Origin of the sequence: Paenibacillus sp. FJAT-27812, assembly GCF_001273905.1 — a bacterium.
In the GTDB taxonomy this organism is placed as follows: Bacteria; Bacillota; Bacilli; order Paenibacillales; family Paenibacillaceae; genus Pristimantibacillus.
This window is the reverse complement of record NZ_LIGH01000001.1, coordinates 7,144,421-7,202,091: the sequence shown is the minus strand read 5'-3', so window position 1 is coordinate 7,202,091 and position 57,671 is coordinate 7,144,421. Positions and strand designations below refer to the sequence as shown.

At 47.8% G+C, this 57,671-nt stretch carries 48 protein-coding genes and 1 pseudogene (2 of these 49 running past the window's edge); 31 read left to right on the top strand and 18 right to left on the bottom strand.

Annotated elements, in window-relative coordinates; translation table 11 throughout:
- Positions 1 to 404, top strand: partial view of a nucleotide sugar dehydrogenase gene (locus tag ADU23_RS30980; RefSeq protein WP_053377286.1) — the 3' portion only. The gene continues 916 nt to the left of window position 1, outside the view; 404 of the gene's 1,320 nt are visible here — the last part of the coding sequence; the start codon falls outside the window, past its left edge; its stop codon occupies positions 402 to 404.
- 105 nt (positions 405 to 509) lie between these two features.
- On the opposite strand, the gene ADU23_RS30975 is transcribed toward ADU23_RS30980, so the two are convergent.
- From ADU23_RS30975 to wecB, 3 genes are all read right to left on the bottom strand, one after another.
- Positions 510 to 1,235: a glycosyltransferase gene (locus ADU23_RS30975; protein ID WP_053377285.1), complete on the bottom strand. Its 726-nt coding sequence runs from the start codon at positions 1,233 to 1,235 to the stop codon at positions 510 to 512.
- 62 nt (positions 1,236 to 1,297) lie between these two features.
- Positions 1,298 to 2,281 (bottom strand): polysaccharide biosynthesis protein, encoded by a 984-nt coding sequence (locus tag ADU23_RS30970; RefSeq protein ID WP_053377284.1) that lies wholly within the window; start codon positions 2,279 to 2,281, stop codon positions 1,298 to 1,300.
- Between the two features lie 67 nt (positions 2,282 to 2,348).
- Positions 2,349 to 3,476 (bottom strand): non-hydrolyzing UDP-N-acetylglucosamine 2-epimerase, encoded by a 1,128-nt coding sequence (wecB, locus tag ADU23_RS30965; protein WP_053377283.1) that lies wholly within the window; start codon positions 3,474 to 3,476, stop codon positions 2,349 to 2,351.
- A 332-nt stretch (positions 3,477 to 3,808) separates the two neighbouring features.
- Between wecB and ADU23_RS30960 the strand changes: the two genes are divergently transcribed.
- Together ADU23_RS30960 and ADU23_RS30955 are read left to right on the top strand one after the other, a co-directional pair.
- On the top strand, positions 3,809 to 4,918 hold the full coding sequence (locus tag ADU23_RS30960; protein ID WP_053377282.1) for a polysaccharide biosynthesis C-terminal domain-containing protein: 1,110 nt from the start codon (positions 3,809 to 3,811) through the stop codon (positions 4,916 to 4,918).
- Between the two features lie 53 nt (positions 4,919 to 4,971).
- Positions 4,972 to 6,042: a hypothetical protein gene (locus ADU23_RS30955; protein ID WP_053377281.1), complete on the top strand. Its 1,071-nt coding sequence runs from the start codon at positions 4,972 to 4,974 to the stop codon at positions 6,040 to 6,042.
- Positions 6,043 to 6,164: 122 nt separating this feature from the next.
- On the opposite strand, the gene ADU23_RS30950 is transcribed toward ADU23_RS30955, so the two are convergent.
- Entirely contained in the window at positions 6,165 to 7,298 is a 1,134-nt protein-coding gene (locus ADU23_RS30950) for a glycosyltransferase family 2 protein (protein ID WP_053377280.1), read from the bottom strand.
- A 312-nt stretch (positions 7,299 to 7,610) separates the two neighbouring features.
- On the opposite strand from ADU23_RS30950, the gene ADU23_RS30945 reads away from it, so the two are divergent.
- The 10 genes and pseudogenes from ADU23_RS30945 to ADU23_RS30905 all read left to right on the top strand — a co-directional run bounded on the left by ADU23_RS30945 (position 7,611) and on the right by ADU23_RS30905 (position 18,645).
- Entirely contained in the window at positions 7,611 to 11,417 is a 3,807-nt protein-coding gene (locus ADU23_RS30945) for a phospholipid carrier-dependent glycosyltransferase (RefSeq protein WP_053377279.1), read from the top strand.
- A gap of 15 nt (positions 11,418 to 11,432) precedes the next feature.
- On the top strand, positions 11,433 to 12,434 hold the full coding sequence (locus ADU23_RS30940; protein WP_053377278.1) for a glycosyltransferase family 2 protein: 1,002 nt from the start codon (positions 11,433 to 11,435) through the stop codon (positions 12,432 to 12,434).
- Positions 12,427 to 12,861 (top strand): GtrA family protein, encoded by a 435-nt coding sequence (locus tag ADU23_RS30935; RefSeq protein ID WP_053377277.1) that lies wholly within the window; start codon positions 12,427 to 12,429, stop codon positions 12,859 to 12,861. Before ADU23_RS30940 ends, ADU23_RS30935 begins: the two co-directional genes overlap by 8 nt.
- 15 nt (positions 12,862 to 12,876) lie before the next feature.
- Positions 12,877 to 13,533: a class D sortase gene (locus ADU23_RS30930; protein WP_053377276.1), complete on the top strand. Its 657-nt coding sequence runs from the start codon at positions 12,877 to 12,879 to the stop codon at positions 13,531 to 13,533.
- Positions 13,534 to 13,658: 125 nt separating this feature from the next.
- Complete coding sequence (locus ADU23_RS30925) at positions 13,659 to 13,883, top strand: helix-turn-helix domain-containing protein (RefSeq protein WP_006040330.1); 225 nt, start codon at positions 13,659 to 13,661, stop codon at positions 13,881 to 13,883.
- An 851-nt stretch (positions 13,884 to 14,734) separates the two neighbouring features.
- Positions 14,735 to 14,983, top strand: a complete 249-nt coding sequence (locus ADU23_RS30920) for a hypothetical protein (protein ID WP_053377275.1) — start codon at positions 14,735 to 14,737, stop codon at positions 14,981 to 14,983.
- Complete coding sequence (locus ADU23_RS30915; RefSeq protein ID WP_053377274.1) at positions 14,980 to 15,363, top strand: retropepsin-like aspartic protease; 384 nt, start codon at positions 14,980 to 14,982, stop codon at positions 15,361 to 15,363. The genes ADU23_RS30920 and ADU23_RS30915 overlap by 4 nt, the downstream gene beginning before the upstream one ends.
- 32 nt (positions 15,364 to 15,395) lie before the next feature.
- Positions 15,396 to 15,515: pseudogene (locus ADU23_RS33875) on the top strand (helix-turn-helix domain-containing protein); the annotation flags it as partial.
- Positions 15,516 to 15,682: 167 nt separating this feature from the next.
- The gene (locus ADU23_RS30910; protein WP_053377273.1) at positions 15,683 to 17,272 is read left to right on the top strand and encodes a sensor domain-containing diguanylate cyclase; all 1,590 of its coding nucleotides are present in this window, start codon (positions 15,683 to 15,685) and stop codon (positions 17,270 to 17,272) included.
- Between the two features lie 62 nt (positions 17,273 to 17,334).
- Positions 17,335 to 18,645, top strand: a complete 1,311-nt coding sequence (locus tag ADU23_RS30905) for a GHKL domain-containing protein (protein ID WP_053377272.1) — start codon at positions 17,335 to 17,337, stop codon at positions 18,643 to 18,645.
- A gap of 103 nt (positions 18,646 to 18,748) precedes the next feature.
- On the opposite strand, the gene ptsP is transcribed toward ADU23_RS30905, so the two are convergent.
- The 6 genes from ptsP to ADU23_RS30875 form a co-directional block, all read right to left on the bottom strand.
- On the bottom strand, positions 18,749 to 20,479 hold the full coding sequence (gene ptsP / locus ADU23_RS30900) for a phosphoenolpyruvate--protein phosphotransferase (protein WP_053377271.1): 1,731 nt from the start codon (positions 20,477 to 20,479) through the stop codon (positions 18,749 to 18,751).
- Positions 20,479 to 20,751: an HPr family phosphocarrier protein gene (locus ADU23_RS30895; RefSeq protein ID WP_053377270.1), complete on the bottom strand. Its 273-nt coding sequence runs from the start codon at positions 20,749 to 20,751 to the stop codon at positions 20,479 to 20,481. Before ADU23_RS30895 ends, ptsP begins: the two co-directional genes overlap by 1 nt.
- Positions 20,752 to 20,778: 27 nt before the next feature.
- Positions 20,779 to 22,230: an N-acetylglucosamine-specific PTS transporter subunit IIBC gene (nagE, locus tag ADU23_RS30890; protein ID WP_053377269.1), complete on the bottom strand. Its 1,452-nt coding sequence runs from the start codon at positions 22,228 to 22,230 to the stop codon at positions 20,779 to 20,781.
- Between the two features lie 45 nt (positions 22,231 to 22,275).
- The gene (locus ADU23_RS30885; protein ID WP_053377268.1) at positions 22,276 to 22,776 is read right to left on the bottom strand and encodes a PTS sugar transporter subunit IIA; all 501 of its coding nucleotides are present in this window, start codon (positions 22,774 to 22,776) and stop codon (positions 22,276 to 22,278) included.
- 12 nt (positions 22,777 to 22,788) lie between these two features.
- Positions 22,789 to 23,349: a CAT RNA binding domain-containing protein gene (locus tag ADU23_RS30880; protein ID WP_053377267.1), complete on the bottom strand. Its 561-nt coding sequence runs from the start codon at positions 23,347 to 23,349 to the stop codon at positions 22,789 to 22,791.
- A 265-nt stretch (positions 23,350 to 23,614) separates the two neighbouring features.
- Positions 23,615 to 25,189 carry a catalase gene (locus ADU23_RS30875; RefSeq protein WP_053377266.1) on the bottom strand — a complete coding sequence of 525 codons (1,575 nt, stop codon included), beginning with the start codon at positions 25,187 to 25,189 and terminating at the stop codon, positions 23,615 to 23,617.
- A 215-nt stretch (positions 25,190 to 25,404) separates the two neighbouring features.
- On the opposite strand from ADU23_RS30875, the gene ADU23_RS30870 reads away from it, so the two are divergent.
- The 11 genes from ADU23_RS30870 to ADU23_RS30820 all read left to right on the top strand — a co-directional run bounded on the left by ADU23_RS30870 (position 25,405) and on the right by ADU23_RS30820 (position 41,313).
- Entirely contained in the window at positions 25,405 to 26,079 is a 675-nt protein-coding gene (locus tag ADU23_RS30870; protein ID WP_053377265.1) for a tetratricopeptide repeat protein, read from the top strand.
- 125 nt (positions 26,080 to 26,204) lie between these two features.
- Positions 26,205 to 27,959, top strand: coding sequence for a sensor histidine kinase (locus ADU23_RS30865; protein ID WP_231637563.1), 1,755 nt, complete (start codon positions 26,205 to 26,207; stop codon positions 27,957 to 27,959).
- A gap of 148 nt (positions 27,960 to 28,107) precedes the next feature.
- Positions 28,108 to 29,721: an SWIM zinc finger family protein gene (locus ADU23_RS30860; RefSeq protein ID WP_053377264.1), complete on the top strand. Its 1,614-nt coding sequence runs from the start codon at positions 28,108 to 28,110 to the stop codon at positions 29,719 to 29,721.
- Positions 29,718 to 32,621 (top strand): DEAD/DEAH box helicase, encoded by a 2,904-nt coding sequence (locus ADU23_RS30855; protein ID WP_053377263.1) that lies wholly within the window; start codon positions 29,718 to 29,720, stop codon positions 32,619 to 32,621. Before ADU23_RS30860 ends, ADU23_RS30855 begins: the two co-directional genes overlap by 4 nt.
- Positions 32,622 to 32,629: 8 nt before the next feature.
- Positions 32,630 to 32,818 (top strand): hypothetical protein, encoded by a 189-nt coding sequence (locus ADU23_RS30850; RefSeq protein ID WP_053377262.1) that lies wholly within the window; start codon positions 32,630 to 32,632, stop codon positions 32,816 to 32,818.
- A 195-nt stretch (positions 32,819 to 33,013) separates the two neighbouring features.
- Positions 33,014 to 34,381 carry an extracellular solute-binding protein gene (locus ADU23_RS30845; RefSeq protein WP_053377261.1) on the top strand — a complete coding sequence of 456 codons (1,368 nt, stop codon included), beginning with the start codon at positions 33,014 to 33,016 and terminating at the stop codon, positions 34,379 to 34,381.
- A 93-nt stretch (positions 34,382 to 34,474) separates the two neighbouring features.
- Positions 34,475 to 35,356: a carbohydrate ABC transporter permease gene (locus tag ADU23_RS30840; protein WP_053377260.1), complete on the top strand. Its 882-nt coding sequence runs from the start codon at positions 34,475 to 34,477 to the stop codon at positions 35,354 to 35,356.
- A complete protein-coding gene (locus ADU23_RS30835; RefSeq protein ID WP_063846123.1) occupies positions 35,356 to 36,201 on the top strand; it encodes a carbohydrate ABC transporter permease in 846 nt (281 codons plus the stop codon). Before ADU23_RS30840 ends, ADU23_RS30835 begins: the two co-directional genes overlap by 1 nt.
- A gap of 21 nt (positions 36,202 to 36,222) precedes the next feature.
- Complete coding sequence (locus tag ADU23_RS30830) at positions 36,223 to 38,034, top strand: cache domain-containing sensor histidine kinase (protein ID WP_053377259.1); 1,812 nt, start codon at positions 36,223 to 36,225, stop codon at positions 38,032 to 38,034.
- The gene (locus tag ADU23_RS30825) at positions 38,031 to 39,650 is read left to right on the top strand and encodes a response regulator transcription factor (RefSeq protein WP_053377258.1); all 1,620 of its coding nucleotides are present in this window, start codon (positions 38,031 to 38,033) and stop codon (positions 39,648 to 39,650) included. Before ADU23_RS30830 ends, ADU23_RS30825 begins: the two co-directional genes overlap by 4 nt.
- Before the next feature lie 46 nt (positions 39,651 to 39,696).
- Complete coding sequence (locus tag ADU23_RS30820; protein WP_053377257.1) at positions 39,697 to 41,313, top strand: glycoside hydrolase family 3 protein; 1,617 nt, start codon at positions 39,697 to 39,699, stop codon at positions 41,311 to 41,313.
- A 74-nt stretch (positions 41,314 to 41,387) separates the two neighbouring features.
- Here the strand turns inward: ADU23_RS30820 and ADU23_RS30815 are convergent, their stop codons facing one another.
- Positions 41,388 to 42,530 carry a YfbR-like 5'-deoxynucleotidase gene (locus tag ADU23_RS30815; protein ID WP_053377256.1) on the bottom strand — a complete coding sequence of 381 codons (1,143 nt, stop codon included), beginning with the start codon at positions 42,528 to 42,530 and terminating at the stop codon, positions 41,388 to 41,390.
- A 115-nt stretch (positions 42,531 to 42,645) separates the two neighbouring features.
- Between ADU23_RS30815 and ADU23_RS30810 the strand changes: the two genes are divergently transcribed.
- The 3 genes from ADU23_RS30810 to ADU23_RS30800 all read left to right on the top strand — a co-directional run bounded on the left by ADU23_RS30810 (position 42,646) and on the right by ADU23_RS30800 (position 46,304).
- A complete protein-coding gene (locus tag ADU23_RS30810; protein ID WP_053377255.1) occupies positions 42,646 to 43,623 on the top strand; it encodes a bile acid:sodium symporter family protein in 978 nt (325 codons plus the stop codon).
- Positions 43,624 to 43,686: 63 nt separating this feature from the next.
- Positions 43,687 to 45,462 (top strand): two-component system histidine kinase PnpS, encoded by a 1,776-nt coding sequence (gene pnpS, locus ADU23_RS30805; protein ID WP_053377254.1) that lies wholly within the window; start codon positions 43,687 to 43,689, stop codon positions 45,460 to 45,462.
- A 119-nt stretch (positions 45,463 to 45,581) separates the two neighbouring features.
- Positions 45,582 to 46,304: a response regulator transcription factor gene (locus ADU23_RS30800; protein WP_053377253.1), complete on the top strand. Its 723-nt coding sequence runs from the start codon at positions 45,582 to 45,584 to the stop codon at positions 46,302 to 46,304.
- 33 nt (positions 46,305 to 46,337) lie between these two features.
- Here the strand turns inward: ADU23_RS30800 and ADU23_RS30795 are convergent, their stop codons facing one another.
- Positions 46,338 to 47,204: an AraC family transcriptional regulator gene (locus ADU23_RS30795; RefSeq protein ID WP_053377252.1), complete on the bottom strand. Its 867-nt coding sequence runs from the start codon at positions 47,202 to 47,204 to the stop codon at positions 46,338 to 46,340.
- A gap of 94 nt (positions 47,205 to 47,298) precedes the next feature.
- Positions 47,299 to 48,441 carry a zinc-dependent alcohol dehydrogenase gene (locus ADU23_RS30790; protein ID WP_053377926.1) on the bottom strand — a complete coding sequence of 381 codons (1,143 nt, stop codon included), beginning with the start codon at positions 48,439 to 48,441 and terminating at the stop codon, positions 47,299 to 47,301.
- 140 nt (positions 48,442 to 48,581) lie between these two features.
- Here ADU23_RS30790 and ADU23_RS30785 point away from each other — a divergent pair, with 140 nt between their 5' ends.
- The gene (locus tag ADU23_RS30785) at positions 48,582 to 49,442 is read left to right on the top strand and encodes a lipoate--protein ligase family protein (RefSeq protein WP_053377925.1); all 861 of its coding nucleotides are present in this window, start codon (positions 48,582 to 48,584) and stop codon (positions 49,440 to 49,442) included.
- On the opposite strand, the gene ADU23_RS30780 is transcribed toward ADU23_RS30785, so the two are convergent.
- The 5 genes from ADU23_RS30780 to ADU23_RS30760 all read right to left on the bottom strand — a co-directional run bounded on the left by ADU23_RS30780 (position 49,439) and on the right by ADU23_RS30760 (position 53,874).
- On the bottom strand, positions 49,439 to 50,386 hold the full coding sequence (locus ADU23_RS30780; protein ID WP_053377251.1) for a phosphotransferase: 948 nt from the start codon (positions 50,384 to 50,386) through the stop codon (positions 49,439 to 49,441). The genes ADU23_RS30785 and ADU23_RS30780 overlap by 4 nt on opposite strands.
- A gap of 50 nt (positions 50,387 to 50,436) precedes the next feature.
- Entirely contained in the window at positions 50,437 to 50,865 is a 429-nt protein-coding gene (locus ADU23_RS30775) for a threonine/serine exporter family protein (RefSeq protein ID WP_053377250.1), read from the bottom strand.
- Positions 50,866 to 50,890: 25 nt separating this feature from the next.
- Positions 50,891 to 51,649, bottom strand: coding sequence for a threonine/serine exporter family protein (locus ADU23_RS30770; protein ID WP_053377249.1), 759 nt, complete (start codon positions 51,647 to 51,649; stop codon positions 50,891 to 50,893).
- Between the two features lie 35 nt (positions 51,650 to 51,684).
- Positions 51,685 to 52,872 (bottom strand): M20 family metallopeptidase, encoded by a 1,188-nt coding sequence (locus ADU23_RS30765; protein WP_053377248.1) that lies wholly within the window; start codon positions 52,870 to 52,872, stop codon positions 51,685 to 51,687.
- An 84-nt stretch (positions 52,873 to 52,956) separates the two neighbouring features.
- The gene (locus ADU23_RS30760) at positions 52,957 to 53,874 is read right to left on the bottom strand and encodes an AraC family transcriptional regulator (protein ID WP_197286123.1); all 918 of its coding nucleotides are present in this window, start codon (positions 53,872 to 53,874) and stop codon (positions 52,957 to 52,959) included.
- Between the two features lie 58 nt (positions 53,875 to 53,932).
- On the opposite strand from ADU23_RS30760, the gene ADU23_RS30755 reads away from it, so the two are divergent.
- The 3 genes from ADU23_RS30755 to ADU23_RS30745 form a co-directional block, all read left to right on the top strand.
- Positions 53,933 to 55,996, top strand: a complete 2,064-nt coding sequence (locus ADU23_RS30755) for a beta-galactosidase (protein ID WP_157266033.1) — start codon at positions 53,933 to 53,935, stop codon at positions 55,994 to 55,996.
- A 234-nt stretch (positions 55,997 to 56,230) separates the two neighbouring features.
- Entirely contained in the window at positions 56,231 to 57,475 is a 1,245-nt protein-coding gene (locus ADU23_RS33380; RefSeq protein WP_053377246.1) for a methyl-accepting chemotaxis protein, read from the top strand.
- 99 nt (positions 57,476 to 57,574) lie between these two features.
- A protein-coding gene (locus ADU23_RS30745) for a PstS family phosphate ABC transporter substrate-binding protein (protein ID WP_053377245.1) crosses the window boundary here: on the top strand, positions 57,575 to 57,671 show its 5' portion. The gene runs 905 nt beyond the window's last position; only the first 97 of its 1,002 coding nucleotides appear in the window; the start codon lies at positions 57,575 to 57,577; its stop codon lies beyond the right edge, outside the window.

The following is a 57,671-nucleotide window of genomic DNA, read 5'->3' as shown; positions in this document are numbered from 1 at the left end:
TGTATATTACGCAGCAGCTAAAGCTGCATCTTGCCCCTAAAGCGTTAACGAGCACGAACATTCTAGTTTATGGAGCTGCTTATAAGCCGGATATTGCTGATTATCGGGAATCGGCTTCTATTGAGCTTATTCATCTGCTGCAAATTGAAGGGGCGGGCGTTTACTATCATGATCCTTACGTGCCTTCCATGCAGGTCGGGGCGCATACTCTCGAGAGTACGCCGCTTACTGAAGCGTTGATTAAAAGTATGGACTGTATCGTCATAGCGACCGACCACTCAAGCCTTCCGTTGCCGCTTCTGCTTGAGCATGCGGCGCTGATCTACGACACGCGGAATGTTACCAAGGATGCGGTTGGCAAAGCTAAGATCGTAAGGCTTGGCGGCGGCAAAGGCGAGCTATAAAGGAATGGCGAGCGACACGAGCTGAAGGCAGCCGGGTCGTTCGTTTTTGTTTTTTTACACGAAAATAAGGATGGCCATCGCCATCCTTATTTTTCTTGATATCGGTTAATAACTTTCATTGACGGCATATCTGCGATAATCGTCGGTATGCGTGATAAAGATGCCATTGTTCAGAAAATATTCTTTGGATGGATGCCAAGTGTGCAAGAGCGGGTCGGCTCTGCGATTGCAAACATAGTTATACCGGTTCGTCGCATAGATTTTGAACCCGGCATGAATGCTGTCACGTAAGAAAGCGACGTCTTCACCGAGCGAAATAGGCTGAAAGCGAACGCGATGAAATACTTTTTTGCGGAACAGCAGCGTTGCGCCCGCCACATGTTTGGTATAAGCATTTTCACGGTTAGGAAAACGCAAGGCTAAGGTTCTGTCTTCCTCCAAGTACGTGTGATAGGTGCATTTTCCAATGATATCGGCTCTAGTCGTATTTAATGCCTTCAAAGCGGAGCTTAAATAAAACCTTGAATAGAAGTCATCATCATCAAACTTTGCGATTACATCATATTTGCTATGCTCAGCCGCAAAATTCAAGCATTCGCCTAAGCTTATAAACTCGGGGAGTTTATAAATGGAAATGTTCGGATACAGCAGCGAACGCTCTTGCCAGTCGGCTAAGTCGAGCTGATCGTTATTTAAAATAACGATTAGCTCCTTATTATCTAAGATCTGCCGATCATAGTTATTGAAAATATTGTACATATACGGGAGTTTGTTCGTACAAGTAACAATCGTAACGCCCGTATCAGCTGCTACCTTCCTTTTCTTCTTCATTGTCACACACACCACCTAGGTTTGTTCGTAAAGGGAAGCTCCTCCTTATTTCTTCAATGGATTTAAATGAATTTTCCTTTTTTAAGCAGAAGCTCAATCTCTTGATTGGTCATCAAATCTTGATCGGATTGGAAATACGGGAAGGTTACTTTAGGCAGGTGATTGTAGTGCGAGAGCAGAAGCTCGGTTGGGTGCGAGGGCAGAATGACAAAATATTGCTCATCGTATTTATAGGAGTTAGGTGATTCCGATAAGGAAATCAACACTTCATGAAGCTTCTCTCCAGGACGAATGCCGATATCCTTAATCGGCGAATGAGCTCCGCCAAAGATGTTTTTCAATACTTGGATCAAATCGATAATTTTGCAAGCGGGCATCTTCATAACGAAGGTCTCGCCGCCGATGGCCACTGCCGTTGCTTTCAATAACAACTGGATGGCCTCTGGAACGGTAAGGAAGAAACGGGTCATATCAACGTCGGTTAACGTTATTTCTTTGCCTTCCACAATCTGCTGCTTAAATAAAGGGACAACACTTCCGTTTGTTCCAAGCACATTACCGCCGCGGATACAAACGAAGCGTGTTTTCTCGCTCATGTCATTGGCTTTAATAATGAGCTTCTCGCCAATCGCCTTTGTCATGCCATAGAAGTTAATAGGATCGACTGCTTTGTCCGTTGAGACGTCGATAACCTTCTCAACTCCTTGCATGATGCTGGCTTTTATAATGTTTTGCGTGCCGAGAACGTTCGTTTTCAGCGCCTCAGTCGGTTGGTATTCGCAAATGGGAACATGCTTTAAGGCAGCGAGGTGGAACACAAAGTCAACGTTTTGGCACGCTTCATATACCGCATCGAAATCACGAACGTCACCAATTATAAATGTCAGCTTTGGATCGTTAAATTTTCTTTTCAAATCAACCTGCGTAAATTCATTGCGGGAAAAAATTCTGATTTCCTTTGGATTGGTTTCCAATAGGTTTCTCGTTAATTCTTGCCCCCACGAGCCTGTGCCGCCCGTAATTAATACGATTTTATCCTTAAACATGTATAGCCCTCCTTGGTAACTTATCCTAAACTCATTTACTGGTCTGCGGCTGCGTCCAATGGCAGCTCTATTTATTCCAAATGGATCTATTCACAATTTTGGTATAGCTCTGAATAATTTTGACCACCTTAATGGAAACATTCGTATCCTGATAATCTGGCGGGACTGGGATATTCGACTGATTATTGGATTGAATGCCGACTGCCAGCTGAATGGATTGCAAAATCTCATCTCCCGACACGCCGCCGATCACGATCGTGCCTTTATCGAGCACCTCAGGCCTTTCCGTACTTGTTCGAATCAATACGCCAGGGAAGTTTAGAATCGAGGACTCCTCGCTTAAGGTTCCGCTGTCGGAGAGCACGCAGTAAGCATGCTGCTGCAAGTGGTTATAATCCAAAAAACCAAAAGGCTTATGAACTTTGACGAGAGGATGGAGCGGCATTTGTTTTTGCTGGAGCTTCTTAAGCGATCTTGGGTGGGCGGAGTAGATGATGGGGAATTGCAAAATTTCTGCGACTTGGTTAATCCCTTTTATTAATGAGGCAAAGCGATTGTCGATATCTAAATTTTCTTCGCGATGCGCGCTTAACAAAATATATTTCTTCTGCTCTAATCCCAGCTTGGTTAATATATGACTCTTGTTAATCTCATTTTGAAATTGCAGGAACACCTCAGGAAGCGGCGAGCCCGTTACGAAAATATGCTCTTTGCGAACACCTTCGTCCAGCAAATACCGTCTGCTGTGCTCGGTATAGGGCAGGTTGATATCGCTGATGTGGTCGACGATTTTCCGGTTGGTCTCCTCAGGCACATTTTGATCAAAACAACGGTTGCCTGCTTCCATATGGAAAATGGGAATTTTCAATCGTTTTGCCGCAATCGCGCTTAGGGCACTGTTCGTGTCGCCTAGCAGCAAGACGGCATCCGGCCGTACGGCTTCCATTAAATCGTAGGCTCGGGAAATGACATTGCCAATCGTCTCGCCCAAGCTTTTGCCGACAACATTCAAATAATGATCGGGTTTTCTGAGCTTTAAATCTTCAAAGAAAATATCATTGAGCTGAGGATCCCAGTTTTGTCCGGTATGGACAAACACATGATCAAAATATTGGTCACATGCTCTAATGACGGACGCCAATCGAATGATCTCCGGCCTGGTCCCTAGGATCGTCATTACTTTCAATTTGTTCACTAATTACCGCCTCCGGGTAGATTGTAATGGTTCGTTCCATTCCCTTTTCTCTGATCTCTCTGCAGCTGAACCATTTTGTTTCCTTACGATAAGTATCACCTCCTGGTCGGCTGCTGCGGGCATGCTTCAAGACAATGTCGGCATGGAAATATTACTCTATCGTATTCCTTAGATATAACAACGGTTTCGGTCATTCATCTATGTCTACGAGATTTAGTTCATAGACTAGGAGGTTAAAGCCCTAATTTTTCATAGCGAATCGCATTGTTGAAGGAACGACATATACTAGAGAGAGATATTTAGGAGTCAAACATGTCGGAGAGGGGAATGTCATGACAAATATTTTAATAACAGGCTCAAACGGGTTTGTTGGAAAAAACTTGTTGGAAGGGCTTGGGAAGCTAGATTCTGCGAATGTTTTCTTATTCAACAGAAGCAGCAGCGCAGAGGAGCTGGACACCTATCTAGCAAACGCGGATGTGATCTATCATTTGGCCGGCATTAATCGTCCGGTCCGTCCAGAGGATTTTCAGGGCAATGTTGAGCTGACGGAGCAAATTATTAAAGGGCTCAAGCAAAACAATAAAAAACCAAAAATAATATTCGCATCGACCATACACGCCTTATCGGATAATGATTATGGAAGGAGCAAAAAAGCGGCTGAGGAAGCACTGATCCAGTTTGGAAGCGAGACAGCGGCCGATGTTTATATTTTTCGATTGCCGAACCTATTTGGGAAGTGGTGCAAGCCGCATTACAATTCAGTTGTAGCGACCTTCTGCCACAATATTTCAAGAGATTTAGAGATAACGATATCGGATCCGGACCAACAGCTGGAGCTCGCCTATATTGATGATGTGGTAAAAAGGCTGCTAGCTGTATTGGCGCAGTCCGAACATAGCGATGGGCATTATTACTCTATCGAGCCAACATACTCCGTCACATTGGGGGGACTGGCAAATCAATTAATGGAATTCAAAAAAATCCGATCAACCTCGATTCTTCCAACGCTATCCGATCCCTTCACGAAATATTTGTACTCGACTTATTTGTCCCACCTGGACCGTCAAGACTTTGCCTATCCCATCCAAACCTTCAACGATCATAGAGGAAGCTTGTTTGAAGCGATTAAATCGAAGCATGCGGGCCAATTGTTTGTATCTACGACAGTGAAGGGAGTAGAGAGAGGGAATCACTACCACAATACGAAGGTTGAAAAATTTTGCGTTATAAAAGGAAAGGCGCTCGTTAAATTTAGGCATATATTTGAGGACGAATCGTTCACTTACACGTTATCGGATGAGAAAATAACGATTTTGGACATTCCGCCGGGGTATACGCATGCCATCGAAAATATTTCCGAAGACGATTTAATCGTATTGTTTTGGGCGAACGAAATCTTTGACGCGAGCCGTCCTGATACGTACCCAAGTCAAGTGTAGCCGGTAAAGGATGGGATAAGACCACCTAAACCATTAAAAGGAGCGGGTTTCTATTGAAGAAAAAGACAGTAAAACGCAAGGCAGCGACAAAGCCCAAGGCAGTGGCAAAACGCAAGGGCAAGGTGCTAAAGCGAGCAGCAGGGAAAAGGAAAGCGAAGGTCGTCAGAAAACGAACAGCAAAGCCAAGAGCATTAAAGCTTAGAAAAAAAGGGAGAAGAAAAGGGCTGCTGAGACGAAAAAGGGCGCGTGCTTCCGTTCGCGAGGAACGGCCGCATGAAGGCAATACGCGAGTCATTGTATATATCCCTTTTAATAATCTGAATGTACGGGAGACGCTGCCTTCCTCTATCTCGGATGTCACGCTTCCTGAAGCGAACACGCAGTTTACAGAAGAATGGATTAATAAAAGAGTAGCTATTTTCATGAACTTTACGTTAAAAAGCCTGCAAAACCAGACCAATCCGCATTATCTTGCTTACATTGTTTATCATGACAGCTCAAGGATGTACATCGATCAAGCGCTCCGCAACTATCCTCCTTTGCCTTCGAATATTACGTTTATATCTGCCAGTGAATATGAAAACGCGGTTATTAGCCAGTTGAATGGCTATAAGTATTGGTATGAGCTTCATCTTTATAGCGATGACATGTATCATAAAGCGTATATCGACATGCTTTACAATTACAGGCCAAGACCCGAAACCAAAGTATTAATCTGCCAAAACGGCTACATCTACAACTCCGTTTCCGACGTGCTCGCCAAATACTTTAATTTTTCCAGCTCCTTCAATTGCTTAATCTACAAGGTTAGCGATTATTTGAAAGGGGTAAGGCATAATATTTTCCAGCCTTCCGAGACTGGCATTTGGACGGGAGCGATCCAGCTTCCGCACGAGATCATTCCGCACCCGGTCTATATCAATCATAGCCATAATGCCAATACCGCTTTCTTCTTTGCGCAGGAAATACAGAACAATGTGGCGCTTGACGTTTGGACCAATCATGAAGGCCAATACTCTTTGTTTGGAGAAATCATTTACGATCCTTATTTGAAGCAACGGATATTAGGAGATTTTATGGGAAGCTACCCGCCGGTTGCAAGCCCGGCTCTCGTAACCGCATAACTTAAACAGCCAGGGGCTGCCTTGCAAGGTTATGAATCTTGCATGCAGCCCCTGGCTTATGGATTGCCGAAATAAAAAACAGCCGAGCAGCAATTGTAATGCTGCTCGGCTGTTCAATCCTTTTAAGTCAACTGGTGGATGGAAGCGGAATGGTACAGCTTTAAAAACTTGGAATCTTCGGAAGCATCGAAATTATAGTTTTCGATTGGAAGGCTGTAAAGCATTTTATCGATATGATAAATATCGGGAAGCGGCTCTTCTGTGCGGTATAGCAAGAAATAAGGGGTATCCACTGATTTAAAGCCTTCCTTGATCATATCATCAATCGAAGCGTTAGGATGCGAGAAGTATTGGGTACGAGAATCAGGATTGAGTTGGATAATCGGAAGTATGCTTTGGTCTGGCGTCACGTCATAAACGATTACTTTATAGTTTGATATATTTGATTCATATAACGTTTCTAGATTTTGCGTGAATTGCGGGGAGGCATTTGCTGCATAGATGATTACCGTTATGAGAGGGCTAATATTTCTCCGCAAACGGGCTTGATGCATGACATGGTACATAATATAGCGGCGGTTGCGCTTTTTCTCTATATTATTTTCAATTTGCATCGAATTGCTGTGAGGGGTTGTAAGCATGAAGTCCATCAGCAGTTTTGGCACATAGACGATATCGCAAATTTCAGTCAGGCGCAGAAAGTAATCATAATCCTCGACAGGGGTGTACTGCCAGCCTGCTATTCGCATCGCATATTCTTTCTTATACATAAACGAGTAGCCGATGAAGTAGAAGTCTACTAATTTTTCCTTCGGCTGGTTTTGCCAGATTAACCACGTTTTTGTCGTGTCCAGTCGCCTGCCGTCTCTAATAAGGCCAAAGCAGCCGTAAGCCAGCCCGACGTTTGGAGGCGATTTTTTTAATTTATTTCTTAACGTGCCTACGAAGCTGCGATAATAGTAATTATCGCTGGATACCCAAGTCAAATATTTGATTCTGTGCTGCTTCTGCAAAATTTCAAAGCCAACGTTTAGCGCGGTCGCGGTTCCCTGATTCTGCTTCCGAGGAATGACACGCACCCTCTTATCTCTGCGGGCATAGTAGCGCGCGATTCGCAGAACATTGCTCGTAATTCCGTCTATTACGATGAGCAGTTTAAAGTTTCTATAATTCTGGCTAAGGATAGACTGTATCGCCCTCCTGAATAATTTACTGTCCTGTGTATACACAGGCATTACAATCCCTACATCTGCCATTACGTAACATCACTCCCTTATATCTAGTTACCCACATTATTGTATTCTTCCGTTCCTTTTCAGCCACGGCACCCTCCTAGTTTCTTCCTGTAAATAGGCAAAGTTTCATAGGGGAATTCAAAGGCAGGATTGAAGAATAGACGATGAGGAGAGATGCCCGCATTTATAGCGATCTTTTTCGTTATTTGCATTGACCATGCGGTTATTATCCTTTAGAGTTAATATGTCATGCTAATTGAATAACTAGAATAATAATTCCATTTAAATTCCATTAATCCCCACATAACCTAATATGAGGTGAACAATTAAGCAATGTTCAAACTATCCTTCCGTTCAATGGCAATCGTCCTTCTCCTAGCTCTACTATGGCCTGCTGTCATGGGTCATGCTGCGACTAATCTCTTAAAAAACGCCAGCTTTGAAAATGTAACGGCCGGAGCGCCGGCTGATTGGAATCATGACGCATATTTAAAAGAAGATAATGTCACGGCCTATTCGGTCTCAAGCGACGAGTCGCACACAGGAACGTATTCCGCCGTTCTAGAGAATAAGGGAGCCAACCATTCGCGGTGGACCCAAGTTGTGAACGTAAAACCTAGAACGACTTATAAGCTGTCTGGATATGTGAAGACGGAGCAGATCGGGCCGGATGCAACCGGAGCGCATTTTTTCGTTGACGGAGTTGCCGTTACATACCCGGAAGTAAAGGATACGAATGGCAAATGGGCGTACGTTCATTTTTATGCGAAGACGGGCAAGGATCAAAAGAGCATTACGTTTGCCGCTAGTCTTGGCGGTTATGGGGCCATCAATACAGGCAAAGCCTATTTTGATGATGTAAGCGTGGAGAAGGTGTCGAAGGCTCCATCGGGCGCGGAAGTATTCAGCTTGGTACCAACAGAAACAGGACAAGGTGCTGACGCCACAGGGGCTGGCGTATCGGTATTGCCGCTCATTTTGTTCGGTGCGCTGTTTTGCTTGCTGTTCGCTGCTGTATACAAGAAGCTGTTTCGCGATCGAGGCTGGCTGGACGAGAAGCCGCATTTGCATAAAGTGATATTAGCCTTTGTACTCTTAGGGGCGCTCGCTCTGCGATTCTGGATTGCCATTGCGAGCAAAGGTTATGCCAATGATATTGCGTTGTTTATGGCTTGGGCCGATCATGCGGTGAAGCAGGGCCTCTCCGGCTTTTACCATACCGATATGTTTGTAGATTACCCACCCGGCTATATTTATATTCTGTATGTGCTAGGCGCTGTCAAAAGCATGCTCGCGCTAGACGCATCCTCTAATGCAGCGATGCTGCTGTTCAAGCTGCCGGCCATTCTAGCTGATCTTGCGGCTGCTTATTTTATTTTTAAAGCGGCAAATAAGAAAGCCGGCTATTCAGTAGCTTTAGGGCTGTCGCTGCTATACGTTTTCAATCCAGCGATTATTGTAGATTCAGCGGCTTGGGGCCAAGTGGATTCGATTTTTGCGCTTGCGCTAGTATTATCCATTTACGGCATAGCGGAAAATAAAATCGAGCGCGCATCCGTATGGTTCGCGATAGCTGCGCTTATTAAGCCGCAAGCGTTCATTTTTATGCCGGTGCTGCTGGTCTGGTTCGTTTATCGGAAAGCCTGGAGAAAAATCCCGGTGAGCGCATTCTACGGCTTTACAACGTTTATTTTACTCGCTCTGCCGTTCTTCTGGGGCAATGGAGGATTAGCGGGCCTTATTAATTTGTACCGGGGAACGTTATCCTCTTACCCTTATGCAACGCTAAACGCCTTTAACTTTTATACGCTGACCAATGATAACTGGAAGCCGATCGCCGATACGTGGCTGCTGTTTTCGTTCCAGACATGGGGCATGATCTTTATTTTGGCGGCAGTCGCGCTAGCGGCGTATTTCTCCTTTAAAAAGCTGGACGGCGATTCGTCGAAGCGGGCTTTTTACGTAGGCATGGTGCTCATTGTAGTCGTGTTTATGGGCGTAACGAAAATGCATGAGCGCTATCTGTTCCCTGTTCTATTGCTTGCGGTCTTTGCCTTTATTCAATCGCTTGACCGAAGAATGCTGATGCTCTATTTAGGATTCAGCCTTACAAGCTTCATCAATGTCACATACGTGCTCGATTACAGCAAAGTCAGCACAAACGTACCGTTTAATGGCATTGTCCTCTTGTGCTCGCTAGCAAATATTGGGCTTCTGCTTTACTTGCTTTATATCGGATATGATAAATATGTACGCGGCAAAGTGAAGCCGGTAAGCCCTCTATTGGAGGAAGAGCTTCAGCAGTCGGACGAAAATGTGTTGGCTCCGTTTAAAGCAGGAGCGGTTTCGAGATTGAACCAAGAAAACAATCGTCTCGAGCGCAAGGATTGGATATGGATGGGCGCTGTTACGCTCATTTATGCCATCGTTGCTCTCTACCAGCTAGGGGAGATGAAAGGGCCGGTAACCGAATGGCAGCCCGCAGAAGCGAATCAAAGCTTCATCGTTGATTTGGGCGGAGTGAAGCAGCTTGACCGCATCAATAGCTTCGGCGGCGTTGGCACCGGGAAGTTCAAATACGAATTCAGCCAAAACGGCACCGATTGGGATAACGTAATGGAAATGGACAGCAGCCATGTCGCTGTCTTTACGTGGACGAGCCAGCCCGCGGCGCTGCAAGCGCGTTATGTGAAGCTGACAACGGTGCAATCCGGCTTCTCCATGCATGAAATCGCGATCTATGAGCAAAGCAACAAAATACCTTTGCCGATCGTTGGTATAAATGATGAACAAGCCAAAAATGCCAAAAGAGGCAGCGTGCCGCAGCTGTTCGACGAGCAGGGCCTTGCGAAATATGATGCGACCTATATGAATGGCTCTTACTTCGATGAGATCTACCATGCGCGCACGGCTTATGAGCATTTGGAGCATATCGTCGCTTACGAGAACACGCATCCGCCGCTTGGCAAAATCATCATCGCGCTTGGCATTAAGCTGTTTGGCCTAAATCCGTTTGGCTGGCGCATCATGGGCACGCTGTTTGGCATCGCGATGCTGCCGCTCATGTATTTGTTTGCTAGAAGGCTATTTAAGAGCAGCCTATACGCAGGACTTGCCGCTGCGCTGTTCGCAGCCGATTTCATGCACTTTACGCAAACGAGAATTGCAACGATCGACGTTTATGGCGTGTTTTTCATCATGCTGATGTTTTATTTCATGCACAAATATTATTCGTTGAATTTTTACCGGGTCAAGCTAAGCGTGACGCTGCTTCCATTATTTTTGGCAGGGCTGTTTTTTGGAATCGGAGTCGCATCCAAGTGGATCGTGCTTTATGGCGGCGCCGGGCTTGCGATCATGTTGGCTATTTCCTTATTTGAACGCTACAAGGAGTATGCGGCAGCCAAGCGCGTGCTGCGAAATGATAAAGCGGAGTCTGCATTCAGCTTAGACAAGCTGCAGCATATCGTAAACGTGTTTCCGCGTTATACGATCATTACGCTCGCGGTATGTCTCGTCTTCTATATCGTTATTCCGCTCGCGATTTATGCGTTGTCCTATATTCCGGTGCTTACCGTTATGGATGAAGGGTACACGCTGAAAAGTCTTATTGATTATCAGAAGCATATGTTTAGCTATCATAGCCATCTCGTTTCGACGCATCCATTCTCCTCCTCCTGGTGGGAGTGGCCGTTCATGAAGCGGCCGGTGTGGTACTACTCAGGCGACAATATGGCGCCTGGAATGAAATCAACGATCGTAGCGATGGGCAATCCGCTCATTTGGTGGGCAGGCATTTTTGCGATGGCGGCGACGATCTGGCTCAGCATCAAACGGAGAGACCGGGCGATGTATACGGTTTGGATCGCGTTCTTGGCGCAATACGTGCCATGGATGCTCGTGACTAGGCTCACATTCCTATACCACTACTTCGCTATGGTGCCGTTCATCATTTTAAGCTTGGTGTATATATTCAAAGTAATCGAAGAGAAAGAGCCGAGCTTTAAGCGCGTTAGGAACATCTTCTTGGTTGTATCCATTTTATTATTTATTGTTTATTATCCTGCTCTTTCCGGTATGACCGTGCCAACTTGGTACGTTGAGCATGTGCTTCGCTGGTTTCCAAGTTGGTTATTTTAAGAAAGGGGCATGCGGATGAACAAATCACCTGTAAAATACAGCGTTATCGTTCCGATGTATAACGAAGAAGAGGTCATCGAGCATACGTATGAGCGGCTCAAGGCCGTGATGGACGGCGCGGACGGTTCGTATGAGCTTATTTTCGTCAATGACGGCAGCAAAGACCGTACGGTTGAATTGATTTCGATGATCGGCGATTTTGATCCGAGTGTCCGCCTTATTAACTTCTCTCGCAACTTCGGGCATCAGATTGCGATCTCGGCAGGCATGGATTATGCGCAGGGCGATGCAATTGTTGTCATTGACGCGGATTTGCAGGATCCGCCCGAGGTTATTCTCGATATGATCGCGAAATGGAAGGAAGGTTATGAGGTCGTTTACGGCAAACGGCTGAAGCGCAAAGGCGAGACTGTCTTCAAGAAGCTGACCGCGAAAATCTTCTACCGGACGCTGCGCAGCTTGACGAACGTCGATATCCCTGTTGATACGGGCGACTTCAGGCTCATTGACCGCAAAGTATGCGACGTGCTGCGCGGGTTGAAGGAAAAAAACCGCTTTGTGCGCGGGCTGGTCAGCTGGATCGGCTTCCGGCAGACGATGGTTGAATACGAGCGGGAAGAGAGGTTCGCGGGCGAAACCAAATATCCGCTGAAGAAAATGATTGCTTTTGCGATAGACGGAATTACCTCGTTCTCCTACAAGCCGCTCAAGATTGCGACGTATATCGGGTTCACCCTATCCTTCACAAGCTTTCTATACCTGCTGGTCGTTATTTTCCAGAAGCTGTTCACGGGCAGCACGATTGCAGGCTGGGCATCGATCGTCGCGGTTAATCTATTGTTTAACGGCATCATCCTCATGCTTCTTGGCATTATAGGCGAATATATCGGACGAATTTATGATGAATCCAAAAACAGGCCGCTGTATATCGTGCGCGAGGTCAAAGGTTTTGCCGATGAGGAAGCGGAGCGGAAAGCAGAAGCGCTGCAGACCGATCGGAAGAAAGAGTATGTCTAAAGAGTCCCGAAAAAAGCTTATCGCTCAATTTATAACCTTCAATATTGTCGGCTTGCTCAATACGGCTGTCGACTTCTTGATGTTCACCGCCTTGATCTGGTTTGGCGCCTATTATCTACTCGCGCAGGTGGTCGCATACAGCGCGGGGATGATTAACAGCTTTGTGCTCAACAGCCGATATACGTTTAGTAAGAGCAACCACACATCAAGCGGCACGAAGAAGTTTGGCATGAGCGTAAGGTTTATCGTATGGAACGGTATTTTGCTCGGCGTCACGCTGCTTCTGCTCGCTGCTTTAACGCAGTGGTGGGGGCTCAATCATCTTGTTGCCAAAGTTATTGTAACGGGGGTTACCGTTTTGCTTAATTTTTACGGGAGTAAAAAATGGGTTTTTACAACGAATGGAACACAGGCCGAGAGCAGCTAGCGGAAGGTGGGGAAAATGAAAAAAATATTTTCTTATACGTTGGTCGTCGTTGGCATTCTCATATTGCTCTACCCAAAAGCGAATGAATGGTACGAGAATCGCCAGCAGGATAAGCTGATGGCAGAGTGGGAAGACGCAAGCTTCGATGAAACGCCCCAGCAGCAAGCGCAGCAGCAGTATGAGCAGCTGACGGATCTGTTTAACGAGGAATCCACCGCTGCAACAGCGCAGCCAGCAAGCACGCCTACAGAGGCTCCTACGACGGCTCCGCCCGTTCAAAAAATCGCATCGATCGCAACGCTTAAGATAGACAAAATAAAACTTAAGCTGCCAGTGGTCGAGGGAGCAACCCAGAAAAATATGAAATCGGCAACGGCCCATCTAAAGGAAACGACAGCCATTGGCGAGGTCGGCAACGCGGCTATCGCCGGGCATCGGATGCGTTCAAAGGGAAGATTGTTTAACCGGCTCGGAGAGCTTGAGGTGGGCGACAAAATCGTCGTGGAGACGAAGGAAAAAACCTATACATACAAGGTATATAAAGTATCGATCGTCAAGCCAACCGACGTGTCCGTCCTTAATTACAATAACAAAGATAAGCTGCTCACCTTAATCACTTGTGACCCAATTGTAAACCCCACTCACCGCTTAATCATTCACGCAAAAATGTAAACGGCAGCAGAGCCCATTTTCGTTAGGCAGCAGCACCAATGGTATCGCCCCTTCATAGTATAAGTTGACTGTATCCCTTAACCTTGTTAAACCATAAAAACCCGCGCAAGGAGGGGTGACAAACATTGAAGGGTAGCGACCATAAGAGCAAGTTTTTATTGACGCATCGTGAACGCGAGGTATTCGAGCTGTTGGTACAGGACAAGACAACAAGAGATATCGCACAGCAACTATTCATCAGCGAGAAGACCGTCCGCAACCATATTTCTAATGTCATGCAAAAGCTGAACGTAAAAGGTCGTTCACAAGCGGTTGTCGAGCTAATCAAGCTTGGTGAATTACAAATCTAACATAGCAACCTAATCCGGACGGCATAGCGATATGCTGTCTTATTTTTTTTATATGCTTATCCTTACAAATGGTGACAAACATTGAAGGTTAGCGACCGTAAGAAGGAAACAAAACGTCAGAAAGAATAGCTTGTAATAGTAGAAAAACAAGATCAATTACTGGGGATGTTGAAGAGTTTCTTCCAGACCTCTCTCATTAGCTATGCTAAAGTGACGCTGATCCACATTACTTGGGTTGGAGACGTATTGTTTTAAGGTAATTTGGTCAGTGAAAATGTTGTGTATATTGTTTTGATTATCACGTATTACAATATAGTTCTTTTCCTGATACACTCGAATGTAACTCTTTTGAGAAAGCTAGGTAGTTGATTAGTACCTCCCACCAAGAAGAATTTTTTGAAGCGTAGAACAAATAATAAGGCAACAATGGAACAATATATTTTAATAATCCCCAAAAGAATATGAAACCTAAAACAACTCCGACGATAGAAGCAATAATAAATAATTTTCTGGTTCTGCTTCTTTGAAGAAGTTTTCTTCCGAGAAACAGAAAAACCCTAGTGGTACTATGGTTAATATGGTTATGAACAGATACACAAAAGCATAATAAAAATACAGCCTATTATTGAAATCGATTGGATTTCGATTTAGCTCAATAAATGAAATAAGATTTAAATATTTTTTTCGGTCCAGATAATTGATTCCAATTATAAGCAATTCCTCTCAGTCGATGTATTTTATAATTAAAGTAGACTTCCCGATAAATCATTTATCGGTATTACCAATGCGAAATGAATTTTTATGGTAAAATAAAGACATGAATGACAGTAGACAGTAGGAGTGATATAACGATGAAATGGAAACAAGTCAGAGAGTTGTTCCCTGACCAATTTGTTTTGATTTCCATACTCGATTATACCGAGCAAGAAGATAAAAAAATCGTGACGGAAGTTGCTCCAATACGAGCAGTTCCCGCATTAGATGCAAACAAGGCATTTTTTAGTGCCGAGCCAGGTAGTATTGTTTATCACACTTCCAATGAGGACTGTGTTATCCATTTGCGTAAGGATCCGCTATTGAGAGTGAGACGCGGCTCATGAAGATGAATTATGACGGACAGCTCCTGACTGCTGCAATCACTCTTTGTTATCGTGGGAAAACGTTGCAGGTTACCGATATTATTATTGATACAGGCTCTACACATACTGTTTTTAACCCTGATACTTTGGAAGCTATTGGAGTAACGTATGAAAACGGAGACCCCGTTTATGAAGCGTATGGCATCGGTGGTACCGTTCCTTTTTATACGAAAGTTATGGACTACATCCAGCTTGATAAGCTAAAAGCAGAGAAAATAGAGGTCGATGTTGGCATGCTTCCCAAGTCGCATAAGGGACTGCTCGGACTGGATATTCTAAAAACACATGGTTTTATTGTGGATATGGATAAACTTGAACTCTACACGCCTATTTCCCGCTGACAGATAGTTTTTCTTATCATGAGCTGGCTGCCTTCCTTGTAATATCCCAGTGTACTCTAAATAATATTTCTAATGTCATGCAAAAGCTGAACGTAAAAGGTCGTTCACAAGCGGTTGTCGAGCTAATCAAGCTTGGTGAATTACAAATCTAACATAGCAACCTAATCCGGACGGCATAGCGATATGCTGTCTTATTTTTTTGCGTTTGCCAATATGTGACAAAGTGCTTCTAATTATTGTAATTATATGAAAGATGGAGAAGGGAATTGTCGAATGCGGTCGAATAATAAATAATAACATGATGTTGAGGAAGGTTAATATGTATAAATTACGCCTGAATAAAGCATCTGAGAAAAAGAAGATTAGCTTGGCAACGCTTTTGACAGGCCTGGTTACGATTTCTGTCTTGCTTACATTAACGATTTTGCTACTCGCATCCTATCAATCCCAGAAAAAATCTTTAATTGAAACGACGCTTACTTTGAATCACTCCACTGCAGCCAAGATGAGTCAAACGATGGACTCTTTATTTATATCGATGCGCAGCAGCCTAAAAAATGCAGCAGCATTTTATTCTATGAACGATACACAAAGTACAGCTGAGTCGGAAAAGCATCTTGATCTGATACGCAAAAGCAGCAATTTTTTTAATTCGATTATCGTGGTGGATGAAGAGGGCATCATACGCGTTTTTTCTCCACCATCATTAAGCGCAACAGGAGAGAGGGTTAAGACGAAGCCGCCGCTCGAAGCATTAGCACTAAAAAAGCCTTACATTTCGAAGCCCTATGTTAGCGCTGTGTCGAATAGGCTGCTTGTGTTCATCAGTGAACCTTTATTCGATCGAAATGGCGCTTACCGCGGTTTTATCGGCGGTTCCATCTATTTGCAAGAGCACAACGTTTTAAATATGATTTACGGGAAAGACAGCATTGATCAGAATGGCTCTTACTTCTATGTGGTTGGCTCAGACGGCCATTTGCTATATGATCCTGATAATAGCCATAACGGACAAGCCATTAACGATGGCGAAATCGTCCAGAGGCTTGCCCAGGGAAAAAGCGGATTTGAGCAGACCGTTGATTCAAACGGATTGACCCTGCTCGCTGGATATTCCTATGTGCCGGAGAGCAAATGGGGAGTTATTGTGATTTCTCCAGCATGTGCTGTGAACGCAGAATTAAAAGATTATATTAAGTCGATTCTTCTTTATACGCTCATTCCGTTTATTCTATTGCTGCTGGTGACGATTGGGTTTGCTCGCCGACTAGCTAAGCCATTCGTAACGCTATCCAACCTCGTCAGCAAAATAGGAAAGGAAGAGGTTGTGTTACCGCCCGTGAGGCATCATTGGAACAGAGAAGCGGATTCATTAACAAAGACCGTCATACTGGCGATGAGCGGCATTAAAGCGCAAACCGATTTATTGACCCAAGCGGCTATGACCGATGTTTTGACCGGGCTTAGCAACCGTCGAACGTTAGAAATCATTATGAAGCAGTGGGTAGAGGAGAAAAAGCCTTATTCCATTCTTGTTCTGGATATCGATCGATTCAAATCTATCAACGATAATTATGGCCATCAAGAGGGAGATAAAGTTTTGCAGCATCTGGCTGAAATAGTCAGGCAATCCGTAAGGGCAGGCGCTGTATGCAGCCGTTACGGCGGCGAAGAGTTTGTTGTGCTGTTGCCATTTGCGACGGCTCATGAAGTTTATGAAACGGCCGAACGTATAAGGATCACGATGGAGAAAAGCGAAAATCATCTGAAACAGGCCGTTACGGTTTCGCTTGGGGCGGCACATTTTCCATCTCAGGCAAGCCATGCGGACGCATTGTTCTTGCTCGCTGATCAGGCGTTATACAAGGCCAAAAATGCAGGAAGAAATCAAACGGTAATAGCCGGCTAGCTGTTAGCTTGCAGGTATGCCGCTTTTGATTGAATAACTTAGTGCTGAAAAGGATTAATCTAATGAATCTGAACCTATTATCTACAAAAAAAAGAATGATTTATTTTTTCGTCATCTCGATTGCGGCTCTAAGCTTGCTCACCGGCATGAAGGTGTTTTTCTCTTATCACTCCACGAATAAATCGGCTGAGATCGCGCTGGCGAAGCAGTACACCGAGATCGCGAAGGAAATGGCAAAGGGACTGGATCTAGAGAGTTACGGTAAGCTTCTCCAAAGCCAAACGTATGATGGGAATTATCAAGCAACGAAGCGCTATTTGGAGGAATTTCGCAAACGAATTAACGCCCTATATGTATATACGCTGCTGCTGGACGACAGCGATGTCTCCAAAATCGTGGTATCAGCCATTCCGCCTGGCGTAGAGGATTTGCCTATCGGCTTTCCATGCACGGTTCCTGCGTCAGCAGTGAGGCTTGCCAAACATGGCAAAAACTATTACACCGGCGTTATTCATGATGAACGAACCGGATCATATATGTCCGTTGGCGTCCCTATATTTAACGATAAGGGCGAGCATATCGGGGTTGTCGGAATCGATATTGCCGCCGAGGAATTAGGTTATATCAGCAAGCATGTCATCAAAAACAATACGGTGATCTTTGGCATGGACGTATTGTTCGCACTCGTATTGTTAGCCGGCGTATTCTTTTTGAACAAATGGTATAAAGCCCGCTTGAATCAGGATTTGAAGGAATCGGAGACGATATACATTTCCGAGCTTGGAAAAATAGTAGGCACGATTAAATCAAGCAGGCATGATTTGATGAATCATCTTCAAGTGCTGAACGGCTTAATGGATATTCGCATGTATGACAAAGCGCATGAATATTTAAAGCAGCTTACGGTTGAGTCCAGAACGCTCGAGTTGTCATTGCGGGTTAAAAACCCGTTTTTGATGGTATTGTTTCAAAGCAAGTGGGAGCTGGCTCACTCCAAAAACATTGATATCGAATTTGAAACGGAATTTAACGATTTTAACAAAATGGAATCGATGGATCTGATTAAACTGTTCTCGAATCTGCTGGATAATGCGATTGAAGCCGTTGAAGCGTCGTTCAGCGAGCTGCCGCAAAAGATTCGTGTCAGCTGCAAAACGGATAAAGGGAAATACAAATTTGCGATTGAAAATGCGGCAGTGCTTACGGATAAAGAGTGCAGCAGCCTCTTTCAGAGCGGGTTTACGACAAAAGGAGAGAGTCAGTCCTTGCGCGGGAACGGCCTTACGATCGTAAGGAAAACGGTGGAGAAGTACAAGGGTGATATACATTTTACTTACGAGGAGGACAAGCTTCTTATTGAAATTACGATTTAATGGGTAGCGCTCTGCAAAGTGAGCTTTGTTTATCGATGTAAAAAGAAAGGGCAGACGAGCAAGGGTAATTACCTTGATCGCCTGCCCTGCTTTATGAGCATCGTTATTTCAGTGCTGGCACATGCGTCTCAACATAAGCGCGAACCTCTTCAGCCGATTCCAGCTCTAGAACCGCATGCGCTATTGCCTTCATCTCTTGCTGGGACAGCTTAGCAAGCAGGGCGCGTGCCGGCAGCACTGCGCTCGCGCTCATGCTGAATTCATCAAGCCCAAGGCCGAGCAAGATAGGCAGAGCATGCTTTTGTCCAGCCATTTCGCCGCACATTCCGGCCCATTTGCCATTTGCGTGAGCAGCCGTAATGACGCGCTCAATCAGCTGTAGGATGGCGGGGTGGAGCGGGTCATTTAAGTAGCCGAGCTTCGGATTCATCCGATCGGCCGCCATCGTATACTGCACCAAGTCATTGGTGCCGATGCTGAAGAAATCAACTTCCTTCGCGAACTTATCGGCGATTATGGCAGCAGCCGGAATTTCAATCATGATGCCAGCCTCGATGGTTTTGTTGAATGCGATGCCTGCTTCGGTCAGCTCCTGCTTCGCTTCCTCCAGCAGAGCCTTCGCTTTGCGCCATTCGCTAATCGCAGCGATCATCGGAAACATGATTTTCAAATTGCCGAACGCGCTTGCCCGCAAAATCGCCCGAAGCTGCGTCTTGAACATATCCGGTCGATCTAGGCAGATGCGAATCGCGCGGAAGCCTAGGAAAGGATTGTCCTCCTTCGGCAGATTCATATAAGCGATTTCCTTATCGCCGCCAATATCGGATGTTCGGATGACGATTGGAGCATCGCTGCCGAACGTTTCGGCTGCTTTGCGATAAGCCTCAAACTGCTCATCTTCGGAAGGCAGTTCCGCTGCATCCATGTAGAGAAACTCGGTACGGAACAATCCGATGCCTTCAGCGCCCATCTTTGCGGCTTGCTCCGCATCCTTTACCGAGCCGATATTCGCGACAAGCTCTACCTGCACGCCGTCGCTGCTTACTGAAGGCTGGTTCATATAGGTTTGGTAAAATTGCTCATGCTCAAGCTGCTTTTGCTGCAATTGCGAGTAACGGGCTAATGTATCGTCATCAGGATCGATAATAACTTGTCCCTCTGTACCGTCGATAATGACCGTTTGACCTTCCGTTACAACCTTCTCAAGCATATTTCCAATGCCTACGATAGCCGGGATGCCGATTGATCTTGCAATAATAGCGGAATGCGACGTCCGTCCGCCTGCCTGCGTCGCAAAGCCAATGACCTTGTTCGGATCCAGCTGCGCGGTATCCGATGGCGTCAAATCCTCTGCAAACAATATGATGTTGCCTGCCTCGCCATTTACAGAAGCGGAGGTTATGCCCTGCAATTTATTTAACACCCGGCGGCTTACGTCACGAATATCTGCTGCCCGTTCCTTCAAATAAGGATCATCAAGCGAGCTGATCATTTCGGCTATTTCCTCAGAGGTAGTGTAAAAAGCAAATTCGGAGTTTATTCGCTCCTTGCTAACCATCTCCTTCGAGCGGTCAATAAGCTCTTCATCTTCAAGCAGCATAATATGCGCTTCGAATATTTCAGCTTCTGCTTCCTTATTCTCTCTGACCAGCTTATCATGTATCGCTTCAAGCTCCACGCGGGTTGCCGCGACCGCAGCCTCGAAGCGAGCGACCTCTTTATCCAGTTGATTGGCATCAAGTTGTTCTTTAACGATCTGTACTGCTTTCACCGACAATATCTTGGCTGTGCCAATTGCATAACCGGGCGATGCGGCAATCCCTTGAAGAAGCATCATTTATTGCTCCTATGCTGCTCGACTGAAACCAATACCGCTCCGATAGCGGAGATGACATCCGCTGCGTTTTCGCCTTCAGCTGTAACGGTGATGCTGTCGCCTTGCCTTGCTCCAACGGAGATGACATGAACAAGGCTTTTTGCGTTAAAGCTTTTGCCGTCCTTCTCAAGCGTAACGGCACCGGCGGATGCTTTAGCCGCGTCGACGATTTTGCGTGCAGGCCTAGCGTGAATACCAAATGGGTTTTTTATAGTAAAGCTGTTTTGCATCGTTTTCCACTCCTATTAGTTGTAACTTCACAGTATTTTTTTGATTTCATCCTTTAGCTGCTCGGATTGCGTGCCGAAAATAACCTGTACGGCTCCTTTGCCTAAACGAATGATGCCAGCTGCTCCCATGCCCTTAAGCTTGGAATCATTGACGACGGTCTCATCCTTCACGACCAAGCGCAGCCTTGTAATGCAAGCATCCAAGCCTACGATATTAGAAGATCCGCCAAGCGCTTGCAGTACGTTTGCAGCTTTGCTGTCGCCGTCAGTTGCAGACGCGGCATGTTCAGCTTTTTTGTCCTCCGCGGTTTCGTCCTCGCGGCCAGGTGTCTTGATGTTGAACTTAATGATGATGAAGCGGAACAAGAAGTAGTAAACGACCGCAAAAGCAAGCCCGACAGGGATAATGAGTAGCGGGTTGGTCGCAAGCTGATAATTGACCGCGTAATCGATGAAACCGGCAGAGAAGCCAAAGCCGTGTTTGACATCCATTTGATAAAGGATAAAACCCGACAAACCGGTTAACAGGGCGTGAATGACAAACAGAAACGGTGCAGCGAACATAAAGGCAAACTCAAGCGGCTCCGTAATCCCGGTAAGGAAGGAGGCGAAGGAGGTCCCGATAAAGATGGAGGCCACCATCTTGCGCTTCTCTTTGCGTGCCGTATGAATGATAGCTAGCGCGCCCGCAGGAAGTGCGAACATCATAATCGGGAAAAACCCGGTCATGAACATCCCCGCCGTCTTGTCCCCGGCGAAGAAACGCGTCAAATCGCCATGCACAACTTTGCCGGCAGCATCCGTGTAATCGCCGATTTGAAACCAAGCGATTGAATTGAGGACATGATGCAAGCCAGTAGGAATGAGCAGCCTGTTGGCCGTAAGGAATACGAAGGAGCCGATGCCGCCAAAGCCGACAATCCAGCGTCCAAACGTATCGAGTGCGCCTTGAACAGGTCCCCATACGAGGCCAAGCAGGAGCGCAACAACGACCATAACCAGCGACGTAATAATCGGAACAAAACGTTTTCCGCTGAAGAAGCCAAGCCAGTCGGGCAGCTTAATCGTATGGAACCGTTTATATAAGTAAGCAGAGATTAGACCTGCAATGATACCGCCTAGTACGCCCATATTCAGGACAACATCTTTTCCCACAATGCCTGTGAAGACAAGAGGGACTTTAATTTGAACTGTAATAAGCACCTGATAGGCGATAACAGCGGCAAGCGCGGCAACCGCGTCGCCAGCAAGCCCAATCGCAACGCCGACAGCGAAAATCAGCGGCAAGTGGTCAAATATTGCGGATCCGCCAGCCGCTAGAAACGGGGCGACGTATTGATTGATAAACTCACCGGCGCTTCCCATATGGAAGTCCTTCACATAATCGATATTGCCAAAACGAAGCAAAATGGAAGCCGCAGGCAGCGCGGCAACCGGGAGCATTAATGCTTTACCTATTTTCTGTAGAGAGGCCAGCATGTTTGATCGTCCTCTTTTCTTTCAAAGTATGGTTGGGTTTTAGGGTCAACTGTTCATTTCTGCGCGCAGCAGCATGTCTTTCCCGGCAGCGGCAATGCCGCTTGAGACTAGATGCTCAAGCTGCTTCACATCATCCCCGTTAGCGATGACGATCGGCGTGACGGTAGGATATCCGGCTGCCTTGATTTTGTCCTGGTCAAATGATATCAGCGTATCGCCCGCTTGGAAGCTGTCGCCTGAAGCTATATGGGCATTAAAGCCATCGCCGTTCAAAGCAACGGTGTTGATTCCGATATGAATAAGCAGCTGCAAGCCGGAAGCATGCTCAATAATGATGGCGTGATTCGTATGAATGAGATGGGAGACCGTACCGTCGAATGGCGCGATAATTTTGCCCTCTGATGGCTCAATCGCGAGCCCGTCGCCCATATGCTTGCCTGCGAACGCCTCGTCCGGCACCTCAGTTAATGGCACAATCTTTCCTGACAATGGTGCCGTAATTTCAATCGATTTTTGTTTTGATTTTCCGAAAAGTTTGGATAACATGGTTTAGTCCTCCTATTGTTGATCTGTTTGTTTGATAATTTGTCCTACCGCTACATTATGAATACCGGAGTAGATATGGAGCGCTAGAAATCCGATTTCATCCTCTGGCACCGCAACCTTGAACTGCGTGCTGATCCATTCCGCTAATCGAGCTGCGATTTCATATTCCATCGGAAAGCTCTTTTTGGTCTCGTTTAGAAAAGGATTTACAATATCCATGCCATTACGCAGCCGATAAACAGCAAATTGGATGTGGCTCGGCAAGGCGAAATATAGCTTCGGATGCACATCAACGCCGATCATCTGCTTGATATGGTCCGCAATCCGCTCTGTTACTTCGATGATTCCGGGATCGATCTCCTCGAGATAGGAGTGGTACTGCTTCATCTGTTCGGTATCGTCTAAGCGAAATCGCTTCTCGATACGCGGGTCCGTGCTGGCGATGGTTTGGCCGGCTTTCAGCGCGAAGCCAAGCCCTTTGCCGAAAATGACATATTCTCTCTCGGTTTGCGTGTCGGCCGTTAACAGAACATTGTTGCCGATCGCACGTTCTACCCGGAATGCGCGAGCCATGCTTGAAATCCCTCCTTTGTCATTAAGGTGCCCAATTGGCAAAAAAAAGAGCCAAGAAAAGAAGACCGCTCTAATTCGACATTAGATGGTAATCTTTTCTTGGCTCATGCCTCAATGGATGAGTAACACGCCAAATGGTTATGGATGATCGTTAAAATCAATTAAATGAGTTTTGCAATCATTCGCTTGAATAGTAACATCATATTAACTTAAAGCGCTTTCGTCAAGAGGATGCTCGCTTGAAAAATTACACTTTCATCTTTTTTCAATAGCCATCGGTGGAATGTCCAAGCTCGCTTGCGATCTCCATTCCTTCGTTTGCCGGCGTTGTGCCGACATGCCCTTTATCCGCAAGATGCTTATCCTTTTGCTTAAGGCCTTCGGCTACACGACTCCCGTATTCACTGTCAGCTTCGGAAAAATGCTTAATCATTTGTTCGCGAATGACCGAGCTGCAGTTGCTAAGTGCATCCACTAAATTTTCAATGAGCTCGTCGCGCTCCCATTGCTCGAATTTGCGATAGGTATCGCCGGCTTGCTTGAAATTGTTTTGCCGGTCGATGGGCTGCCTGGTCAGCTTAGCTGAATAGGATGGCTCATGCGGCTCGCCGGATGGCGATGCTTCCTTTAAGCCGCCCATCGTTGAAGGCTCATAGTTGACATGTGGATTTTGGCCAGGCGCAATATCGATATAGAAAGCCATCTGACCGTCGCGCTGATTGGTCGCAACCGGCTTCTTCGGCGCGTTGATCGGCAATTGCAGATAGTTGGTGCCTACGCGATGGCGCTGCGTATCGGAATAAGAGAATGTACGCCCTTGCAGCATTTTATCGTCGGAGAAATCCAGTCCATCCACTAATACGCCAGTGCCGAATGCGGCTTGCTCAACCTCTGTGAAGTAGTTTTCCGGATTTTTGTTCAGAACCATCCTGCCGACAGGCAGCATAGGGAACAGCTCGGGATCCCACAGCTTCGTATCGTCAAGCGGGTCAAAATCAAGCTCATCATGCGCGTCGTCGCTCATCCACTGCACCTGAAGCTCCCACTCCGGATACTCGCCGCGCTCGATTGCCTCATATAAATCCTGAGTGGCATGATTGAAGTTTTTCCCTTGCAGCTGCTCAGCTTCAGATTGCCGCAGGTTGCGTATGCCTTGCTTCGGCTCCCAATGATATTTGACGAGAACGCCTTTGCCTTCGGCATTCACCCATTTGTATGTATTCACGCCCGAGCCTTGCATTTGCCGGTAATTAGCTGGAATTCCCCATGGGGAGAACAAAAAGGTAATCATATGCGTTGCTTCAGGAGACTGGGACACAAAATCAAAGAAACGTTCCATGCTTTGCACATTCGTGACCGGATCAGGCTTGAAGGCATGCACCATATCGGGAAACTTCATCGCGTCGCGAATAAAAAATATTTTTAGATTGTTGCCGACAAGATCCCAGTTACCGTCCTCCGTATAAAACTTGGTAGCAAAGCCGCGCGGGTCACGAAGCGTCTCCGGGGAATGGCCGCCGTGAATAACGCTTGAGAATCGAACGAATACAGGCGTCTGCTTGCCTGCCTCTTGAAAGAGCTTCGCTCTCGTATATTTGGCAATCGGCTCATCGCCGAGCTTCCCATAGGCCTCGAAATAGCCATGTGCCCCAGCGCCCCGCGCATGCACGACGCGCTCAGGAACGCGTTCGCGGTCAAAATGTGAGATTTTCTCAATAAAATGATAGTTCTCTAACGTTGAGGGACCGCGGTTGCCGATGGTCCGGATATTTTGGTTGTCAATGACGGGATGGCCCTGCCTAGTCGTTAGTGTTTGGTCTGGCGTATCATTTGATGCCATAACATGATCATCCTCCTTTTTTTTTCATATGCCTAAATACGCGACTAGTTTGAGTCTTTCGCCTAATTATTATGCACCTCTCGGGTAAGATGACAATTTGCTAGTATTGCTCAATAATCGAGAAAATTATGGTATAATCGAACCATATTTGTACAATAAATCGCTGGGTTTTGCATTGAAAGCAGATTCCATTATACATTTTGTAGGGGGATAAGATGTTAAAATTTAGTCTTTTCATTTTCTTGATATGGTTGTTCGGCAACCCATTTATCGCTATCCTCGTCATGCTAGTCCTGCTTTATATGTTAGACCGGCGCTTTGTCGGGTTAACGCCCAGCCTCTTTAAACCTATAAAAAGACTCTCTAGAATAAAAAAGCTGAAACAGCAAATAGACAGCTCCCCAAACGATGTCTCCTCCAAGCATGAGCTTGCCAGGCTTCTAATCGAGAGAAAGAAGTATGGAGAGGCTCTTCGATGGCTTGAACCGCTGCAGCATACGCTTGAGGATTCCGCTGAGTTCTGGGATGACCTCGGCATGAGTTATTTGTATACAGGCGATGAGGAACGCGGGGTTGCCTGCATGCTTAGAGGTCTGGACCTTAATCCGCGAGTCAAATACGGAGCGCCGTACCTGCGCCTGGCATCCCATTACTCAAGCGGACAAACCGAGAAGGCGCTCACCTATATCCAAGCTTTTCAAGCGATTAATTCCTCGTCCTGCGAAGCTTATGACCAATTAACATCCATTTATAAGCAGCTTGGAAATGCGGAGGAAGCTAAGCGCACCACGGAGGAGGGGCTTCGCATATACCGGATGCTGCCTCGTTACAAGAAACGTCAGGAGCGCAAATGGGCCGTTCGTTTATGGTGGAAGAAGACAACCGGTTAACGCCAGCAATCTCGTTTATTTTGTTTTTGATGACCGTATATTTGTTATCATTTGTTAGTGGAAAGAGTATTGTCGTTTGGTTTAGGATGCTACATAATGAAAGCTATAATAGATAGAAGGGCAAGATGCAGGAGATGCAACGCAATATTTGGCTTGTGGCAATTAGCGTTATCGTCGTTTTAGTTTTATTGAACAATACGGCTTATTATTTTCTTACCAAAAAAACGCTGGAAGACTCTTTTAACGAAGAACTCCTGAACCATGCAAATCGACTGCAAATTTCACTAGAACAATCTCGCGAAGGCTCCGAGCAATTCCAAAATCAGATCGGCCGTGAGCTTCGCGCCGCTTCGATCGCTATCCAATATGCTCTAGATCCCGATATCGAGAAAGTAACGTCTGAGCAGCTGATCGAGCTGCGCGACAAGCTGGACCTCAGCCACATCACACTTCTCAAGAAATTACCCGATGATATTGTGCTATACAAATCCTCTAACGAAAAACAAGTGAATACGAGCACGAAAAGCTGGAAGCCATGGTACGAGGTGTTTAACCAGCTGTTCGAGAACAAAAATGCTTCGGTGGACTGGCTTGGACAATCGCTTCCGAATTTCTGGAGCGGACCGTTCGAGGTATCTACGACCAACGTGGATCAGCTTAACAAATGGGGATACTATTACGATGGTGCAACAAACTATATCATCGATCCCTACGTGGATTATGAGCGGCAGGAAGCCTATGAAATCGCCACTGGCGTTCATCGCATGATCGAAAATTCGGTCCAGAGCAGCGACTCCCTACTAGAGATTGCATTCATAAACCCGGAGACGTTCCCGGATGGGAAAGCAACGATTAATCCGGAAGGCCAAGTGCAAGGCCATAAAGTACAGGAGCCGATTTTTTATGGCACGTACTCGATAAAGTCGGCGCAGGATACGAGCATGGTGCGCAAAGCCTATTTTTCTAAGAAGACAGTTACGCTTCGTGAAAATATTAACGGTAAAGAAATTTACAAAATGTATATTCCGACATTCGTGAATGAAAAAGGGATTAACATAACGGATCGGGACGGCCAGCCGATGAATAGCTACGTGCTGATGCTGACTTCCGATTATCATGTCATTCAAGAAAAGCTTGATTCGCAGTTTCTCAATTTAGGCATCATAATATTGATCGTAACCGGCTTAAGCTTGCTGATTGCCGTTGTTGCGATGAGATATTATAGGCATTCGCGCGATAAGGTGGTACGCGTCACGCAAGAAACCTATGTGGACGAGATCAACCAAATGTTCCAATCGATAAGGGCGCAAAGGCATGATTTCTTAAACCACGTGCAGACGATCCATTCTCTCGCGGAGCTCGATAAATCGCAGGAGCTCGTTGCATACACGAAGGAGCTGACCGGTGATATCCGGATGATGAACGATATTATTAATATCGGCAATCCGGCGATAGCGGCACTTGTACGCTCCAAAATTTCGCAGGCGGAGAGCAATAAAATTCAATTCAGCTGCTCGTTTACCGGTCTTAATATGCAGGAAATGGGCGTTAAGACGCTTGACGTCAATCGGATGCTCGGCAACTTGATCGATAATGCCTTTGATGAAGTGCTGAAATATTCGGAGGACAGGCGGCATGTTACGCTCGTTGGCAAGCAGACGGCTGATTTCCTGGAGTTTACCGTTACGAATACGTGTGAAAACGCTGATGAAGCGATATCGAAGCCTATTTTCGAGGCGGGTTATTCGACCAAGCAGCAGGACCATCAAGGTCTAGGTCTATCCATTGTGAAGTCGATTGCGAAGCAGTATAAGGGAGACGTTCACGTCACTGCGGAGCCGACCGGAAAATTAACGTTTATCATAAAAATGCCATTATAATAAAGAGTTTGCCTTGCCGACTGGAGTTCCGGGTCGGTAAGGCATTTTTATTTGCTCCAGATCAGGCATTTGACGCCAAATGATGGCAACAGCCGTTTCGGCTTGGTATAATAGAAAGAATGCAAGTGAACGGAAAGGAAGCGGGTGAATGTCTCTAATGCACCTCAATGAAAAGCTGCACGCGCTGATTGAACAACAGTTAAACGTTCACGTCGAAACGACGATTATGAAGCGAGGTTGGCAATATTACATGGAAGGCAAAGTGAACAGCGCGAATGAAGGCAGCCAAGATCATTTATATGGCGTCGTTCAGGGCTCGGATCTTTATGCTGTTATATTAGATGCAAGCAACTTGCGGTACAGCTCCTGTACCTGCCCATATACCGGTTTTTGCAAGCATATGGCTGCCGTATATTTTCAATATTGCAGTCAACAGGAGGGGGGGCATGGGTTAGCGGAACGATCCTATTTCCGACTGCTCGGACTCTCATCTGCAAGTTCGCTGCTGAAGACTTCGCAGGCGGCAAGGGTTGAGCCGCAGCCGCAATTGCCCGTCGCTCCCCGCGACCCTGGCGCACTTGCGACCGCCGGGGAGTGGCTGAGCTGGATGGAGGAGACGCATGGCGAGGTTTGGCGGAAGTGCCGCCATTCTCTGCATGCGCTGCAGCCTTTATTATCATCCTTAAAGGGACTCGCGAAGGACTGGGAGAAGCCGATGCAGCGATTGCACTGGTCAACGGCTATTCTATTCGTGCTGGAGCAAGCAGAGCGAGCCATTAATACGGTTGATTCGTTCAGCAGATATTACCATGAGATGTCGTTTATCCGTATGGCAGAGCCTTGGGTGGAGCATCTCTATACGCTAATATCCGAGTTGACGCCGGAGACGATGGGGCCGGAGGAAGAGGCTTGGGCGGATGCGCTGATCGCACATGTGAAGATATGGGCAGCCAGCACGGAGCGGCAGCTCTTTGACTGGGGCTATATTTATTTGGCCTTCTGCGAGAAGCTATCCGAAAACCGCAGCTGGTTTGAGCGCGAGCTAACCTCGATGGTCGAGCTGTCTCATGCAGAGGATGCGGAAGGCGTCAATAAGGAGTTTTTGCATACCGCGATTGGCATTATGTACTTTTTTGACAAAAACGATGAACTTGCGATTCAACATTTTGCATTAACGAGCTTTGAGCGTTCGCAGAAGGTGATGTATCCATGCGCGGCACAGCGGATGGAAGAAGGAAAATGGGAGCTCGTGGAGCGCTGGATGAGCTTTCTGTTCGAGCGAGTCAACAAAGTGAAAAACGGCCGTTCGGTTGGCCCGTTCGTAACGTTATGCCGCCGAGCCGATCTCGACCGTCCGGATTTGCAAATATGGACCGACTACATGACGCAATTGCTGCCTCATTCCTATTCAGAATTATCTGACCATTGGCTGGATCAGAAGCGTTATGAGGAATGGGCCGATCTGCAGATGCTCGTGGGTTCCCGTCCGGAGGATGTCGGCGCTCATGCGCTGCGCGAAATTGCGAAGCTTGCTCCGCATGCGTTAATGCCTCTCTACCATCAGTCGGTGGAGGCATCCATTCAGACTCGCAACCGGCAAGGGTACCGAATAGCCGTTAAGCAGCTGAAGAAGCTGGAGCGTTTATATAAAGCAGACAAGGATACACCGAGATGGGATCAATATATTGCAGGACTTGTACGGAAACATCAGCGTCTTAGAGCTTTTCAGGAAGAGCTGTGGAAAGGGAAAATCGTTACATGAAAACATTCATTGGCGCGCGCAAGTTAATGATAGACGGGTTTTGGAACGAAGAGGAAGGCGACGCCTCGGTTCTGTTAAGCGCAGTCGATCGGAAGGATGCGGCCGATAGCAAGCTTCGCTCCTTGTTGTTTGCATGGCATAAGGCATCCTGGTACGGGGCGGATATCGAAGAGATTAGCGTTGGCGAACGGAAGCTGCTGAAAGTACCGCCGCTGCTTGCCATGGATTATTTATCTTCGCCGCAGCATGTGCGGCTGCTTCAATTAGAATGGACGGACCGCTTGTCCGTCCTGATGAGAATGGCAGGGCAAATACGGACCGCGTTGATCAATGGCTGGTTTGCGCCCGATTGGGAGCGATGGACGGAAGATAAACGCAGCTGGCGCATGGACATTCCGGAGCACGAGAATGATCTAATTGCGGCTTGGAATAACAATGTGCAAGCGGCGCTTCAAAATGGCGATCATGGGAGCGAACACTGGATCAGCGGCGCTGTCGAGCAAATGATCGCCGAAAACGAGCAGGCGGCGAAGGCATGGAACGCTATAGGCACAGCTTCAGGCGAAGCGGTGCTAAGAAGGAAGTCGGCCGATGAGGAAGATTGGCTCATCGCGATCGGACTTCGCAAGGATGTTCTGCCGTTTCGTACCGCGCTTCAGCTCGTTGAGCCGATGGAGTCGTCCTTGTGGCGGCTTCGTCCTGTTCTGCAAGATCGCAATGGGGGGCAGTGGCTGCCCATTCGGCTTAATGAAAATGAGGATGGCTGGGAAGCGGACACCGAGGATGGTCGCGCGATACCAGCGGAATGGCTGCCGCTGCTTGAAGGCAAGCTAGCGAAAGAGCAGATGAAATGGACGACGGCGCTGCCTGAGCTGAAGGATATGCAGGATGAGAGCAAGCTTAGGGAATTGCTGTCGGACAATGAGGCGTGGAAGTTTTTGGAGGAAGCAAGCGTTCGACTGCTGGAAGCGGGTTGTCCCGTGCTTCTGCCTAGCTGGTGGGAAGCGGTTCGCTCACGGAAGCTGCGGCTAAGAGCCAAGATGAAATCGTCAGTGGGTTCGGCTGCACAGCCGATGTTCGGGCTTGACCAAATTGTTCAATTTGACTGGAAGCTTGCGCTTGGCGACGTGAATCTGACCGAGGCGGAGTTTCTCCACTTGGCGGAGCAGAACCGCCGGCTTTTCAATATCGGCGGCGAGTGGGTTCATTTGGACCCGCAGGATGTGACGCAAATTAAACAATGGCTGAAGCGGATGGGCAAGCGCAAGGGGCTCTCATTCCGAGATGTTCTGGAGATGCATCTAAAAGGCGGAATTCCGCTCGATGAAACGGGTGAGCTGGACAATGATCTGGAAGCGGAAATTGAGCTGAATGAGCATTTAACGTCTTGGCTCGCTCAGCTCCAGCAAACATCGCAAATTCCGCTCGCCGAAATACCGCCAACGTTTTTGGGCGAGCTTCGTCCCTACCAGCTTGAGGGCGTATCATGGCTGCTCTTCTTAAGGAGGTTCGGGCTCGGCGGCGTGCTTGCGGATGATATGGGGCTTGGCAAAACGATTCAATTTATGGCTTATCTCGTCTATTTGAAGGAGAGAAAGCTGCAATCTGGCGGACCTTCCCTGCTTATATGCCCGACGTCGGTAATCGGCAACTGGGAGAAGGAGCTTGAGAAGTTCGCGCCTTCGCTTCAAGTGATGCTGCATTATGGCAATAAGCGGGATAAGGGAGAGCAATTCCGCGATTCGGTTGCGGGCGCGGATCTGGTCATTACCTCCTACTCGCTCGCGCAGCTAGACGAGGAAGATTTAAGCTTGGTCGATTGGGATGCGCTTTGCCTCGATGAGGCGCAAAACATCAAAAATATATATACGAAGCAGTCAACCGCCATTAGGCGTCTGCCGGCGGGGCATCGCATTGCGCTTACGGGAACGCCGATGGAGAATCGGCTGACCGAGCTCTGGTCAATCTATGATTTCATTAATCCCGGTTACTTGGGCAACATTAACGAGTTCCGCAAGGAAGTGGTTACACCGATTGAGAAAACGCGGGATGAGAAGCTGATCGCCGGGCTTCAGCGCTGGGTGAAGCCGTTTATGCTGCGGCGAATCAAGAAAGACCCTTCGATTCAGCTGTCGCTGCCGGATAAGAATGAGTCGAAAACCTATATGACGCTAACGGCAGAGCAGGGTGCCATGTACGAAAATTTAGTGGCGGATCTGCTAGAGAATCTGGATAAGCTCGGCCCGATGCAGCGAAGAGGCCTTATTCTTGCCGCATTAACGAAGCTGAAGCAGCTTTGCGATCATCCTTCACTGCTTGCGGATGAGGAAAAAACAGCTTTATGGGAAGTGGACCGCTCTAATAAAGTGGCACGTCTGCTTGAAATGTGCGAGGAGATCGCAGCGGAAGGCGAACGCTGCCTCATCTTTACGCAATATATCGAGATGGGGCATCAGCTCCAGCAGCTGCTTGAGGAGAAGCTTGGCCTGCCGGTGCCTTACTTGCATGGCGGAGTGCCAAAGGCGAAGCGGGATCAAATGATTGATCAGTTCCAAAATACGGAGGAGCCATGCTGCGCTTTTGTACTTTCGCTGAAGGCTGGCGGCACGGGGCTTAACCTCACCGCTGCGAACCATGTGTTCCATTTTGACCGTTGGTGGAATCCTGCGGTGGAGAACCAAGCGACCGACCGGGCGTTCCGAATCGGACAAACAAAAGAGGTTCATGTGCATAAGTTTATTACGCTCGGCACGCTTGAGGAGAAGATTGACGAGATGATCGAGCGAAAGCAATCGCTGAACGATCAAGTCGTCGGTCAGTCCGAGCAGTGGATAACGGAAATGTCTACCGACGATCTGAGGGAGCTTTTTGCACTGCGAAAAAGCTGGTTGAAGGGATGAGGATATAAATGACAGACGGCAGCATCCGTGCCAAACAGGAAAAATTAATGCTCGAAACGGCAAAAGCGAATCAGTCCGCTCAAACCTCACATGCAGTTGAGGAAACGCCGCTGGGAAATGGCCAGAATGAGGGCGCGAGCACCGAATGGCGAAGATTTTATGACGCGGTTAAACAAATAACGCTTGACATGCGTTAATATAAGACTAACTACATGACATAGCCTGTCGGGAAAAGTAACCCGGCGGGCTTTAAATTTTTATCCCTCCAATCCCAAATAAGAGGATAGTATCCCTAACTCGTCGTTATTTGGACCTCCTAACCATTGTTCAAAGGCGACTATAATAAGGATGCGAGGCAAACAAGCAGCACCATAAACGAGGAGGTCTTCCCAATGAAAAAGAAACACACTCTACTTGCCACCCTTTTAGTATCGATCATGCTGGTCGCAACGGCATGCGGTGCTAACAACAATGCAGGGACGAACAAAAACGCAGGTACAAACAGTACAAATACACCTGCCGAGACTACAGACGCACCTGCAGAAGCTAAGGACGTTACCTTGTCTTTGCGCCATACACAAATTAAAGAAACGAGCAAAACTCGTTTGCAAATTCTAGAAGATGTCGTTGCCAAAACACAGGAAGAAAACAAAGGCCTTACGTTCAAGCTAGAAGGCATTGACGAGATCGTTAACCGCGATCAAAAGCTGAAAGCTGAAATGGCTGCAGGCAACCCTCCTGATATTTTCGAAGTATTCGGCGGCGCTGACCTTAATCTTTATGTAAAAGCGAACCGCATGCTGGACTTGACTCCAATCATTGATGAGCTTGGCCTTAAAGACAAGTTTGCAAGCTTGGATGAGTTCACAGTTGACGGTAAAGTATACGGCCTTCCTTTCGGCGGATACAGCGAAGCGATTTTCTACAATAAAAAAATCTTCACTGAGCTAGGCTTGGAAATTCCTACGACTTGGGCGCAATTGCTTGAAATCTCCGAAAAAATTAAAGCTGCCGGTTACACGCCATTCGGTTTGGCTGCAAAAGACGGCTGGGTTAACGGGATGTTGTGGAACACAGTTATGGAGCGCAACGTTGGCATCGATGCATTCAGCAAGGTGGTATCCGGCGAAGCGAAATGGACAGACGAGAACTTCGTTAAAGGGTTTGCTTCCTATGCAGAGCTCGTGAACAAAGATTACTTTACAAAAGGCGCACTTGGCCTTGCTTACGCTGATCAAGGCGCACAATTGCTATCCGGCAAAGCGGCTATGGTGTTCACAGGAACTTGGGATGCTAACCGCTTCTCCGGCGACGAAGCAGGCGAATTGAAAGGCCAAATCGGTTACTTCGCATTCCCGTCCATCGATGGCGGCGCAGGCGACCAAACCTCCATCAATGCTTCCTACTCGAACGGCTTTGGTTTCTCTGCAAACCTGAATGAAGATCAAGTAGCGGCAGCTAAGAAATTTATCGCTAACTTCTACACGGAAGAAGTACAAAAACGCACATTGGTTGAAGACAAATTGCTTCCTTCCATGAAGCTTAGCGATTTGTCCGGCGTAGACCCGCTTACAACTGAAATTTTGACTGTAATGGCTAACGCTTCTTCTTCTTGGAAAGCTTATGATGCAATCGTTCAACCAGCTGTAGGCGCTGACGTTAACGTTGGTATCCAAGAGTTGATCGGTAAAGTGACGACACCGGAAAAAGTAGCAGCAAAAATTCAAGCGTCGCAAGACAAGGCTAACGCAGCGAAGTAATTGCATGACATTACAATCGTTCCTGATGGGCGAGAGGGTGTCCTTCCTTCCAGGAGGACACCCTTTTTAACGCCAGGATAAAAGGAGGACATTATGAACAGAGCTCTCAAAAATCCAATTACCTACGTGGCGTTCATTATTCCGACGCTTGCATTATACGCTTTATTTTTTGTTTATCCGGTCATCATTTCGTTCTTTTATGGCTTCTTTCGTTGGGACGGCATTACCGAGAAGGTATTTATCGGATTCGATAACTTTACGAGATTGTGGCAGGATGAGGTTTTTAGAAAAGCGCTTTTGAACAACTTTTACTTTATGGCTTTTTCCTTAATTGTGAACATTCCGCTCGTCTTCTTGATTTCGATTATTATCAGTAAAGTTAGACGGATGCGTGACTTTTACAAATCGGCCGTATTCGTGCCGGTTGTGATCTCGACGGCTACAGTAGCGATTTTGTTCGGCGTGCTCTACAACTATGATTCCGGTATGATCAATCAGTTTATTCGACTGGTTGCACCAGAGAGCTGGGCGCGTGAATGGTTGTCCGATCCGAAGCTTGCCATGCTTTCGATTCTAATTGCAAACGCTTGGCAAAATATCGGCTTCTTCATTGTGTTATGTTTGGCGGCTATTCTAAACATTCCGAAAGAGATCGTCGAAGCTTCCAAGCTCGATGGCGTTAACGGCTGGCAAGAAACATGGTCTATTACGCTTCCTCTCGTCAGACCTATCCTGTTCGTTATGCTGCTGCTCACCGTTTCGGGAACGATGAAGGTGCTTGATATCGTACAAATTATGACGAATGGCGGTCCGTTCCAATCCACGGAGGTTATGTCGACATACATGCTTAAAGTAGGCTTCCGTTCGCTTGAGCTTGGTTATGGCAGCGCGATCGGGGTAGCGATGTTCATTATTATTTTAGTGCTTACTGGCATTTTGCAACGCATCACGAAAAGCGAGGAGGTGCAATACTGATGAAACGTTCCGGTAACTCACAATGGTGGATGCATACTTTTTTATTTGGTTATGTAATCGTATTGCTCTTCCCTTTGCTGTGGCTTTTCATGTCTTCCTTCAAAACGAATCGTGAGATCACAGTCAATACATGGGCACTGCCAACCAGCTTTAATTTTGACAACTATGTTGCCGCATGGCAAACCGCGAATATCGGAAAATATGCTTGGAACAGCACCTTTGTAACGGTAATCGCATGTGTGCTTACGCTGCTCTTCGCAGCGATGACTTCGTTTGCAATCGCGCGCATGAAATACAAGAAAACGAACAAAGCGATTTACCAATTTATTTTGCTTGGACTTATCGTGCCTCCGGGTGCTTTGTTTATTCCGCTGTACCGTTTGGTGCAAGGCATTAAGTTGTTCGGACAGCCATTATATGATACGCATTGGTCGCTAATTTTGGTATACTGCACTTATGCTTTGCCAATTACCGTGTTTATTATATATGCTTTTATGCTATCGATTCCTAATGAATTGGAAGAAGCGGGCATTGTGGACGGGCTTGGCGCGACGGGATTGTTTTTCAAAGTGATCATTCCGATCTCCTTGCCGGCGCTTGTAACCGTATTTATTTTAAATTTTATTTCCAATTGGAACGAATATATTTTATCCCAGTTATTCATAACGTCTGAATCGCTCAAAACGCTGCCTACCGGCATGGCTACCTTTAATGATGGTTACCGCACTAACTTTGCATCGCTCTCCGCAGCGGTCATCATAAGCATCATTCCGGTTCTAGTCGTGTATATGTTCTTGCAGCGCCAAATCATTGAAGGCATGACGGCGGGCAGCGTAAAAGGGTAAATAGAAAAAGGAGTCTACTAGATGAACTTGAGACCGAAATTGATGCTTGCTTTCATATGTCTAATTATCATTCCGATGATTGGCCTCGGCATATTCTCTTTCCTAAATTCAGAGACGCTGCTCGAGAAAAAATATAGCGAGCAAACGGAAATTTCGCTCAAGGCGGTAGGAGGCAACATTCGTTACTTTTTTCGCGAGCTGGATCAGCTCTCCGACGGCAATCTGACAAGTTCGGAGGTGCAGGATACGCTCAAATACAGCTCGTATACGTCTAATGACGCCAGTACGCTCATCGCGATCAACCAAGCGGAGAAAGAAATGAAACGGATCTTGTTTCAGCATCCCGCCGTAAGCTTCGTCGTCATGTATGCGAAGGACGGTACGATGTTCCGCTCTTATCGCAACGACCCAACGACATTCAAGCCGATTTCGTTTGATATGCTGAAGGCGCATTCCACTTACAAAGAAGTGATGGCGCTTGGCGGACGACCGCTATGGATCGGCCCGTACGAGCAGCGGGAGCTGACTGGCGTTGAGCCGCCGCTCTTTACGCAAATGCGCGTCGTAAAGGATATCGAGTCGTTTAACGATCTTGGCGTCATGATTACGCAGTATAAGACGGAAGAGATTTCGAGCATGCTCAAAGCGTTTCAAAATCCGAAGGCGGACGCGGCTGAGACAAGGTATCTTATCGTGAACAAGTCTGGCCTTATTATGCTGGACAGCAGCAGTGAATTTGACGGCCATAACATTAATGAACAAACGGACGCGCTTCCACAGCAAACGGATAACTATATGAGCTCCAGAGTAAAGTTCGAGGGTATCGATAGTTTGGTTTCCTCATATCAGCTCGATCGCAACGAATGGATTCTTGTATCGGTGAAGCCTTGGGATTCGCTAACGAATGAGAATGTGCGGTTCGTGCAATGGATTGGGATGATTACCGTGCTTGGGTTGTTATCGGCGGTACTCTTCAACGTCTTCTTCGTGAACCGAGTAGCCAAATCGATCATCAAGGTTGTCCGCAAAATGAGACTGGTCGAGCAAGGCTTGCTCGACATTCGCGTTACTGCGCAGGGCAAGGACGAAACCGTCCTGCTTGCGAACAGCTTCAACAGCATGGTGGAGCGGATCGGGAATCTGCTCAGCGAGGTACGTACGGAGCAGGCCCGCAAGCAGCATGCGGAGATGATGCTGATGCAGGCTCAAATCAAGCCGCATTTCCTATTTAATACGCTGGAGTCGATTAATGCGCTAGCTGCGCAAAACGAAGGCGCCAAGATTATGTTAATGGTACGCAGATTAAGCAATTTGCTCCGCACGAGCATGCATCATTCGGAAGAAATAAGAATAAACCAAGAAATCGAGCATGTGCGCAGTTATTTGGAAATTCAGAAGTACCGCTTCGAGGAGCTATTCAGCTATGAGCTCAACGTTCAAGAAGAGGCGCTTGATTATTCCATATTGAAGCTGACGCTGCAGCCCTTGGTAGAAAACAGCATCCAGCACGGTTTTGACGGCTATGAGGATGGGCAGGGCGTCATTACGATAGATGTAACCGCCCAGCCTCACAGCATCGTTATTATGGTCCGTGACAACGGACTTGGGATGAGTTCCAGCGTATTAACTAAGCTGGCGAATGGTTTGAATCCTTCCAGCAAGCAGCCAAATGCTGTAGAGATGGGCGAAAGAAGAGGGCTTGGCCTGCGAAATGTGGCCGATCGCCTTCGCATTCATTATGGCCCTGCTTATGGCATGTGGATTTGCAGCCAGGAGGGCAGCGGTACCGTTATTCGTTGTGTTATTCCGAAGAGCAGAGGTGATCAGCTATGACCGGTAAGGTTCTCCTAGTCGATGATGAAGCGCATATTACGAGAAATCTGGAAAAAGTTATTCCCTGGGAAATGCTTGGACTTACTGTTGGAGGAACGGCCAAAAACGGCGTTGAAGCATTGGAGTTGATGGAGAATCAAACCTTCGATTTATTGCTGTGCGATATTAGGATGCCAGTAATGGACGGTTTGGAGCTAGTGCGTCATATCCGTGAGAAAGAGATGGCCTGCGACATTATTATGCTGTCGGGGTATCAGGATTTTGCGTATACGCGAACGGCTATTCAATTCGGCGTGAATGATTATATACTAAAGCCCATTCCGTACGATGAATTAACGGGCGTCATTGCCAGAGTGATGTCGAGCCAGCGGAGTAAACAAAAGCAGCTGCAAGAGGAGAAGCAGAAGCTTGGCCGAATGATTGATCTGGCCAGTGAAAAGATTTTATACGATATCATCATGGATTACACCGATGTTACCGCGGATAACTGGCTATTGACCGGAGATGAGCAGCAGCTGAAACAGCAGCAGTTCGTCTTAATTGTGCTTGATCTTGATGTCAGCTCCGAGAAAACGAGAGATTGGCGCGATTGGTCGGACAAGGAGCGGAAGCTGTGGAACTTTGCCGTATGTAACGTCCTTCGCGAGAAGCTGCAGCAAAACGGGCTGCATCATGCCGTCATTCAAATTCGCGATGGCGAATGGTGCGTCCTTATCGAAGTTGAAAAAACAGCTGAATTTGACTTAACGCTCATAAACGATTGGGCTGACATGCTGCTCACCGCGATAAAAAGCCATGTAAAGCTGTCTTTGTTTGCAGGCATTTATCGGGAATTTGCAGCGGTTGCCGATTTGTCTCACGCTTATAAGCAAGTTCAGCAGGGCATGCAAATTACGCCGGAGCATGACAGCATTGCGATCTATCCATCCGATCAGCAAAAATCATCGCAAGCGGATCAAGCGTTTTGGGAAACGGCAGAAAAAATTATTGGAGCCGTTAAGCGCGGAGACACAAAAGCTGTCGATATAGAGCTCAATAGCATTACCGAGCTGCTCCAGCGAATGAACGAGCCTTCGCTTAACCGAGTTAAACCGCTGTTACATTTCTTCGTCCTGCATCTCATGCGGGAAATGAAGGAAATGGGGGTATTCACGCGCGAGCAGGAGGATATGCTGTGGCGCAGGCTGGATCGCCGCTTCGGAATCAAGGATTTGCTGTCGGTTATCCGTCAGGTGACAAACGCGGTTTCAGAGAAGTCGATGGATAAGAAGAAGCAGTCGGAGCGTTCGATGACCGAGGCTAAAGCGTTTCTGGATCGCAACCTGTATCGTGATCTTAGCGTGGAGGAAACGGCAACGCATGTCGGATTAAGCACTTCTTATTTCAGTCTATTGTTTAAACAAACGTTCGGAGAAACGTTCATTGAATATGTAACGCGGCAGCGGATGGAGCGTGCGAAGGCGATGCTGGCGGATACGCCAAAGAGCGTAGCGCAGATTGCGAAGGAAGTCGGGTATGCGGAGCGGCGTTATTTTACGAAGGTGTTTATGAAATATACGGGCGAGAATCCAACGGACTTCCGCAGCAGGCGGCAAGATAATATTGGAAATAACTAACAACCGCTTAGATCAAAGTTCAATCATTGGGAGGACGGGGTAAGAAATGACGATACAGCGTGAATGGCAAAGCTGGAGCCTGAATAAAAAAATTGGTCAACTATTTGTGTTCGGTTTCCACGGCTATGAGCCGACCGAGCAAATTAAACGGTTAATTGAAGCAAATGGCATTGGCGGCACCATTTATTTCTCTCGCAACGTGAAGGATGCGAAGCAGGTACATAAGCTTAGCGGCGAGCTTCAGAGCATTGCGAAAAATGCAGGCCAGCCGCCCTTGTTCGTCGCCATTGATCAGGAAGGCGGGATGGTGGCGCGCTTGGTTGACGGCGTTACGCTTATGCCGGGCAATATGGCGATTGGAGCGGCCGGACTTGCGGAAGGCGCAAGAGAAACGGCGCGCGTATGCGGCGAGGAGCTGCGCCAGCTTGGCGTGACGATGAATTACGCGCCCTGTATCGACGTGAATAACAATCCGGACAATCCTGTCATTAACGTTCGGTCGTACAGCGACCGTTCGGATGTTGTATCTGAGCTTGGAGCGGCAGCCGTACTTGGCTATCAGTCAGCGCGGGTAGCTGCGACGGTTAAGCATTTTCCGGGACATGGCGACACCGCGGTTGATTCTCATCATGCACTGCCAATTCTTCTCCATGGCCGCGAGCGGCTGGAAGCGATTGAGCTGAAACCTTTCAGAGCTGCGATAAAAGCAGGCACGGACTGCATTATGACCGCGCATGTGTGCTTGCCGGCGCTTGATCCAACAGGCGTTCCTTCGACGTTGTCCGAGCCGGTCATTACGGGCTTGCTGCGCAAGGAGCTTGGTTATGAGGGCATTGTCGTTACCGACTGCCTGGAGATGGATGCGATCGACAAAAACTATGGGCCAGCGCAAGGAGCGATCAAAGCGCTACAAGCAGGAGCGGACATGGTGCTTATTAGCCACACGTTTGAGAAGCAATGGGCTGCTCTGGAAGCGGTTATTGCTTCTGTAGAGAAGGGTGAGCTTTCCGAAGCGCGCATTGATGAGGCGCTTGACCGGATTATGTCGCTTAAGGTGAAGCTTGAGCTTGATGAACCTTTGAAGGCGTGGGAGCAGGTTGAGCCAACAATCGGTACGGAGACAAACAAAGCAGTGGCGAGAAGATGGAGCGAAGCTTCCGTTACGCTGGTGAAAAATGATGGCGGATTGCTGCCTTTGAGCCGCAGCGAAAGCACGCTTGTGCTATGGCCGGACATTGTTCCCGTATCGGTAGCGGATGAGATGCTATCCGGTGACGGTTCTTTAGGCCAATTCCTCGGCGAGTACGGGGCTAATGTGGTGGAGCGGCGGATGAACAGCGACAACCCGCTTGCGGATTTGGATCGCTTCGCTCAAATTATCGTTGTTACCTACGATGCCTCCAAACATCCGTTAGAGCGCGATATTGCGCGTGAGGTTGTCAAGCTGGCGCCGGAGCGTACGGTAGCCATCTCGGTTCGGAATCCGCTGGATTTGCTGCTTTATCCCGAGGTGAAAGCTTATGTTGCTGTCTATGAATGCAGGCCGCTTGCGCTTGCGGCAGCAGCGAAAGCGTTGCTGGGCGACATAAATCCGATAGGGAAGCTGCCGCTTGAGATATCGGCGGCGTATCCATTTGGCTGGAACGCAGCCGCCGACAGCTAATGTAGACGAATAAGGATGTTAGACTGCGAGTGAATGATACTCGCGGTCTTTTTCATGTTTGGTGAGTGTTGCAGCTATTGTCCAATCAGATTCGAATAGGTCAAATCATGCAAAATATAGGCCAGAAAAAAAATAACGCAAGGATTCTCGTAGCGATGCTGGATTTTGACGAGCTGGTGATAATAGGTGTCCGCGTAATGAGGGTTGTTGCGCATCTCCAGGCTAGCCTTGATCAAGGCATCCAGCTTGTCTGCAATATCGACCATTTCGCCGATATAATCATCGGATTTGCTGTGCGCGATAAATTCGATCATGTCCTCGTGAAAGAGCGACGGCAGCTTATTGATCATAAACCGCGCGGTTTCCTTCTCATACTGCTCGAACGCATGCTTGATGTCTGGATTGTTATGCTTGAAATTCGATACGACATCGCCGGACAACGCCTCGGGCAAATCATGCAGCGTTGCTTTGGCGAGCAGCTTATAAAGATCGATGTTCGTGCTGCCGAAGCGCTCGATTTCGAGTAAGCCATTAAACAAAGCAAGCGAGGCTACGCGGAAGGAATGGGTTGCATCATTGTCCGGAACGAGGTTATAGCTGCCGTTCCACCGTTTTACCGTGTCCAAATTGACGATGTATTGGATGAATTCATAAAAGCCGTCCTGCTTGTCATACTCGTTCAGCAGCCATTCCATAGATTCGAGCTTCGTATCAAGCAGAGTCTGCCTAAGCTCCTGATGTTTCGCATGAAAGAAAGGGTTCGTATCGTATCTGGATTCCCGGTGACAATACAGGTAAGCATCCAGCGTATCGATGGCATCGACCAATCGCCCGATATGCGTGTCATCCTGAGCATTTACGATATAATCATACGCCTGCGGCTGAAGAGACTTCGAGAGATAGGAGACGATCTCCTTGCTCAGCTCCTTCTCGAAGTCGCGGATATGATTCATGACGAGCGATTCCTTCTTGGTGACGTGCTTAATGGAACCTGTCCCCGTGTTATTTAAATCGCCCCATAAACTTCTGGCGAGCAGCTTCAATTTGTCGATCGGCTCATTGCACACTTTCTCTTCAATGATACCGATAAGAATGGACAAGGCGGCACATCTAAAGCTATGCGTGGAAGCATTGTCCTCGAAACGAGGCGCGTATTCGCTCCACCTTGGCACGTATTGCATACGGATGATCGTGTTGGTGAACTTGCCGTTTTTCATCGTTATCTCCTTTGCCAGCATGAATTCAATCGTTATCGTTACTGTACAGGAATGTCTATGTTATTATAAAGCTTATGTACAAAAACGACTAGATGAGGCAAATGAGGGGAATAACATGCGTGAATTTGGATTGGCTTTTAACCGGCATTTTGAACGATGGATGTTTATCATTATTCCGAGTTCCTTGATACTCGGTTTTATATTTGCTTCGCAGCTGCAGCCTTTTATTAAATCAGTCCCTTATTTATTTGCCTATATAACGTTAACGATGGCGATCGGCTGCGGCCTCGGGCAATTGCGTATCGTTATGAAAAGGCCGGGCGTGATGGTGCTCACCTTCGTGATCGCTCACGTGTTGTCTCCGCTAGCTGCCTACGGACTTGGTGCCCTCGTATTCGGAGCGGATTCACCATATGTCGTCGGGCTTGTTCTGTTTACGATTATTCCCATCGGCGTCTCGACGGTTCTCTGGGTAGGGATGTCAGGAGGCAGCGTTCCGCTTATGCTGGCAATGGTCGTACTCGATTCGGCGCTTAGTCCGCTTGTAGTGCCGGCCGGCATTCATCTGTTTTTTGACTCATCGGTTAATGTGAAGGCGGGACCTATCATTATTGATTTGCTTGTCATAATCGTGCTTCCTACCATTATCGGCGTCGCGCTTAATCAAATGAGCCGAGGCCGCATTCAGCAAGTCGTTCAGCCGTACACATCGCCGCTGTCCAAGCTTTGCTTCGTAGCCGTGGTATCGCTGAACGCATCGGCGATCGCGCCGCATCTGGATAAGCTGAAGCAGGATATGCTGCTGCTCGTTCCGCTAGTTGTCGTGCTGGTTGGCTTATGTTATGCCCTCGGTTATATCGGAACGGCGTATCTTCGCAATAACGAGCAGCAGGTGACCGTGTCTTATGCGACCGGCATGCGCAATATTTCGCTTGGCATCGTGCTCGCGCTTGGCTATTTCAGCCCGCTTGCAGCTGTTCCCGTCGTATTATCGATTCTAATTCAACAGCCGCTCGCCACGGTGCACCATTACGTTTTACAAAAACTTAATAAAAACAAGTCTAGCGAAAGAACAGTGCCGCATGTACGATAAACGATGTATGTAAACGCACCGTCAAAAGGGTGTAGGCCTGACCAAACATAGGGAGTGAACCGGATGAACAGCTTTCGCACTAGGCTGACGCTTATTATGATCGCGATGATCGCATTATCAGTGAGTGCAGCAGGCTTATTTATGGTCAAAACGTTTAATCAAAACCATATAAACGCGCTTGAAGACAATATGGTTCGCGAGATGCAAATTATTTCGGCAAAGATGGAATGGAAATCAGGCGAATTATCTTCGTTATTTGACTATTATTCGGACGAGGCGAAGGAGCTTAAGCGTTATACGGGCGCACGCGTAACCTTTATTCGCAATGACGGTGTAGTTCTTGGCGATTCGGATGGGGACCCTAGATATATGGACAACCATCTTAGCCGAATTGAAGTAGAGGAAGCGTTAAAGTCAGGCACCGGCAGAGCGATTCGTGCTAGCGAAACCGTTAAGCAAAATATGATGTATGTCGCCATTCCGGTTCAGGTTATCCCGGATCAAGCACCGGATGTCATTCGCCTTGCCATGAGCTTGAAAGAGGTTGAAAACAGCATCCGCAACTTGACAATGGGCCTTATGGCAGGCCTGCTTGTGCTCTTCTTGATCGCAGCAATTATCAGCTACCGCCTTGCTTTAGGCTTGACTAGGCCGCTGGAGCAAATTACGAAGGTTGCAAAACGAATTAAAAACATGGATTACCGCGCGCGAGTGAAGGTGACGAAGCAGGATGAAATCGGCGAGCTTGGCAACGCTATTAATGCGATGGCTGACAGCCTTCAGGTGCAAATGACGCGCATTCAGCAAAACGAGAATCAGCTCGAGAGCGTGCTTGATAATATGATTAACGGCATCGTGATGATTGACCGCGGCGGCAAAATCGTGCTGATGAACAGGCGTGCCGAGGAAGTGCTTGGCTTTTCTGCCCGCGAGCTGGTCGGACGCCATTATGCGGAAGCTAAGCAGCAATACGAGCTTTCGCAAATGATTCAAGAGGGATTAAAGAGCAAGCAGCATTTGCGTGAGGAGATCACGTTTTATTTTCCGGAGGAGAGGCTGCTTGAGCTTAACCTCGTGCCGATTCATCCAGAGGGCAATGAGTTCTCCGGCGTGCTGCTCGTCCTTCAGGACGTATCGGCAATCCGCAGGCTGGAGCGGATGCGCAGCGAGTTTGTCGCTAACGTATCGCATGAGCTGAAGACGCCGATCACGGCTGTCAAAGGTTTTGCAGAGACGCTGCTAGGCGGCGCGGTCAATGATGAAGAAACGGCCCGTTCGTTTTTACAAATCATCTTCGATGAGAGCGATCGCCTTAACCGGTTGATCGGAGACATTCTGGAACTGTCCAAAATCGAGTCGCGCCGCGTGCCGCTCGTATTCTCGCCGGTCGAAGTGGACAGCTTCGTAGAAAAATCGATCAGGCTTATGGAATCGGAAGCCTCCCGCAAAAACATCGAGCTTACGATGAATATCGAGCCGGGCCTTTATGTTGAAGCCGATGAGGATCGACTGCGGCAAATTATTATGAATCTGCTCTCCAATGGCATTAATTATACGCCGGAGGGCGGAAAAGTATCGCTTAAGGTTGAAGGGCTGGGCGATGATCACATTCGCATCCAAATTACGGATTCCGGCATCGGCATTCCGAAAAAGGATTTGCCGCGCATATTCGAACGCTTTTACCGTGTGGACAAAGCACGCTCGAGAAGCTCAGGCGGGACGGGGCTTGGCCTCTCCATCGTCAAGCATCTCGTAGAGCTGCATAAGGGAACGATATCCGTAACAAGCGCTGTGGGAGTCGGTTCAACGTTCACAATCGAGCTGCCTGTCCTGCAATAGAAAAAAAGATTTACCTATTCTTTACGAAACCATGATAAACTAGCTTTAAAAGCAAAGCTATAAATAAGCGGACGCAGCGTGAATAACGCTGCTATTCGCTAGGTTGGAGTGGAGGTAACATGTCGCATAAAGTGCTCGTCATTGAAGATGAACCGACATTAGCGAGACTATTGTCGTACAACTTGACCCAAGAGGGCTATGAAACGACCGTTATCGATCATGGCGGGGAAGGCTTGCAAGCCGCATTGCAGCGCAATTTCGATTTGGTCATTCTGGACATCATGCTGCCTGGCATGAACGGCTTCGAAATATTGAACCGCCTTCGCCAGAACGGCGTCAGAACGCCAGTCATTATTTTGACGGCCCGCAATGCAGAGGAAGAAGTCGTGCAAGGCTTGAAACATGGCGCAGACGATTATATTACGAAGCCATTTGGCGTTGCCGAGCTGCTTGCACGCGTATCTGCGGTGCTGCGCCGGACACAGCTGGACGACAGCAAGCCGATTGAATCAACGGAGAAGGTTATCACTGCTGGAGACCTATCGATTTATCCGGAGAAGTATGAGGTTATTTTAAACGGAGATGCCATCCCGCTTAGACCGAAGGAATTCGAAGTATTGCTCTATCTTGTGCAGCGTCCGGGCATGGTTATTACTCGGGATGATCTGATGAATGTCGTATGGGGCTTCGATTATATCGGCGGCCAGCGTACGGTTGACGTTCATGTGAGCTCGCTAAGGAAGAAGCTGGAGCTTGGGCAGCAATCGGTCCAAATTGAATCCATTCGCGGCGTCGGCTACAAACTCGTTATGCCAAAAAAGCTCGTTACCCCGAAGTTATAGGGCGGACGAGCTTTTTTTAATCGTTGAAGCTGGCTATTGCCGGTTCCACACGAGCATTTTACGCTGGAATTGCTTCGGCGAGCAGTCGTTGTATTTTTTGAACATTTTATAAAAATGAGCCATATTCGGCATCCCGATTCGTTCGCCAACCTCCGAAATGCTTAAATCCTTCGTCAGCAAAATCCGCTCCGCCCATTTGACTTTGCGATAGTTTACATATTCCGTAAACGATAAGCCAATCGTTTTCTTAAAATATTTGACGAAATAGTAATAGCTCATATTGGCGATTTTGCAAACCTCTTCGACCTGGATCCGATCGGTCAAATGATTTTCGATATAGTCCAGCACAGGCTTTAGGCGTATGCGGTCGAAGTTATCCTGCTCGATCAGCACCTTACGGCTGTCGTGGCGCAGCAGCAGAAGCAATATTTGCTTAATAAGCACGCTGACGGCCAGCTCATAGCCGGTTTCCTTGTGGGTCGCCTCATTTAATATTTGCTGAATGCATGATGCGGTCTGCTGCTTAACCGAACTATTTTCCGCAAAAATATAGTTGGCTTTGCTCAGCGGCAGCTGCGTCTCTGAGAAATAACGCATATAAGGAATCGTGCTTTGATCAAAGAAGGGCTCAAGATCAAATTGGAGCACGATATAATCGAGCGTGCTATGGCTGCGATCGCGGTGCAGCTCGGATGCCCCGATCAGGACCACGTCTCCGGGCGCAAGATGGAAGCACTCTTCATCCACATAGATGTCCAAATTACCTTCCAAAATGAGCAACAGCTCAAGCTGCTTATGATAATGCCAGTTCGTAAATCCATCAAGATTGCGCACCGTTTGGAAAATGCGCAGCGACAGCAATGGGTTCTCATATGCGACTTTTTCATTTATAGCTTCCATGTTTATTGATTCCCCCTTGGCGCTGCATGACAATACCCTTATTGTAGTGAAAGCGCAGGTCATTAGCAATAAGGAGGAGGCATATAAACGTGATTTACGGTTTAATGACGACCTTTATGCAGCCGTCTTCCTTGTTATTGAATATTTTGTAGCCATTTTCTGCGTCCTCCAAATGAATCCGGTGCGTTATGATGTCGGTCGGATCAAACTCGCCAGCTTTAATCTGTCTATAGAGCTCAGGCATATAGTGGATCACGGGAGCCTGTCCCATGCGTAAGTTGATGTTTCTTCGAAACAAGTCCCCAAACGGAAATAGATTATAATTCATTCCATAAACACCCGTTACCTGTATTGTGCCACCCTTGCGAACGAGATTAACAGCCATCCGAAAAGCGCCCAAGCCGCCGCCTTGCAGCTTTAGCATCGTTTGAATTTTTTCGGCGATTGTTTTTTCTGAGTCGAGTCCGACGCAATCAATGACCACATCCGCTCCGCCGCCGGTAATCTCTTTGAGATGCTCAACAAGATCATCCATCTCTCCTACGTTAAACGTCTCGACCTTATTCGTTTTTTTGGCATGCTCTAACCGGTACTTTGCATAATCGATGGCAATGACTCGTTTTGCGCCTTTTTTCCAAGCGAACTTTTGCGTCAGCAAGCCTACTGGACCGCTCCCCAAAATAATAACGGTATCGCCTTTTTTGACGCCTGCATTATCTACGCTCCAATACGCAGTAGGAATAATGTCGGAGAGGAAGACAAGCTTCTCATCCTCAAGCTCCGCATCCTCTGGCACTTTAAACGGTACAAAATTGCCGTAAGGAACGCGCAGCAATTCAGCTTGACCGCCTGCATACCCGCCGTATGTCTCCGAATAACCAAAATATCCGCCTGAATCTCCATGTAAAAATTCATTCGAATTGTCACACTGGCTTTCAAGCTGATGATTGCAAAACCAGCATTGGCCGCATGCGACGTTAAACGGAATAATGACACGATCCCCTTTTTTGACATGTGTGACCTCGGGGCCAACGGCTTCGACGATTCCCATTGGCTCATGCCCAATCACGTAATTATCTGGCATGTTCGGAATTTCTCCATTATAAATATGGAGATCCGAGCCGCAAATTGCAGTTGTTGTTATGCGTACTAATACATCGTCTGGCTTTTGAATAGAAGCATCGGAAACTTCTTTTACCTTTACTTTTTTCATTCCTTGATAAGTGAGTGCTTTCATCATCTAGCCCCTTTCTCCATCGGTATTTGTATTTTGTCCTAAAAGGGGAATAGAAGATGCATGGATGCTCATTTATCGGTAAAATAGATGTTGGAGCAACAACGCGGAACGATGAGCAGGAGAGGGCTGGGCGAAGACGAATGGAATGGGATTCGATTGAGGATTTGGGACTTGATAATGTGTTGCTGCTGGATCGGATGAATGAGCTTGATGAGCGGGATGTATTATATCCGTTCGCGCTTGATGAGCTGCTTTGCAGGCAAACGGGACGGGGAGGGCCGGCAATCTGCCATATATGGCGCCATCCGAGAGGTTTTGTGATGGGGCTGAAAGACAGCCGTCTACCCGGTGCCTCGGAAGCAGAGCGGCTGCTGCAAGCCGATGGATGGGCTACCGCCGTCCGTAATTCAGGGGGAGCCGCTGTACCGCTTGACTTAGGGGTCATCAATATTTCGCTTATTATGCGCAAGCCCGATGTGGATTCGTTCCATTTTCATGAAGATTTCGAGCGCATGTACGGGTTGATCCGTCACGCGCTGAAGGAAACGGGCTGCCGAGTCGACAAGGGCGAAATACGAGGAGCGTATTGTCCAGGCGAATTTGATTTGAGCATCGATGGGTTGAAATTTTGCGGCATTGCGCAGCGGCGGCAGACACATGCCTATATCGTGCAAGCCTTTGTTGTGGCGGAGGGGTCAGGACAGGAGCGGGCAGGCTTCGTTCGCTCTTTCTACGACAAAGCAGCAGATAGGCAAAACGCGAGCGATTTTCCACTGGTGACGGAAGAGAGCACGGCTAGCTTGGAGCAGCTGACGAATCTGGGCGCTGGCGCTGGACGAGCTTTTGTAGATGCGCTCAAAGGAGTAATCCTGTCTCAGCAGACGGAATCTGGTTTAAGGGAAGCGGAGGAGAAGCTGGCCATGCCGACCTCCGAGCAGATTTTATCAATGGCAGCGGTATTGCGCGCAAGGTATGCGATTCAGGAGAAGGAAGCCGACTAGAGCTGTAAGCCTTTGGCGCATTGGAGGAGGTTTGACGTTGTTTCGTCAAGCTGCTGCTTCAATTGTTCGATAGGCCATGTGCCGTTGTTTGCTTGGATGTCATTTGTAATCAGCTTCAGCATCCATAATGAGAAAAGACATGAAAATAAATAATAACCTCGTTTGAATGCGGATTTTTGCAGCCCGTATCCATCCTGCTCAATTAGCAGGAGGTAACGATCCAGCAAGCGCTCGCGTACGGTGGGTGACATCTCTTTTGGAAAGGTTGGATGAGAGAGGTCGATAACATGGTACAGATCCCAGTAGCGGCTGTTCAGATGGGCATGCTCCCAGTCGAGTACCTTTATATGTCCGTTTACGCTAGCATAGTTGCCAAGGTGCAGATCGCCGTGCGAAAATACCCGATCCTCCGCTTCAACGTTTTCATGCTGGAGCATTGCAAATAAGGAGCTGAGCAGTGAACTTGGCAGGCTTGGCCACTGTGCTGCAAGCTTATAGGAACTGGTTCCCTGAAGGAGCAGCTCCTTCAGGATAACGCTTGCTTGGGGCTTTGGTCCGCGCAGCGGGGCATGCAGCAGATGACTAGTCGGCAGCGCGTGCCAGTTAGCTATGTAGGAGATTAAATCCGATGCCGTGTCCTCGTCAAAAGCATGCTTCAATGCTCCTAAATCTTCGAACATCATCCAATAGGATGTTGTATCAGCTGAAGAGGAGCAGGCAAGCAATTGCGGATAGATACGAGGAAGAGCCGGCAAAACATGCTCATATACCCATGCTTCCTTGCCTAATTGCTCATGATTTGTGAGCGGCTTAAAAATAATCGTCTCGTTTGGCGCTAGGTAGATCCGTTCGACGCTGCTTCCGTTCATCCCCTTATAAAGCGTTTCCCTCCGCCATATTTTCTCTTCGATGATTCGGCCGTCAGGCCCTACGATAGGATGCATGAATGATTCCCCTCTCTGGCGCTTGCTGGTGCTGGGCAATCGATATTTTATTAACGCTCGGATTTCCGGATGATTTGATTAATGACTTCTGAGAAAACGAGTCCTATCGCAATCGCTCCCGAGATCATAAATGCTTTGACGGCCAGCTGTACCGCTATGTCATAGTTATCTTCAACGACGTTCCGCATCGCATCGTACGCGAGTCCGCCAGGCACTAAAGGGATGATGCCCGATACGCTAAAGACGATAATGGGCGTTTTGTATAGCTTGGAAAATAACTGGCTGATCACGGTTACAACAAAAGCGGCGATAAGCGTAGCCGGTATAACGTCCAATGAGAGCTGCGTACACGAAACATAAATAAGCCAGCCAACCATACCGACAGCGCCGCAGTGCGCAAGCGTCCGCTTCGGCACGTTGAAGATGAGACCGAAAGCGGCTGAGGCGATGAAGCTTGTGAATAGCTGTTCCAGCATCATCAACGTGATGCACCTCCGTTATTAATTAGTAGAAAGACAGCACAGCGGCAATGCCTGCGCCGACGGCAAATGCAGTCAGAAAAGCTTCCGCACCCTTCGATAGACCCGATACGAGATGCCCCGCCATCAAATCTCTGACAGCGGCGGTAATATGAAGGCCAGGTACAAGCGGCATGACCGAGCCGATGATGATTTTGTCCAGATCATATCCGAGCCCCTTATGTACAACAAACACAGACAGCGTTCCGATGATCAAAGCGGTAATAAATTCTGCGAAAAATTTGATGGGCACGATGCGGTGCAGCCGTACAAAAAACGCGAAACCAAAGCCCCCGATCAGCACGACGGGAATAAAGTCGCCCCAGCTGCCTTGGAACATGATAAGGAAGCAGCCGCTTGCGATCGCCGCTGCCAACACTTTTAACCAAGCAGGGTAGATGAATGCATGGGTATCTACCTCTTGCAGCATTCTATGGGCATCGCCTGCCGAAAGGTTGCCTGAGCTGATTTTTCTGGAAATATCGTTCACTAACGAAACCTTGAGCAGGTTAGTCGAGCGTTCTGAAATTCGAATTAGCTTCGTCATTTGCGATGATCCGTCGATGGCAAAAATAATGCCGGTCGGCGTAACGAAGCTATGCGAATTCTCAATGCCGTAAGCAGCGGCGATCCGCATCATCGTATCCTCGACACGGTAGGTTTCGCCGCCGTTTTGCAAAATGATTTTGCCGGCTAATAAACAGATTTGCGTAATCTCATGGCTATTGATGATGGGTTTGTCCATATGGGCCAGCCCTCCTTATGCGAGCGAAGTCGGTGTTATGAGCTGCTCTTCGTTTGCTGCTCGAATTCGGTGCGAATTCGGGCGAGCAGGGCAGGATCTGCAAACACGTCATATGCTGTGGCGGCGAGCATTTTAGCTCCAAAAAGCATGCCGTCGAGCGCATATTCAGTCATTGCGGCATCGCGGAACGCTTCCGTATGAAGGAGCAGTCGATCCTGCACGACCTTAACGAAAGGATGGATAGCCGGACAGCGAACGGATACGTTGCCGAGGTCAAGCGAGCCGTGATCCTTTCCGGTCTCGATTTGCTCCGGTAGAATGCCTGCTTCAATAAGATTTGCATTAAACCGTTCGGATAACGCTTCGTTGGTCAGCAACTCGTCATAGGAGAACTCGAATGCATTTGTTGTTAGCGTACAGCCTGTTTGCAGGGCAGCACCTTCTGCACAGCGAAGCACCTTGGCGGTCAGCTCATTCGTGTAAGCGCGGGAAGCCGAGCGAATATAAAACTTTGCCGATGCATAGTCAGGGATGATGTTCGGCGCTTTGCCGCCATCGTCGATTATGCCGTGAATGCGTGCGTCGCTGCGCGTCTGCTGACGGATTGCATTGATGCTGTTGAACAGCTGAAGCACCGCGTCAAGCGCGTTAATGCCTTCATAAGGGCTTGCTGCTGCATGGGCGGATAAGCCATGAAACTCAAATTGCAGCGCATCAAGGGCGAGTGACTCTCCGGAGCGCTCGAAGGTATGGTAGGGATGAGCCATTAACGCAAAATCGCAATCATCAAATAAGCCGGCTGCCGCCATCGGAACTTTAGCGCCGCGAGTCTCCTCGGCTGGCGTGCCGTAGATGCGGATCTTTCCGCCGATGCCGCTGCCTTCGAGTGCGGCTTTAAGTCCAACCGCTGCGGCAACGCTCATGGAGCAGATCAGATGATGCCCGCAAGCGTGCCCGATCTCCGGCAGCGCATCGTATTCGCATAACAAGCCGACCGTCGGTCCAGACTTGCCCGTATCATAGACAGCGATAAACGACGTTTTAATGTCAAGGATGCCCCGTTCCACCTCGAAGCCATACTTCGACAGCTCGCTGCAAAGCAGCTCCGATGCGAAAAACTCCTCATGGCCAAGCTCGGGCCTATTGCCTACGGCGCGTGATATGGCACGAAACGCCTCCGCATAGTGATCAATCTCGCTAAAAATCAATTTTTTGTTGGACATCGTTGTATTTAAACCTCCTGAAATGGTGAGAAACATGTGTAACGTTATTTTAGGCTCGTATACGTGCTTACTGCCCCCAACCACCTAACGCATCCCATGTATTTTCTTGAATTGCTCCGGGCTTAAGCCCTCGAGCCGTTTGAAAACAGAGCTGAAATAGCTGGGTGAATCGAAGCCGACGCGCTGCGCGATTTCATGCATTTTGATATCGCTCTCGCGGAACATGAGCTCCTTGCTCCGATTGACGCGTTCCCGATTCACATACTCCATCGGCCGCATTTTGAGCGCTTTCTTGAACAATAAGCATAAGTACTGCGGCGTTACGTCAATACAAGCGGCGAGATCCTTTATCGCGATCAGTCCATTGTAATGTGCTTCAATATATTGAAGCACAGGCTGAAGCTTCAAATAATTTTGCTCAACCGAGTGATAGCTTACAAGGATAACCTTCATCAAATCGAGCAAAAACATGTAAACGAGCTTCGAGCATTCCAGTCCTAGAAAGGATCGGCCAGACTGCGTCATGGCAGAAATGTTTTTCATATGGGTAACAATCATATCATGATCGGCAGTAGAATAGACACCTGATTGCGTAATTCCTGCCTGCCTGAACAGCTTATCGGACAAGTCCCCGCGAAAGCTCATCCATATGACCTCCCAAGGCTCCTGAACGGAATAGTAAGCATGCTGCTCGTTTGGAAAAAGGCAAAACCCTTGACCGGCGCGAACGGTCATGATCTGATCGCCGACACGGAGCTCGCCTGTTCCTGCTATGACTTGAAGCCATTGAAAATGGGGATAGCCGTTTGGACGGTCAATCGACTCTTGATTGCTCCAATGCCCGATGCTTGTAAGATATACGGGAAGAGTCGTGTCCGTCTCTGTCAAAGTCGGGAAAACCATCGTGTCGATAATAGCAGCCTCCAGGTTCATATTTTTAAAGCGATGCGAAAATACTATTATATAGTTGGTTCGAAGAACGATATATAATATGAATATCATTATAGTATAACCAATGATGAGTACAATCAAGACGAAACTGGAGGTTGCTGAACCCATTATGAAATTCGCCCCGATAAGTCCTAAAATACCGCAAATGCTGCATGGTGCAGATTATAATCCGGATCAATGGCAGAAATACCCCGAGGTGCTGGAGGAAGATATCCGGCTGATGAAGCTTGCGCATTGCAACGTCATGTCGGTCGGTATTTTTGCATGGATGGCTATTGAGCCGGAAGAAGGCGTATTTACGTTCGATTGGCTTGATACGCTGCTCGATAAATTTGCCGCTAACGGCATTTATGCTTTGCTTGCAACGCCAAGCGGAGCGCGTCCCGTATGGATGTCTCAAAAATATCCCGAGGTGCTGCGCGTTGCCCCAAACGGTATTCGCAATTTGCATGGCGCACGCCATAATCATTGTTTCTCCTCCCCGGTATACCGGGAGAAGGTAGCCATTATGAATACGAAATTAGCTGAACGTTATTCGGAGCATCCTGCCGTCATTGGCTGGCATATTTCGAACGAGTACGGCGGCGAGTGCCACTGCTCGTATTGCGAAGAGGCTTTCCGTGGCTGGCTGAAAAATAAATACGGAACAATCGAAGCGCTTAACGATGCTTGGTGGACGACGTTTTGGAGCCATACGTATACCGATTGGAGCCAAGTGGAGTCCCCGACGGAGCGTGGCGAGAAAGCTGTTCACGGCCAGAACGTGGACTGGAGAAGATTCGTAACTGACCAGACTGTTGATTTCTGCAAGCACGAAATCGATCCGCTGCGCGCTGCCAATTCGGAGCTTCCGATTACGACAAACTTTATGCTTGATTTTGAGCCGCTTAACTATTGGAAATTTACCGAGTTGCTTGATGTCATTTCTTGGGATGCCTACCCGACTTGGCATGACAATGGCAGCGACGACAGCGAGCAGGCGGCATGGATCGGTTTCAACCATGACGTATTCCGCTCGCTTGGCGGCGGCAAGCCGTTCATGCTGATGGAAAGCACGCCGAGCATGACGAACTGGCAGCCGATCAGCAAAGTGAAGCGTCCGGGCATGCATTTGCTCTCGTCGCTTCAAGCAGTCGCGCATGGCTCCGATACGGTACAATACTTCCAGTGGCGCAAAAGCAGAGGGTCAAGCGAGAAGCTTCACGGCGCAGTCGTTGACCATGTGGGCCATGAGCATACGCGCGTATTCCGCGATGTTGCTGAGCTTGGCGCTACGCTTGAAAAGCTAAGCGAGGTTGTCGGCACGACGGTGAAGCCTGAGGTTGCCCTTATCTATGACTGGGAAAACCGCTGGGCGGTGAAGGATTCGCAAGGGCCGCGCAATAGCGGGCTGCATTATGAAGAAACAGCGAAGCGCCATTATCGACCGTTCTGGGATCTTGGTGTTCCGGTCGATATTATTGATTCGGAATGCGATTTTGAATCCTATAAGCTGCTTGTAGCCCCGATGCTGTACATGGTTCGTCCAGGCGTTGGTGAACGTATCGAGCGTTTTGTGGAAAATGGCGGCATCTTCGTTGCGACTTATTGGACGGGCATCGTAGACGAGAATGACTTATGCTTCCTAACCGGTTTCCCGGGACCGCTGCGGAAGACGCTTGGCATATGGTCCGAGGAAATCGATTCCCTGCATGACCATGATTCTAACCGCGTTGTGATGAGCGACGGAAATGCGCTTGGTCTCACCGGCGAATATACAGCTCGTGAGCTATGTGACCTTATCCATCTTGAAGGCGCGCAGGCGCTTGCGGTATACGGAGAAGATTTTTACGCTGGCAGGCCAGCCTTGACCGTTAACCGTTTGGGTGCGGGCAAAGCTTACTATATCGCATCGCGTAATGATGCCGTATTTACGAATGATCTGCTCTCCACGATCGTGAAGCAAGAGGGCATAAAACGTGTAATCGATTCGGAACTGCCGGATAGCGTAACCGCTCAGCTTCGTACAGACGGCGACAACGATTACGTATTCGTATCGAACTTCAGCGCAAGCGAAGTTTCGGTTGCCCTCGACGGACGGAGCTATTCCGATTTGTTAACGGGTGCCGCCATCGACGATAGCATGGAACTAACAGCCTATAGCTGCCGTATTTTGAAGCGCGAGTCCAACTAAATTTGCCCATTTCCAAAAGCTGTGTGAAGCGTACAGAACCTAGTACGCTTCGCTCAGCTTTTTTATGTTTACAGGACTTTGGCCGCACTAACTTTTGCTTAAAACCGCTTGAGTTTACCGAATCGATAAAAACAAAAGGTGAATTTAACATTGCGAAAACATTTCAGCATATTCCTGTTGATGCTTCCGACCTATAGTGATTGCAAGAGGAAATAGAAGGAAGGGTGATGGTGAGTGACAGCGACTGTTCTAGAGAAAGAAAAAGACACGGATATCGAGAAAATTGAGCGTACTGATCCGAACGCACCGCTTAACGGAGAAGTTTTGCCGCAAGAAGCCAAAGCAGAGAAAGGACAAGCTCCGCAAGAGGCGGCGACTCCTCGAGTGATGGCAGCTTCACCAGATGCACAGCCAGCGAGGCTTCAGCATTTTTTGCGCCAAGCACCAACGATTACAGCAGAGCAAACATGCCGGGAAACGATATCTGTGTTTAAAATGCATCCAGAATGCGAATGTGTCATCGTGGTCGGGGAGCAAGGGGCTCCTATCGGCTTGATGATGCGGAATCGTTTTTTCTTAAAGCTGGGGCATCGCTTTAGCGCAGATTTGTATGATGATAAGCCTATATCGAAGCTTATGGATGCAAGCCCTCTGCTGGTGGATTATGATTTTGCGCCTCAGCAGCTCATTGACAGTGCATTAAGCCGTCACGAAAGTGTCCTATATGATTGTGTCATCGTTACGTCAAACGGCCGTCTCGCCGGAATTCTGACCGTTTCCGATATGCTCAAGCTGTCCAGATTGCTGCAGCAGGAAGCGGTTGACAGCCAAATGAGAACGATACGCTCGGCAGAGCAGCGCGTAACTGAAATCGAACAAGCGGTCAGCAGCGTTCGCGAGTCGACATCACAAGGCGAATCCTTGTCGGTAGAGATGGTAGATTTGACGCTGTCCGGTAAAAACGAACTAGATAAAGTAATGAAAGCTTTTGACGCGATCGCAGCAAATTCGCAGCTTCAAGAAAACCGGATGAACGAGCTGCAAGCCGAGGCAGGCTCGATCAGCAAAGTATCTCTATTAATTAAAGAGCTGGCAGAGCAAAGCAATCTGCTCGCGCTTAATGCTTCTATTGAAGCAGCGCGTGCAGGCGAGCATGGCCGCGGCTTCGCTGTAGTAGCCGGCGAGGTGATGAAGCTTGCAGGCCAAACGAAGCAATTCGCCAACGAGATTACGACTTTAACCAAAACGATCGTTCAAGCCATCTCGCAAACGACTGAGCTTGCGCATGCTGGTCGCTCCGAGACTTCGGCTAGCGAGGCCCATGTCAATGAGGCGGTAGAGGCGTTTAATCGACTGTTCCGGGCAGCGGCAGACAACCGAAACAGCGCAAAGCAGATCGGATCGTTATCCGAACAAGCGCATCTGCAATCGGTTCATGTAGCCGACGAAATGAAAAAATTGCAGCAATCATACTTTTAACATGGAATTTACAAAAACAGAATACGAGGTTTACAAACGGCTAGTAGTATAAGAGGCACAGGGGCAACCTGGGCAGACATAATAAGAGGAGTGGTAAAGTTGTTAAAGAAAAAAAGCTTTAAGGGGATCTTGATGTTGTCGATGGTGGCGGTACTCGTATTCGCAGCTGCTTGTGGTAACAGTGCAAATGGCGGAA

What these genes read in the sequence shown, in the direction of transcription:
- ADU23_RS30810 (WP_053377255.1), top strand. Translation starts at nt 42,646, where the DNA reads ATGCGTGAATTTGGATTGGCTTTTAACCGGCATTTTGAACGATGGATG.
- ADU23_RS30860 (WP_053377264.1), top strand. Translation starts at nt 28,108, where the DNA reads ATGTCTCTAATGCACCTCAATGAAAAGCTGCACGCGCTGATTGAACAA.
- ADU23_RS30855 (WP_053377263.1), top strand. Translation starts at nt 29,718, where the DNA reads ATGAAAACATTCATTGGCGCGCGCAAGTTAATGATAGACGGGTTTTGG.
- ADU23_RS30935 (WP_053377277.1), top strand. Translation starts at nt 12,427, where the DNA reads ATGTCTAAAGAGTCCCGAAAAAAGCTTATCGCTCAATTTATAACCTTC.
- ADU23_RS30960 (WP_053377282.1), top strand. Translation starts at nt 3,809, where the DNA reads ATGACAAATATTTTAATAACAGGCTCAAACGGGTTTGTTGGAAAAAAC.
- ADU23_RS30865 (WP_231637563.1), top strand. Translation starts at nt 26,205, where the DNA reads ATGCAGGAGATGCAACGCAATATTTGGCTTGTGGCAATTAGCGTTATC.
- nagE (WP_053377269.1), bottom strand. Translation starts at nt 22,230, where the DNA reads ATGCTGGCCTCTCTACAGAAAATAGGTAAAGCATTAATGCTCCCGGTT.
- ADU23_RS30880 (WP_053377267.1), bottom strand. Translation starts at nt 23,349, where the DNA reads ATGGCTCGCGCATTCCGGGTAGAACGTGCGATCGGCAACAATGTTCTG.
- ADU23_RS30915 (WP_053377274.1), top strand. Translation starts at nt 14,980, where the DNA reads ATGAAGATGAATTATGACGGACAGCTCCTGACTGCTGCAATCACTCTT.
- ADU23_RS30785 (WP_053377925.1), top strand. Translation starts at nt 48,582, where the DNA reads ATGGAATGGGATTCGATTGAGGATTTGGGACTTGATAATGTGTTGCTG.
- ADU23_RS30790 (WP_053377926.1), bottom strand. Translation starts at nt 48,441, where the DNA reads ATGAAAGCACTCACTTATCAAGGAATGAAAAAAGTAAAGGTAAAAGAA.
- ADU23_RS30885 (WP_053377268.1), bottom strand. Translation starts at nt 22,776, where the DNA reads ATGTTATCCAAACTTTTCGGAAAATCAAAACAAAAATCGATTGAAATT.
- pnpS (WP_053377254.1), top strand. Translation starts at nt 43,687, where the DNA reads ATGAACAGCTTTCGCACTAGGCTGACGCTTATTATGATCGCGATGATC.
- ADU23_RS30940 (WP_053377278.1), top strand. Translation starts at nt 11,433, where the DNA reads ATGAACAAATCACCTGTAAAATACAGCGTTATCGTTCCGATGTATAAC.
- ADU23_RS30950 (WP_053377280.1), bottom strand. Translation starts at nt 7,298, where the DNA reads ATGGCAGATGTAGGGATTGTAATGCCTGTGTATACACAGGACAGTAAA.
- ADU23_RS30895 (WP_053377270.1), bottom strand. Translation starts at nt 20,751, where the DNA reads ATGCAAAACAGCTTTACTATAAAAAACCCATTTGGTATTCACGCTAGG.
- ADU23_RS30760 (WP_197286123.1), bottom strand. Translation starts at nt 53,874, where the DNA reads ATGATATTCATATTATATATCGTTCTTCGAACCAACTATATAATAGTA.
- ADU23_RS30830 (WP_053377259.1), top strand. Translation starts at nt 36,223, where the DNA reads ATGAACTTGAGACCGAAATTGATGCTTGCTTTCATATGTCTAATTATC.
- ADU23_RS30930 (WP_053377276.1), top strand. Translation starts at nt 12,877, where the DNA reads ATGAAAAAAATATTTTCTTATACGTTGGTCGTCGTTGGCATTCTCATA.
- ADU23_RS30845 (WP_053377261.1), top strand. Translation starts at nt 33,014, where the DNA reads ATGAAAAAGAAACACACTCTACTTGCCACCCTTTTAGTATCGATCATG.
- ADU23_RS30975 (WP_053377285.1), bottom strand. Translation starts at nt 1,235, where the DNA reads ATGAAGAAGAAAAGGAAGGTAGCAGCTGATACGGGCGTTACGATTGTT.
- ADU23_RS30800 (WP_053377253.1), top strand. Translation starts at nt 45,582, where the DNA reads ATGTCGCATAAAGTGCTCGTCATTGAAGATGAACCGACATTAGCGAGA.
- ADU23_RS30825 (WP_053377258.1), top strand. Translation starts at nt 38,031, where the DNA reads ATGACCGGTAAGGTTCTCCTAGTCGATGATGAAGCGCATATTACGAGA.
- ADU23_RS30920 (WP_053377275.1), top strand. Translation starts at nt 14,735, where the DNA reads ATGAAATGGAAACAAGTCAGAGAGTTGTTCCCTGACCAATTTGTTTTG.
- ADU23_RS30765 (WP_053377248.1), bottom strand. Translation starts at nt 52,872, where the DNA reads ATGTCCAACAAAAAATTGATTTTTAGCGAGATTGATCACTATGCGGAG.
- ADU23_RS30755 (WP_157266033.1), top strand. Translation starts at nt 53,933, where the DNA reads ATGAAATTCGCCCCGATAAGTCCTAAAATACCGCAAATGCTGCATGGT.
- ADU23_RS30945 (WP_053377279.1), top strand. Translation starts at nt 7,611, where the DNA reads ATGTTCAAACTATCCTTCCGTTCAATGGCAATCGTCCTTCTCCTAGCT.
- ADU23_RS30970 (WP_053377284.1), bottom strand. Translation starts at nt 2,281, where the DNA reads ATGTTTAAGGATAAAATCGTATTAATTACGGGCGGCACAGGCTCGTGG.
- ADU23_RS30820 (WP_053377257.1), top strand. Translation starts at nt 39,697, where the DNA reads ATGACGATACAGCGTGAATGGCAAAGCTGGAGCCTGAATAAAAAAATT.
- ADU23_RS30910 (WP_053377273.1), top strand. Translation starts at nt 15,683, where the DNA reads ATGTATAAATTACGCCTGAATAAAGCATCTGAGAAAAAGAAGATTAGC.
- ADU23_RS30775 (WP_053377250.1), bottom strand. Translation starts at nt 50,865, where the DNA reads ATGATGCTGGAACAGCTATTCACAAGCTTCATCGCCTCAGCCGCTTTC.
- ADU23_RS30905 (WP_053377272.1), top strand. Translation starts at nt 17,335, where the DNA reads ATGAATCTGAACCTATTATCTACAAAAAAAAGAATGATTTATTTTTTC.
- ptsP (WP_053377271.1), bottom strand. Translation starts at nt 20,479, where the DNA reads ATGCTTCTTCAAGGGATTGCCGCATCGCCCGGTTATGCAATTGGCACA.
- ADU23_RS30770 (WP_053377249.1), bottom strand. Translation starts at nt 51,649, where the DNA reads ATGGACAAACCCATCATCAATAGCCATGAGATTACGCAAATCTGTTTA.
- ADU23_RS30870 (WP_053377265.1), top strand. Translation starts at nt 25,405, where the DNA reads ATGTTAAAATTTAGTCTTTTCATTTTCTTGATATGGTTGTTCGGCAAC.
- ADU23_RS30835 (WP_063846123.1), top strand. Translation starts at nt 35,356, where the DNA reads ATGAAACGTTCCGGTAACTCACAATGGTGGATGCATACTTTTTTATTT.
- ADU23_RS30780 (WP_053377251.1), bottom strand. Translation starts at nt 50,386, where the DNA reads ATGCATCCTATCGTAGGGCCTGACGGCCGAATCATCGAAGAGAAAATA.
- ADU23_RS30840 (WP_053377260.1), top strand. Translation starts at nt 34,475, where the DNA reads ATGAACAGAGCTCTCAAAAATCCAATTACCTACGTGGCGTTCATTATT.
- ADU23_RS30815 (WP_053377256.1), bottom strand. Translation starts at nt 42,530, where the DNA reads ATGAAAAACGGCAAGTTCACCAACACGATCATCCGTATGCAATACGTG.
- ADU23_RS30795 (WP_053377252.1), bottom strand. Translation starts at nt 47,204, where the DNA reads ATGGAAGCTATAAATGAAAAAGTCGCATATGAGAACCCATTGCTGTCG.
- ADU23_RS30850 (WP_053377262.1), top strand. Translation starts at nt 32,630, where the DNA reads ATGACAGACGGCAGCATCCGTGCCAAACAGGAAAAATTAATGCTCGAA.
- ADU23_RS30875 (WP_053377266.1), bottom strand. Translation starts at nt 25,189, where the DNA reads ATGGCATCAAATGATACGCCAGACCAAACACTAACGACTAGGCAGGGC.